At 33.9% G+C, this 57,671-nt stretch carries 52 protein-coding genes (2 of these 52 running past the window's edge); 24 read left to right on the top strand and 28 right to left on the bottom strand.

Annotated features, from left to right (window positions below):
• On the bottom strand, nt 1-2,999 hold the 5' portion of the coding sequence (locus ACM55F_RS03745) for a hybrid sensor histidine kinase/response regulator transcription factor (RefSeq protein WP_416852366.1). The gene continues 1,210 nt to the left of window position 1, outside the view; 2,999 of the gene's 4,209 nt are visible here — the first part of the coding sequence; the start codon lies at nt 2,997-2,999; its stop codon lies beyond the left edge, outside the window.
• Between the two features lie 380 nt (nt 3,000-3,379).
• Between ACM55F_RS03745 and ACM55F_RS03750 the strand changes: the two genes are divergently transcribed.
• From ACM55F_RS03750 to ACM55F_RS03760, 3 genes are all read left to right on the top strand, one after another.
• A complete protein-coding gene (locus ACM55F_RS03750; RefSeq protein ID WP_416852367.1) occupies nt 3,380-4,162 on the top strand; it encodes an RMD1 family protein in 783 nt (260 codons plus the stop codon).
• 230 nt (nt 4,163-4,392) lie between these two features.
• Entirely contained in the window at nt 4,393-5,367 is a 975-nt protein-coding gene (gene rhuM, locus ACM55F_RS03755; protein WP_416852368.1) for a RhuM family protein, read from the top strand.
• A 21-nt stretch (nt 5,368-5,388) separates the two neighbouring features.
• A complete protein-coding gene (locus tag ACM55F_RS03760; RefSeq protein ID WP_416852369.1) occupies nt 5,389-6,099 on the top strand; it encodes a GYF domain-containing protein in 711 nt (236 codons plus the stop codon).
• A gap of 2 nt (nt 6,100-6,101) precedes the next feature.
• Here the strand turns inward: ACM55F_RS03760 and ACM55F_RS03765 are convergent, their stop codons facing one another.
• Both ACM55F_RS03765 and ACM55F_RS03770 read right to left on the bottom strand, forming a co-directional pair.
• Nucleotides 6,102-6,692 (bottom strand): DNA polymerase ligase N-terminal domain-containing protein, encoded by a 591-nt coding sequence (locus ACM55F_RS03765; protein WP_416852370.1) that lies wholly within the window; start codon nt 6,690-6,692, stop codon nt 6,102-6,104.
• Nucleotides 6,693-6,784: 92 nt separating this feature from the next.
• Nucleotides 6,785-7,150: a hypothetical protein gene (locus tag ACM55F_RS03770; protein WP_416852371.1), complete on the bottom strand. Its 366-nt coding sequence runs from the start codon at nt 7,148-7,150 to the stop codon at nt 6,785-6,787.
• Nucleotides 7,151-7,508: 358 nt separating this feature from the next.
• On the opposite strand from ACM55F_RS03770, the gene ACM55F_RS03775 reads away from it, so the two are divergent.
• From ACM55F_RS03775 to ACM55F_RS03835, 13 genes are all read left to right on the top strand, one after another.
• Complete coding sequence (locus tag ACM55F_RS03775) at nt 7,509-7,769, top strand: heavy-metal-associated domain-containing protein (protein ID WP_416835581.1); 261 nt, start codon at nt 7,509-7,511, stop codon at nt 7,767-7,769.
• 97 nt (nt 7,770-7,866) lie between these two features.
• Entirely contained in the window at nt 7,867-8,250 is a 384-nt protein-coding gene (locus ACM55F_RS03780; RefSeq protein ID WP_416852372.1) for a hypothetical protein, read from the top strand.
• 244 nt (nt 8,251-8,494) lie between these two features.
• Nucleotides 8,495-8,827 (top strand): ArsR/SmtB family transcription factor, encoded by a 333-nt coding sequence (locus ACM55F_RS03785; protein WP_143388120.1) that lies wholly within the window; start codon nt 8,495-8,497, stop codon nt 8,825-8,827.
• Nucleotides 8,828-8,846: 19 nt separating this feature from the next.
• The gene (locus ACM55F_RS03790; RefSeq protein WP_416852373.1) at nt 8,847-9,317 is read left to right on the top strand and encodes a DUF6428 family protein; all 471 of its coding nucleotides are present in this window, start codon (nt 8,847-8,849) and stop codon (nt 9,315-9,317) included.
• Between the two features lie 17 nt (nt 9,318-9,334).
• Entirely contained in the window at nt 9,335-9,967 is a 633-nt protein-coding gene (locus ACM55F_RS03795; RefSeq protein ID WP_416852374.1) for an arsenate-mycothiol transferase ArsC, read from the top strand.
• 2 nt (nt 9,968-9,969) lie between these two features.
• Nucleotides 9,970-11,013, top strand: coding sequence for an ACR3 family arsenite efflux transporter (gene arsB / locus ACM55F_RS03800; RefSeq protein ID WP_416852375.1), 1,044 nt, complete (start codon nt 9,970-9,972; stop codon nt 11,011-11,013).
• Between the two features lie 270 nt (nt 11,014-11,283).
• The gene (gene nirB / locus ACM55F_RS03805) at nt 11,284-13,791 is read left to right on the top strand and encodes a nitrite reductase large subunit NirB (protein WP_416852376.1); all 2,508 of its coding nucleotides are present in this window, start codon (nt 11,284-11,286) and stop codon (nt 13,789-13,791) included.
• Between the two features lie 119 nt (nt 13,792-13,910).
• A complete protein-coding gene (gene nirD / locus ACM55F_RS03810) occupies nt 13,911-14,288 on the top strand; it encodes a nitrite reductase small subunit NirD (protein WP_416852377.1) in 378 nt (125 codons plus the stop codon).
• Nucleotides 14,289-14,317: 29 nt separating this feature from the next.
• Nucleotides 14,318-14,905, top strand: coding sequence for a DUF4202 domain-containing protein (locus ACM55F_RS03815; protein WP_416850563.1), 588 nt, complete (start codon nt 14,318-14,320; stop codon nt 14,903-14,905).
• Between the two features lie 12 nt (nt 14,906-14,917).
• Complete coding sequence (locus ACM55F_RS03820; RefSeq protein ID WP_416852378.1) at nt 14,918-16,729, top strand: sensor histidine kinase; 1,812 nt, start codon at nt 14,918-14,920, stop codon at nt 16,727-16,729.
• Nucleotides 16,730-16,855: 126 nt separating this feature from the next.
• Nucleotides 16,856-17,515, top strand: coding sequence for a response regulator (locus ACM55F_RS03825; RefSeq protein WP_416852379.1), 660 nt, complete (start codon nt 16,856-16,858; stop codon nt 17,513-17,515).
• A gap of 153 nt (nt 17,516-17,668) precedes the next feature.
• Nucleotides 17,669-19,150, top strand: coding sequence for an MFS transporter (locus ACM55F_RS03830; RefSeq protein ID WP_416852380.1), 1,482 nt, complete (start codon nt 17,669-17,671; stop codon nt 19,148-19,150).
• A gap of 336 nt (nt 19,151-19,486) precedes the next feature.
• Nucleotides 19,487-19,948, top strand: coding sequence for a DUF4265 domain-containing protein (locus ACM55F_RS03835; RefSeq protein ID WP_416852381.1), 462 nt, complete (start codon nt 19,487-19,489; stop codon nt 19,946-19,948).
• A 355-nt stretch (nt 19,949-20,303) separates the two neighbouring features.
• On the opposite strand, the gene ACM55F_RS03840 is transcribed toward ACM55F_RS03835, so the two are convergent.
• The 6 genes from ACM55F_RS03840 to ACM55F_RS03865 form a co-directional block, all read right to left on the bottom strand.
• On the bottom strand, nt 20,304-20,852 hold the full coding sequence (locus ACM55F_RS03840) for a chlorite dismutase family protein (RefSeq protein ID WP_416852382.1): 549 nt from the start codon (nt 20,850-20,852) through the stop codon (nt 20,304-20,306).
• Between the two features lie 106 nt (nt 20,853-20,958).
• Complete coding sequence (locus ACM55F_RS03845) at nt 20,959-21,765, bottom strand: ABC transporter ATP-binding protein (protein ID WP_416852383.1); 807 nt, start codon at nt 21,763-21,765, stop codon at nt 20,959-20,961.
• Nucleotides 21,766-21,786: 21 nt separating this feature from the next.
• The gene (gene ntrB / locus ACM55F_RS03850; protein ID WP_416852384.1) at nt 21,787-22,674 is read right to left on the bottom strand and encodes a nitrate ABC transporter permease; all 888 of its coding nucleotides are present in this window, start codon (nt 22,672-22,674) and stop codon (nt 21,787-21,789) included.
• Between the two features lie 96 nt (nt 22,675-22,770).
• Nucleotides 22,771-24,000 carry a CmpA/NrtA family ABC transporter substrate-binding protein gene (locus tag ACM55F_RS03855; RefSeq protein WP_416852385.1) on the bottom strand — a complete coding sequence of 410 codons (1,230 nt, stop codon included), beginning with the start codon at nt 23,998-24,000 and terminating at the stop codon, nt 22,771-22,773.
• A 31-nt stretch (nt 24,001-24,031) separates the two neighbouring features.
• Nucleotides 24,032-25,483, bottom strand: coding sequence for a hypothetical protein (locus ACM55F_RS03860; RefSeq protein WP_416852386.1), 1,452 nt, complete (start codon nt 25,481-25,483; stop codon nt 24,032-24,034).
• Between the two features lie 367 nt (nt 25,484-25,850).
• Nucleotides 25,851-26,549, bottom strand: coding sequence for a Crp/Fnr family transcriptional regulator (locus ACM55F_RS03865; RefSeq protein WP_416852387.1), 699 nt, complete (start codon nt 26,547-26,549; stop codon nt 25,851-25,853).
• A 302-nt stretch (nt 26,550-26,851) separates the two neighbouring features.
• Between ACM55F_RS03865 and ACM55F_RS03870 the strand changes: the two genes are divergently transcribed.
• The 3 genes from ACM55F_RS03870 to ACM55F_RS03880 all read left to right on the top strand — a co-directional run bounded on the left by ACM55F_RS03870 (nt 26,852) and on the right by ACM55F_RS03880 (nt 32,465).
• A complete protein-coding gene (locus ACM55F_RS03870) occupies nt 26,852-30,364 on the top strand; it encodes a molybdopterin-dependent oxidoreductase (protein ID WP_416852388.1) in 3,513 nt (1,170 codons plus the stop codon).
• 80 nt (nt 30,365-30,444) lie between these two features.
• Entirely contained in the window at nt 30,445-31,884 is a 1,440-nt protein-coding gene (locus ACM55F_RS03875; RefSeq protein ID WP_416852389.1) for a rubredoxin, read from the top strand.
• Nucleotides 31,885-31,916: 32 nt separating this feature from the next.
• Nucleotides 31,917-32,465 (top strand): acyl-CoA thioesterase, encoded by a 549-nt coding sequence (locus ACM55F_RS03880; RefSeq protein WP_416852390.1) that lies wholly within the window; start codon nt 31,917-31,919, stop codon nt 32,463-32,465.
• Between the two features lie 130 nt (nt 32,466-32,595).
• Here the strand turns inward: ACM55F_RS03880 and ACM55F_RS03885 are convergent, their stop codons facing one another.
• Nucleotides 32,596-33,198, bottom strand: a complete 603-nt coding sequence (locus ACM55F_RS03885) for a hypothetical protein (protein WP_416852391.1) — start codon at nt 33,196-33,198, stop codon at nt 32,596-32,598.
• A 342-nt stretch (nt 33,199-33,540) separates the two neighbouring features.
• Between ACM55F_RS03885 and katG the strand changes: the two genes are divergently transcribed.
• Nucleotides 33,541-35,760: a catalase/peroxidase HPI gene (gene katG / locus ACM55F_RS03890; RefSeq protein ID WP_416852392.1), complete on the top strand. Its 2,220-nt coding sequence runs from the start codon at nt 33,541-33,543 to the stop codon at nt 35,758-35,760.
• A 714-nt stretch (nt 35,761-36,474) separates the two neighbouring features.
• Here katG and ACM55F_RS03895 read toward each other — a convergent pair.
• The 18 genes from ACM55F_RS03895 to rocD all read right to left on the bottom strand — a co-directional run bounded on the left by ACM55F_RS03895 (nt 36,475) and on the right by rocD (nt 53,696).
• Complete coding sequence (locus ACM55F_RS03895; protein ID WP_416852393.1) at nt 36,475-36,822, bottom strand: hypothetical protein; 348 nt, start codon at nt 36,820-36,822, stop codon at nt 36,475-36,477.
• Nucleotides 36,819-37,619 (bottom strand): type II toxin-antitoxin system antitoxin SocA domain-containing protein, encoded by an 801-nt coding sequence (locus ACM55F_RS03900; RefSeq protein ID WP_416852394.1) that lies wholly within the window; start codon nt 37,617-37,619, stop codon nt 36,819-36,821. The genes ACM55F_RS03895 and ACM55F_RS03900 overlap by 4 nt, the downstream gene beginning before the upstream one ends.
• A gap of 667 nt (nt 37,620-38,286) precedes the next feature.
• Nucleotides 38,287-39,366, bottom strand: coding sequence for a S1 family peptidase (locus tag ACM55F_RS03905; protein WP_416852395.1), 1,080 nt, complete (start codon nt 39,364-39,366; stop codon nt 38,287-38,289).
• Nucleotides 39,367-39,381: 15 nt separating this feature from the next.
• Nucleotides 39,382-39,867 carry a hypothetical protein gene (locus ACM55F_RS03910; RefSeq protein WP_416852396.1) on the bottom strand — a complete coding sequence of 162 codons (486 nt, stop codon included), beginning with the start codon at nt 39,865-39,867 and terminating at the stop codon, nt 39,382-39,384.
• Nucleotides 39,868-40,168: 301 nt separating this feature from the next.
• A complete protein-coding gene (locus ACM55F_RS03915; protein WP_416852397.1) occupies nt 40,169-41,125 on the bottom strand; it encodes a S1C family serine protease in 957 nt (318 codons plus the stop codon).
• Between the two features lie 161 nt (nt 41,126-41,286).
• A complete protein-coding gene (locus ACM55F_RS03920; protein ID WP_416852398.1) occupies nt 41,287-42,030 on the bottom strand; it encodes a hypothetical protein in 744 nt (247 codons plus the stop codon).
• A gap of 186 nt (nt 42,031-42,216) precedes the next feature.
• Nucleotides 42,217-43,434 carry a hypothetical protein gene (locus ACM55F_RS03925; RefSeq protein WP_416852399.1) on the bottom strand — a complete coding sequence of 406 codons (1,218 nt, stop codon included), beginning with the start codon at nt 43,432-43,434 and terminating at the stop codon, nt 42,217-42,219.
• 413 nt (nt 43,435-43,847) lie between these two features.
• Nucleotides 43,848-44,855 (bottom strand): GTP 3',8-cyclase MoaA, encoded by a 1,008-nt coding sequence (moaA, locus tag ACM55F_RS03930; protein WP_416852400.1) that lies wholly within the window; start codon nt 44,853-44,855, stop codon nt 43,848-43,850.
• Nucleotides 44,842-45,756 carry a bifunctional molybdenum cofactor biosynthesis protein MoaC/MoaB gene (moaCB, locus tag ACM55F_RS03935; protein WP_416852401.1) on the bottom strand — a complete coding sequence of 305 codons (915 nt, stop codon included), beginning with the start codon at nt 45,754-45,756 and terminating at the stop codon, nt 44,842-44,844. Before moaCB ends, moaA begins: the two co-directional genes overlap by 14 nt.
• A complete protein-coding gene (locus ACM55F_RS03940) occupies nt 45,757-46,194 on the bottom strand; it encodes a molybdenum cofactor biosynthesis protein MoaE (protein ID WP_039107939.1) in 438 nt (145 codons plus the stop codon). It lies immediately after the preceding gene.
• An 18-nt stretch (nt 46,195-46,212) separates the two neighbouring features.
• Nucleotides 46,213-47,292: a molybdopterin-synthase adenylyltransferase MoeB gene (moeB, locus tag ACM55F_RS03945; protein WP_416852402.1), complete on the bottom strand. Its 1,080-nt coding sequence runs from the start codon at nt 47,290-47,292 to the stop codon at nt 46,213-46,215.
• A 405-nt stretch (nt 47,293-47,697) separates the two neighbouring features.
• Nucleotides 47,698-47,934: a MoaD/ThiS family protein gene (locus tag ACM55F_RS03950; RefSeq protein WP_416835611.1), complete on the bottom strand. Its 237-nt coding sequence runs from the start codon at nt 47,932-47,934 to the stop codon at nt 47,698-47,700.
• Nucleotides 47,931-48,728: a uroporphyrinogen-III C-methyltransferase gene (gene cobA, locus ACM55F_RS03955; RefSeq protein ID WP_416852403.1), complete on the bottom strand. Its 798-nt coding sequence runs from the start codon at nt 48,726-48,728 to the stop codon at nt 47,931-47,933. Before cobA ends, ACM55F_RS03950 begins: the two co-directional genes overlap by 4 nt.
• Nucleotides 48,729-48,733: 5 nt before the next feature.
• The gene (locus ACM55F_RS03960; protein WP_416852404.1) at nt 48,734-49,297 is read right to left on the bottom strand and encodes a molybdenum cofactor guanylyltransferase; all 564 of its coding nucleotides are present in this window, start codon (nt 49,295-49,297) and stop codon (nt 48,734-48,736) included.
• Between the two features lie 18 nt (nt 49,298-49,315).
• Entirely contained in the window at nt 49,316-50,059 is a 744-nt protein-coding gene (locus ACM55F_RS03965) for a sulfite exporter TauE/SafE family protein (RefSeq protein ID WP_416852405.1), read from the bottom strand.
• A 10-nt stretch (nt 50,060-50,069) separates the two neighbouring features.
• Nucleotides 50,070-51,242 (bottom strand): molybdopterin molybdotransferase MoeA, encoded by a 1,173-nt coding sequence (locus ACM55F_RS03970; RefSeq protein ID WP_416852406.1) that lies wholly within the window; start codon nt 51,240-51,242, stop codon nt 50,070-50,072.
• 230 nt (nt 51,243-51,472) lie between these two features.
• The gene (gene rocF / locus ACM55F_RS03975; protein WP_416852407.1) at nt 51,473-52,435 is read right to left on the bottom strand and encodes an arginase; all 963 of its coding nucleotides are present in this window, start codon (nt 52,433-52,435) and stop codon (nt 51,473-51,475) included.
• A 10-nt stretch (nt 52,436-52,445) separates the two neighbouring features.
• A complete protein-coding gene (gene rocD / locus ACM55F_RS03980; protein ID WP_416852408.1) occupies nt 52,446-53,696 on the bottom strand; it encodes an ornithine--oxo-acid transaminase in 1,251 nt (416 codons plus the stop codon).
• Between the two features lie 231 nt (nt 53,697-53,927).
• On the opposite strand from rocD, the gene ACM55F_RS03985 reads away from it, so the two are divergent.
• From ACM55F_RS03985 to ACM55F_RS04000, 4 genes are all read left to right on the top strand, one after another.
• The gene (locus ACM55F_RS03985; protein WP_291249121.1) at nt 53,928-54,380 is read left to right on the top strand and encodes an Lrp/AsnC family transcriptional regulator; all 453 of its coding nucleotides are present in this window, start codon (nt 53,928-53,930) and stop codon (nt 54,378-54,380) included.
• A gap of 23 nt (nt 54,381-54,403) precedes the next feature.
• Nucleotides 54,404-56,605 (top strand): penicillin acylase family protein, encoded by a 2,202-nt coding sequence (locus ACM55F_RS03990; RefSeq protein ID WP_416852409.1) that lies wholly within the window; start codon nt 54,404-54,406, stop codon nt 56,603-56,605.
• 158 nt (nt 56,606-56,763) lie between these two features.
• Entirely contained in the window at nt 56,764-57,537 is a 774-nt protein-coding gene (locus tag ACM55F_RS03995; protein ID WP_416852410.1) for a dienelactone hydrolase family protein, read from the top strand.
• A 32-nt stretch (nt 57,538-57,569) separates the two neighbouring features.
• On the top strand, nt 57,570-57,671 hold the beginning of the coding sequence (locus tag ACM55F_RS04000; protein ID WP_416852411.1) for a DUF3667 domain-containing protein. Its footprint extends 942 nt past the window's final position; the window shows 102 of its 1,044 coding nt (coding positions 1-102); its start codon is at nt 57,570-57,572; its stop codon lies off the right edge, out of view.

The raw sequence follows: 57,671 nt of genomic DNA on the forward strand, positions 1-57,671 counted from the left end.
AAAGCATTTGACATCAGGTTAAATACTATTTTTTCAATTTTATCCTTGTCAAGCCATCCCGGCAATGTTGAAGGGATGTCGAGATTATAGTCAATATTTTTATCTAATGCCCATTCGTCAAACAATTCGGCAATTTGTTCGACCAAGTTTACAAGATCAAATGCTCTTGCCGTAACTTCTAAATAATCATATTCGGCTTTTCTGAATTCCAATAATTGCTGCGTTAGAAACAATAATCTTGAAGAATTGCGCTGAATCATCTGTATGAACTTCTGATTTCTTTCGGTGAGATTTGCTGTCTCAGATAGTTTTTGAACAGGCCCGACAATCAAAGTTAAAGGAGTTTGAAATTCATGGGCAACATTAGTAAAAAATGTAAGTCGGTTTTCATGAAGTTCTTCTTCTCTTTTTCGGAATAGTATATTTTGGCTCAAAGATTGACGTTTCTTGTAATAACTGAGTACAAACAGTATAAAAAGGGCTGCCAATACAGTATAAATTACAATAGCAAGATTAGATTGCCAAAACACTGGCTTGATTCGGATATCAATTGCATGAACGGGTTTGCTCCAAACGCCATCACTGTTGGACCATTTTATCCACAAGGAATAGTTTCCCTTAGGAACGTTGGTAAAGGAAATCGTTCTTCGATTGTTAATGAAATTCCAATTCGTATCAAAATTCATCAATTGATAGGCATATTGGCATTTTTCATTATTAATATAAGTCAAAGCTGACAATTCAATGTCAAAAAAGTTTTGATTGTGTTTTAAAACAATCGACGGATTCGTATTTGAATTAGGCGCGATCACCAATCCCTGATAATACGGAATCGCTTGATTTTGTCCGCTGATTTTATTAATGAGAATATCTGGAATGATGGATGATTCCTTTATTTTTTGAGGCAAAAAATAATTAAATCCTTTTATTCCTCCCATAAAAATATAATCTGATTGTGCATCTTGGTAAAAAGCGCCATCGGCAAATTCATTATTTTGAAGGCCTTCGTTTTTTGTGTAATTAATGAATTTTGATCCATTAAGTATAAAATTGGATAAGCCAAAATTCGTACTTATCCAGAGATTGGATTTTTTATCCGAAACAATTCCGTGAATAGTATTATTAGGAAGTCCCTGTTTAACGGTAAAGCTTTTAAATACCGCTTTTCCGTCACTTTTTAAAACTTCCAACAAATTCAACCCAAAGCTGGTACCTATCCAAAGTCTATTTTTGGAATCCGTCTGTAAACACAATATGTCATTATTGGATAGACTTTTAGGATCATTCTTTATATTTTTATAGGTGCGAAATTGACCCGATTCTTTGTCAAAAAGATTCAAACCTCCTAGTCGGGTTCCAATCCAGAGCTGATTTTGATTCTTCGGAATTATTGAAAAAATAATATTACTGCTTAATGCTTTTTCACCGTTATTGGCTGCAACATATTTTTTGAATTCAGTTACTTTTAATTTTTCGCCTGAACGCTCAATTTTACAACGAACCATTCCATAGCCATTGGTTCCTAGCCAAACAAATCCTTTTTCATCCTGATAAATGGTGTATGTTGACTTAAAATAGTCACATTTCTCATTCCCTAAAATTTCCGACCAATTAATAAGTCTTGATTTTTTTAAATCAAAAACAGTAATCCCATTACCATCTGTACCTATGAAAATTAGATCTTCCTTTCCTTTACATAAAGCATATACGGCATTATTAATAATGCTATTGCTTTCATTAAAAGTTGAATACTGTAATAGTTTTTCAGCATTCAGATAAAAATCAGAAGAAAAGCGAAATAATCCCTTGCCTTTGGTTCCAACCCAAAAAGAATTGCCTTCTACTTCCAGAAATGCTCTAACAATACCGCCATCAAGTTCAGGAATTTGTACTTTAGAAATTAAATTAAATGCCTTTTTAAGTGGATACATTTTAAAGATTCCATCACCATCAGTTCCTGTCCAAAGCACATTTTCACTTCCTTGAATTAAGGTTGTAACCTTCTGATTCTTCAGGTATTTCAACCATGATTTGTTAGTATTTTCTCCATTGCTGTCGATAATAAAATAGCCTGACTTGCTGGAAAGAACAAGTCCTTCAGGAACATGTCCAATACAATTTTCAACATTTTTTTCTGGAAGAATCTGATTTTTTTTATCCGATAAAGAGTGTAAAATAGCACTTCCTGTTGCTGTGACTATACAAATTTTCTCTTTGGAAACCATTCCAAAGGTTTTAACGTTTTTTGAAATCAATCTTACTTTTGAAACTGTTTTCTTGTTGTTTTTATTTTCAAGTGACAAAGTATAAAGTTCATTATTCTCAAACAAAACAAGTAATTCACCCGTTGGTGAGAATTCCATTTTTATGACCGCTTTTTTAGAAAGATTTTTAGTTCTTAACAATTGAAATTCAGTTCCATCAAAATACCCTATACCCCAATCTTTTACGGCACAAAATACGTTCTTTGAAGTATCAAGCGCCATATTAAATTCTGATTCTGATAATGGTGGCTGATTTTTTCTGGTAAAATAATAACGTTGAAACGTATCCGTTTTTTTATCATACCGATTAATCCCATGGATCGTTAATATCCAAATTCGACCCGTATTATCTTCGTCTACTTTAAGGATTACCTGATTGCTCAGGCTATTTTCATTGTCTAATTCAGGTCTGAAAATTTTGAAATTATTTCCGTCATACCGATTTAGTCCATCCCATGTTCCTATCCAAAGTAAATTTTCGGAATCCTGAAAAATAGCGTTAACAGAACTATTGGAAAGTCCTTTCGTATTATCTAATTGTTCTGAAGAATATTTCAAATCCAATCCCTTGGTTGAATCTAAAAGAGATTTAAGATTACCATTCTGAATTTCTGGCATTGCAGATCCTTGAACACTATGCGTTACTGCATTGTCTAAAGATGCCTGTTTTTCTTTATTGTTACAAGCAACAAGTCCTATAAAAATAAAGCTGATTAATAAAGTTTTAAATTTCAATGTAAAAAGTATTTTTTGAATTTTTTGGCTTTTCTGAAATGAATAATATCATAATAAATACTATTCCATACCTTATCTTCCTTTTGTTGTTACAACAGGCATGAAGTTAATACCCCATAATTTTAAGGGTACATAACTTATACAAGAAAATAAAATTTAACGAAATCGATATAATTTTTAAGTTCTCAAATGTACAAAAAATAGTTGTCCGTAGAATACCATTAAAGGGTATCTGTTTTTTATATAAGAACGTAAATGTTTTAGCTAATTCTTTTTCAATTCCTATTTAAAACTATAGCACTGAATTCCAAAGCAATAACACAAGATAAATTTTATTATAAAGTAAAAAATTTCTTAAATTTGTATAAAATAGTTTGATTATGGAAATCAGAATCGAAGCTGTTCAAATTGCGGAATCTTTCAATATGAAAAAATTTCGTGCCGATTTTCGTGCCGAAGCACATTCGGGTTCCACTTCCGAAGTGTTTTATGCATTGGAAGAAAACGAGCATTATTTATATGTTTTTGATTATGGTGTTGTGGTCTTTGCCAATTATGATACAGTTGCCAAAAGTGAATTCGTAAACTTTATAAAAAATTATGCCACTACTTTGGTCGATTTGAATTTATCAGAAGAATACCGCATTGAAACTGACGAAACACTACAAAAGGTCATTGTAAAAAACAATTATGTGACCGTTTCCCAAATAGATTCCTCCCTCATGCGAATCGTTATGCTCAATATTGCCCAATCTGTTGCACTGGAATATTACGAAGTATTGACCGACGAACTCATTACCTCTTCAAAACACTACATTCTGGAATTAGAACAACGAGGAAAACTCAGTATCTCTAAAACCAATTTGCTCAAATACATTGGTAAAGTCCTGAATGTAAAAAACAGTATTGTAGATAATTTATATATTCTTGATGATCCGAATTTGGTTTGGGATAATGAGGAACTCAACTTACTCAATCGCCACCTAAAAGCTAATTTTGATATCAATACCCGTTTTAAAGACCTCGATTACCGCCTGCAAATTGTAGAAAACAATCTTACGCTGTTTACGGATGTACTCAACGTACGAGAAAGTTCCCGTTTAGAGTGGGTTGTCATCATATTAATTGCACTGGAAATTGTAATTGCCTTATTTTTTCATTAAAACCTAAAGTCTATTGCGTCTGATTTCCTCTTACTTCACACCATAAAATCTAAAATATTTCTTTGATTCTTTATTCTATAAACAAAGTCCTTTTGTTATTTTTGTTTTTATTACCGTGTAAAACCAAAATCAAGAACCACTATTCGGCTAATTGCCTACAAAATAGTTGAACGAAAATGATTAATTAGCGACATAATGAGCATAATACTTGGATTTAAAACCACAGCTTAATGAATAATCAGATAGAAATATATAAATCTTCAGACAACAAGGTAGAACTTCAAGTAAGTCTTGATAACGAAACTGTTTGGCTAAACAGAGAGCAAATCGCGGTTTTATTTGATAGGGATATCAAAACCATAGGTAAACATGTTAATAATGTATTTAATGAAGGGGAATTGGATAAAGAATCAGTTGTCGCAAAATTTGCGACAACTGCAACTGACGGTAAAACATATCAAGTTGATTTCTATAACCTCGATGTTATTATATCTGTTGGTTATCGTGTAAAATCTAAACAAGGAACACAGTTTCGTCAATGGGCAACACAACGTTTAAAAGACTATTTAGTCAAAGGGTACGCCATCAATGAAAAACGGTTGCAAGAAACTGAGAGTAAGTTTCAAGAATTAAAACAAGCGGTACATTTACTGGACAACATCGTAAAAACTAAAATAGTAACTGGTGATGAAGCGCAAGGGTTACTAAAAGTGCTGAGCGACTATACCTTTGCATTGGATATTTTAGATCAATATGACCATCAAACATTAAAAATAGCAGCAACCGATACGAAAGAAGTTTTCAAAATATCTTATCCAGAAGCTATGAAAGCTATTACAGGATTAAAGACTAAATTTGGTGGCTCTAATTTGTTTGGCAATGAAAAAGATGATTCTTTTAAAAGCTCTTTAGAAACAATTTATCAAACATTTGACGGAATAGATTTATATCCCTCAGTACAAGAAAAAGCGGCACATTTATTGTATTTTGTCACTAAAAATCATTCCTTTTCGGATGGTAATAAAAGAATTGCAGCTTTTCTCTTTGTTTGGTTCCTAGATCGTAATGGATTATTGTATCACGAAACAAGAAAAGTTATTGATGACAATGCACTAGTAGCACTAACATTGATGATTGCCGAATCCAAATCTGATGACAAAAACATGATGGTTAAAGTAATAATTAATTTGATTAACAATAAATAAGCACTCCATTAAATATAATAAATGAAAACCTATTACATCCATAACGGCACTGAAAACAGCGGCCCATTTGTCCTGGAAGAATTAAAAGCTAAAAAAATTACAAAAACAACTTTGGTATGGTTCGAAGGTATGGACGAATGGAAATATGCCGGTGATATAGACGAATTAAAAAGTATTTTGACCGTAGTGCCACCGCCTCTAAAAAACATCCCCCCTTTACCAACAGCGGAGAAAAAAATAGCCAGTCAAACTATTTTGGGCTTAGATAAAAATATCTTTTTTTTAGCTTCCGGAATTTTAGCTTTAATCATTGGGACACTCATTTTCGATACCTATCAAGAAAACAGAAGTAGTGAATTAGAACAAAAAAATAACCAAACTGAATTTCGCAACCAACAACTTGAACTTCAGCAAAAAGAGATTGACGAGCAAAAAATACAACTTGCCATCCAAGAAAAAATTGAATCCGAAAGGCTTTCAAACGAAAAAAAAGACTCTATAAATAATAGACTTTTAGAAATCAAGAAAATACTCGTTTATAACAAAACCAATTTAGAGGAGAATAAAATTAAATTAGCGAATGCGAAAGAGTTTAAAATATTAAGATCCATAGACGAAAGAGATGAGGATATTAGCCTGATTGAAAATGATATCAACCATTGGCAAGCTGAAATTAAAAAACTGGAAAACGAAATGTATCGATTGTATTTAAAACTACAAACCGTTCATTAAAATTATTTTTCTAAACTTTCTAAAGTCAGATTGGAAATTACGGATTTATCTTGTTTCAAAACATCATCATCGCTCGCATATTGATCTTTTTTCTTTATCAAAAGCCAGGTGTTTTCCTGTTTCGTTTTTAGTTTTACCAATGCAAATTCGCCTTTGAGTTTTTTTCCATTTAGGATAAAACCAAGATGTCCTTCTTGTAAATCGGATTTTAATTTATTTTCAACATCGTCTCTATCTTCTGCATCAGCTAAAGTGTAGGTTCCATTATCCCAGACGATAACATTTCCCGCACCATAATTTCCTTCGGGAATAGTACCTTCAAAATCTTTGTAATCGTAAGGATGATCTTCCACCATGATTGCCAGTCTTTTATCTGCAGGATTCATCGATGGCCCTTTGGGTATGGCCCAACTTTTTAATACGCCATCTAATTCCAATCGGAAATCGTAATGCAAATGGGATGCGGCATGTTTTTGCACCACGAAAATCAATTCAGTTGATGATTTTTTAATTTCACCTTCGGGTTCCGCGGTGGAATTAAAATTACGTTTTTGATTGTATTTATTCAAAGACATGGTCAATACGATTATCATTGAAATGAATCTAAAATTACAGGTTTAAATACTATAGATAAACGCATTAAGTCAGCCGTCAACAAACAGAAATTATTTACTTTGGACTTTATTTAACTCTTATCTCCTGTATTCTCGTCTAAATTGCTGTGATTATCACCACCTATACTGTAATGATTGTTTTCTTCATCTTCATTCCCAGATTTTTCCCCTTCGTCATCTAATTCTGACCCGGGAATGTCTAAATCTCCACCAGAGACATCTTCGTTAAAATCTTTTTGATTCAATTCTGTCACATTATTTATTTCAACTGGCACTTTATTTTTAGAAATATCTTCCGGATCTATATCCGATTCTTTTTTAAATTGGCTATAAATATCTTCGCTTGGAGGATACAAAAGAGAATCCGGTAATTTATTTTTATCTTTTTTACCTGGTTTTCTTTTATCAAAATTTAATTTATCATTTTTATTATTCATCTTACACTTATTTAATTGATTTACAACACACTAAATTAATCATTTTTAAACGAAAATGTATCTTATAAGTATAAAAAAAATATCCCATTATGCAGTTGGACAGCATTAAATTTCAAAGTTACAAAGACAAAGTTATTCTGCACAAGAAGCTGTTTTATTTTTCAAATATAAAATGACTATTAGAACCCGTAGATTTACTAAAATATGCTGTAAACAAACATTCAATCTAAAATCCAAAAAGTGATATTTTTCTATTCTATTTTTCACATTAATAAAACATAAATCACTAACTTTAAGCTACTTAAATATTTATTTAAATACATCCAAACTAGATTCTTAATTTAAAAAAAATAAAAACATGAGCGCACTAAAAGACAATGTAATTCCAGGAAATCATGGTCAAATTTTTGGAACAAATGCTATAGAAGAAGTGGATTTAATCGAAATTAAAGCCAACGTATTGAAATTAGACGGAATAAAAGATGTGCTTTTGAATGCTGAAATATTTCCACGAGAATTCACGGTTCATACCTCCAAAATGGTATTGATCAATGATATTGAAAACAAAGTAAAATCAGTAGGATTTCATGCTATTCCAAAAGATTTATTTGAACTTTAATATTTTGAAATAAATTTTATCAAATCTTTTACTTTTTAAAATTTCTACTAAAAATAACTCCGATTCAATTAATTGCAAACTATTAAAAAAAATAAAAATGGAAACTAAAAAAACAATTTATCAATTACACGAAGAACACAAAGCGTGGTTAAATAAACTTTCCTTTTATAAAGATGAACTTAAAATTATGGATAACCGAATTATGGAAGTGGCAAAGAAAAACACTTCTAATGAGGTACGCTCCTTAGCCGATCATTTTAATAATCTGCTAGTCATTCAAAAGGAACAGATTGACATCTTAACCCATGATATTAAAAGTCATGAATTGTATCTGGAAGCAGCAGCACGTGACAATCCTAATAGTATTGATCATGAAAAATTTTCTGACCATAAAAAGCACCGAGAAGGTATCGCTGTTTTTGAAAAAATATTTAAAGAATTGAGAGAAGAATTGATTGATTTTCTATCGAAATGGATGTGAATTGGACGATTTACAAAAACTAAAAGCATCTTTTACGACTATTCCTATGGAAGTCTTAGTATCGAATACATTTTAAATTTTACCTGAAAACCATTTCCTTTACAAGCATAAACTTCAAAATGCTTATCAAACTACTATTGTCTTTAGCAAACCAGAGCGCCAATTAAAATTTAAAGAAAAATTAGTATTCCAAATTTGGTTTTTATTTATCCATATCGTAATATTGCAATATAAATATATAACGATGGGAATTACTAAATCAGAACATTTCACAGACGAGCAAAACGAATTGGCAACATTGGCGAAAGCCATAGGTCATCCTGCCCGAATTGCTATAATAGAGCATCTCATAAAAGTAAACAGTTGTGTATGCGGTGATATCGTAAATGAACTTCCTTTGGCACAACCTACCGTTTCGCAACACTTGAAAGAACTAAAAAATGCCGGACTTATAAAAGGCAATTTTGAAGGAAATGCCATTTGTTATTGCCTCAACGAAGAAGGTTTTAATAAAATAAAAGGCTTTTTTCAGCACATTAATACCTATTTAGAAAATAAGAAAAATCAATGTTGTTAATTTTTAAATCACTAGAATCATGAAATTATCAGAAATTAAAAAACAGTTGAGCACGCTAGACAACGTTGCTTTTGTATTGCCAAACGGAACCTTTGTTCCAGAACATTTTCACGTAACCGAAGTGGGTTTAATTACCAAAAACTTTATTGATTGCGGTGGAAAAGTTCGAAAAGAAACCGTAGTAAATTTCCAATTATGGGATGCCAATGACTTCGAACACCGCCTAAAACCACAAAAACTTTTGGACATCATCGCACTTTCAGAAAAAGTATTAGGAATCGAAGATTATGAGGTTGAAGTTGAATTCCAAGCCGAAACTATTGGAAAATACGACATTGGGTTCAACGGAACAGCATTCACTCTTTTAAACAAACAAACCGCTTGTTTAGCACAAGATCAATGTGGCATTCCTGCAGAAAAACAAAAAGTAAAATTATCCGAAATCCCTACGCAATCAAGCTGTTGTACTCCTGGAGGAGGCTGTTGCTAATTTTTTAAAACTATAAAATGTCTTTAACAAAAACCATCCTATTTCCAGAAATCGAAAAAACAATCCATGCTTTTGATTTTGAAACCATCGCAGCAGAACGCAAAATTATTTTGCAACCGCTTATTGATTTTATTCAACACAAAGTTACTAACCAACAAGAAGTTAGGCTGAACTTGATTTGCACTCACAATTCCAGAAGAAGCCATTTATCGCAAGTTTGGGCACAAACAGCAGCAGCTCATTTCAATATAAAAAATGTATTTTGTTATTCTGGAGGTACCGAAGCAACGGCTTTATTTCCTATGGCTGCCAAAACACTAGAACAATCAGGTTTTAAAATTAAAACCATTGCAGTAGGGAATAATCCAATTTATGCCATAAAATATTCCGACAATGAACATCCAATTATTGGTTTTTCCAAAACTTATGATGACGATTTTAACCCACAAAGTGAGTTTGCAGCCATATTGACTTGCTCACAAGCAGATGGAGGTTGCCCCTTTATTGCAGGTGCTGAAATGCGTATTCCTATAACATTTGAAGATCCAAAAGCATTTGACAACACACCACAACAAGCAGAAAAATATCAGGAACGCAGTTTGCAAATTGCAACTGAAATGTGCTATGTATTCTCCCAAATAAAATCATAATAATGGCCTCTAAAAAAAGATTAAACTTTCTCGATAGTTACCTTACCCTTTGGATATTTCTGGCAATGATAATTGGCGTTTCCATTGGATACTTCATACCTTCCAGTAGCGGTTTTATCAATTCTTTTTCAAGCGGAACAACAAATATTCCTTTGGCAATTGGATTAATAGTAATGATGTATCCGCCATTGACTAAAATTGATTTTTCAAAAATTTCTTTAATGTTTGAAAAGCCAAAATTACTCACCGCCTCTTTTTTAATAACCTGGATTGTTGGTCCGTTTTTAATGTTTTTATTGGCAACATTCTTTTTGAAAGATTATCCGGAATACATGACCGGTTTAATCATAATTGGGATTGCACCTTGCATTGCGATGGTAATTGTTTGGAATGAATTAGCCGAGGGAAATAGAGAATTAACGGCTGGGTTAATCGGAATTAATAGTTTACTTCAAGTTTTCTTTTTCGGTTTATATGCCTATTTTTATCTGGAAATCATGTTGCCATTATTCGGAATAAAAAGTTTGGAATTAAATATTACGGTTGCCCAAATTGCTACAACAGTTGGAATTTATTTAGGAATTCCATTTGCATTGGCAGTAATTAGCCGCTATGCCATCAAGAAATACATTGGTGACAAATGGTTCAATCAAAAGTTTATTCCTTTCGTTTCTCCAATTACGTTGATTGCTTTGCTTTTTACAATCGTAGTCATGTTCAGTTTAAAAGGGGAAATGATTGTTGATTTGCCACTGGATGTAATTCGAATTGCCATTCCGCTTGTCATTTTCTTTACCATTATGTTTTTCCTGATGTTTTTTGTTTCAAAAAAAATCGGAGCCAATTATAGAGATGCTGTAGCACTTTCATTCACTGCATCGGGAAATAATTTCGAATTGGCAATTGCAGTTTCCATTGGAGTTTTCGGTATCAATAGCGGACAGGCATTTGCAGGAGTTATTGGTCCATTAGTCGAAGTTCCGGCTTTGATAATTTTAGTAAATGTGGCTTTTTGGTTAAGAAAAAAATACTATCAATCTAAGTAATTTCATAAATAAAGATTTTAAAACATAAGTACACCGTTTTAAATTAACACAAGGCTCCCAGACACTTTTTGGGAGCTTTTTTTGTTTCAATACCATTAGACCCCCAAATACAAAATATTTATTTCAACAAAAGTGGTATTTAATTATAAATACCCTATTTAAAACACCCTTTTTCGAATAATTACTAATTAATTTCAAAAACACACAATTAAGTATCTAAATTAAGTATTAATACTTATATTTGCCTAATAATACTTAATTAATGAGATTATGATTAAAGTAATAGTAGTCGGAAACGGCATGGTAGGTTACAAATTTTGTGAAAAATTCATTGCAAAATCAGGACAAGAAGAATATCAAATCACCGTATTTGGAGAGGAACCAAGACGCGCATACGATAGAGTTCACTTGAGTGAATACTTTGCGGGTAAAAGCGCTGACGACTTATCATTATCAACATCAAATTGGTATGAAGAAAACAACATAATCCTAAATACCTCTGAATTAATCACTGATATTAATAGAGAGCAAAAAACAATACATACCCATTTAGAAAAAATACATACATACGACTACTTAGTTTTAGCTACAGGTTCAGCTGCTTTTGTACCGCCTATTGAAGGTGTAGATAAAGAAGGGGTTTTTGTATACAGAACCATCGAAGATCTGGATGCAATTATGGCTTACGCCAAGAAAATAAAGCAAAATGGTGCTACAGAAGCTGCCGTCCTTGGCGGTGGATTATTAGGATTAGAAGCTGCTAAAGCGGTATATGATTTAGGGTTAAATCCACATGTAGTGGAATTTGCTCCTCGATTGATGCCAAGACAGCTTGATAAAGGGGCAAGTGATATGTTGCAATCAAAAATTGAGGAACTCAACATTAGCATTCACCTTAACAAATCAACACAATATATTGCTGGTGAAGATACTATAACAGGAATGATGTTTGAAGGAGAAAAACTCCTAAAAGTAGATATGTTGGTAATTTCTGCAGGGATTAAACCTCGCGACGAACTAGGAAGAGTTTCCGGACTTGAAGTAGGAGTACGAGGAGGAATTGTAGTAAACAACAAGATGCAATCTTCTGATCCTTATATCTATGCGATCGGAGAAGTAGCACTTTACAATCATATGATTTATGGTCTTGTAGCTCCTGGATACGAAATGGCCGATGTAGCCGCTGAACAAATCCTGAAAGGGGCAAAAACGATGAGGGAAACCATCGATATGTCTACACAATTAAAATTAATTGGTGTTGAAGTTGCGAGTTTTGGTGATCCTTTTATAGAAAATGAGGAGGTAACCGCCATTGTTTACGAAAATAAATTCAGTGGAATTTATAAAAGAATCAATGTTACCAAAGACGGAAAAACACTTTTAGGTGGAATTTTAGTAGGTGATTCAAGCGATTATAATGGATTGTTCCAAATTTATAGCAACGCCATGAAATTGCCTAAAAATCCGGAAGATTTGATTTTGGGTTCAAGAGGAGGAGAAAGTTCTACTATGGGAAGTGCAATGGACTTGCCGGACACTGCCGTAATTTGTTCTTGTGAAAATGTTACCAAAGGAAGTATTTGCTGTTCTATTACAGACGGTACTTGCGAAACTCTTTCAGACGTAGTGAAATTGACCAAAGCAACAACGGGTTGTGGTGGATGTAAACCAATGGTTGTAGATTTAGTAAAAGAAACCCAAAAATCATTAGGAAAAGAAGTCAAAGATGTGGTTTGCGAGCATTTTGCTTATAGCAGACAAGAACTATATGATATCGTAAAAATCAACAAATTTACCAATCACAATGAGGTGTTGGGTACTGTTGGAAAAGGAGATGGATGCGAGGTTTGTAAACCGGTTTTATCTTCCATATTCTCCAGTATATATAATGATACTGCCAACAAACATGTCGTCGAACAGGATTCAAATGACAGATTCTTGGCTAATATTCAACGTAACGGTACTTATTCTGTCGTGCCTAGAGTTACAGGTGGGGAAATTTCAGCCGAAAAACTAATCGTATTAGGTCAAGTAGCCCTAAAATACAATCTATATACCAAAATCACAGGAGGACAACGTATCGACTTATTTGGTGCCGAATTAAACGATTTGCCTGAAATTTGGAAAATACTTATCGACAGTGGTTTTGAAAGTGGACATGCTTATGGTAAATCATTACGTACCGTAAAAAGCTGCGTAGGGAACACTTGGTGTCGTTATGGAATGGATGATAGTACCACTTTTGCCATTGAATTAGAAAATAGATACAAAGGATTGCGTTCACCTCATAAAATCAAAGGTGGAGTTTCTGGTTGTATCAGGGAATGCGCCGAAGCCAGAGGAAAAGATTTTGGAGTTATTGCCGTAGATGGAGGCTGGAATCTATATATCAGTGGTAATGGAGGAGCAAATCCAAAACACGCTGTTTTATTTGCGGAACAAGTTGACAAAGAAACTTGTTTGAAATACTTAGATCGCTTCTTGATGTTTTATATCCGTACAGCAGGACCATTAGTACGAACTTCTACTTGGCTAGAAAAACTGGAAGGTGGACTAGATTACTTGAAACAAGTAGTAATCGAAGATAGCTTGGGAATAGCTAATGCATTGGATGTCGAAATGCAAGGATTGGTTGATTCATACGAATGTGAATGGACTCAAGTTATTGAAAATCCTGAATTACAAAAACGTTTTAGACATTTCACCAATTCTGACGAGAGAGACGACAATATTGAATTTGTACCAATAAGAGATCAAAAAATGCCGAAATCTTGGTAATCAACCGTTTTTAAATAAAAACAACTACTACATTATATACAACTAATTAACTCTTTCCACTCTCGATTCCCTCTCTAAAAGAGAGGGTTGAGATGAGGAAAAATTAAAAGATTATTCAAATGGAAAATATTCTAAATCAATACGAAACCGTTTCTCTAAACGATGTAAAAATATGGTTCAAGGCAGGGAAAACATCTGATTTTCCTAGTAATGGTGGTGGTTGTATCAAATACAAAAACAAACAGATTGCCATTATAAAATTTGACCGCAGAAACGAATGGTACGCCTGTCAAAACCTATGCCCTCATAAAATGGAAATGGTGCTTTCAAGAGGAATGATTGGTTCTGCTGATGATATTCCTAAAATAGCTTGTCCTATGCACAAGAAAACATTTTCTCTTGTAGATGGTTCGAATCTGAATGGTGATGATTTAAAAATTGCTACCTATCCTGTAAAAATTGTAGAAGATGAAGTATTCGTTGGCTTTTTGGAATAATTACGTATCTTTGATTTTAAACATTTCAAATGACAACAACACCATTCCAGAACGCAAGTACATGGATTGATGCAGAGAATGCTCAAGATCCAAACCACGAAACATACCAATCTATAACCTATCCAAAGGAATTATTATATTCGAATCGAATGTATAAAAGACTGATGGATTTTCATCCAAATGCTTCAGAATCAGTTCAAATTGCCTCTAAAGCACAACACATTTGCCGATGGAAAATAGCACGGGAATCCTACCCTATGGATCGTGTGGGTTATTTAAAATGGCGCGAAGATTTGAAAAAATTTCACGCCAAAACAACCGCTGTTATTTTAGAAAAAGCGGGGTACAGTGAGGAATTTATCGCCAGAGTTTCTTTTCTGATTGAAAAAAAATTACTTAAAAAAGACGAGGAAACACAACTTTTAGAAGATGTAATTTGCTTAGTCTTTCTAGAATACTACCTAGACCCTTTTGTACACAAACACGACAGGGAAAAAATGAAAAATATCATTCTGAAAACTTGGCTTAAAATGTCTGAAAAAGGACAGCAGGAAGCCTTAAAAATCAATTACAGTGCTGCGAATCTTGAATTGATCAAAGAGTCTCTTGAACTGTAATCTGATTTCGTTATGACAAAAAGCGCCAAAGGATCATCTATCGATACTATTTCATTTAAAAACTTAAGGCGATTGTATCTTTTCGCCTTATTAACTATTGCCATTACAGTGTTGTTAAGCCAGTTGTTGATACAATACAACCTTAACAGCCAACTGAGTGATTCCCGAATAATCAATATTTCGGGAAAACAAAGAATGCTGAGCCAGAAATTGACGAAAGAGGTTTTAATTTTAAATTTCGTAGCGGATACTGCCAAAAAAAATGAGGAAATCACAAGCATCGACGAAACGCTTTCGCTTTGGAAAACTACCCATTTTAATTTAGAAAAAGGAAATGACAGCCTTGGTTTTCCAAAAGAAAAAAGCAAAACCCTTTCGGTATTATTTAAGGCAATCAAACCTAATTTTGACAGTATCGTTAATGCTACAACCCTTTTTTTAGAAAATAAAAAACTAAATACAAAAGAATCCGAAAATCAAAAATTAGTACAAGCTATTCTTGAAAACCAAGTAGTTTTTCTTTCTAAAATGAACCAAATTGTTGATGAATACGACAAAGAGGCGCTAGAAAAAGTGACGCTGCAAAGTAAAACGGAATATGCAATTTTAGTGTTTACGCTATTTGTTTTATTACTGGAATTCTTGTTCATCTTTAAACCGACAAATCAAAAAGTAGAAAAACTTATTTCTAAACTGTTATCTTCCGAAAAAAAGGCATTAAAACTCGCTTATAACACCGAAATAATTAGTGAAATAAAAGAAAATTCTGTTAAAGAATTAAAATCACTCAATTATGCCATGGAGAATACGTTGCTCTATTGCCGCGTTGCCCCTGATGGCACCGTGATTCATATTGGCGAAAAATTCTCAAAACTACTGCAATACAACCCATTTATTTCTGACAAGACCTTTTCTCAGGTTTTGACTCCAATAGAAAAAGAGCAAATCGTAATTGACAGGATTCTTGCCGAAAAACAACGAAGTGGTTGGCAAGGAGAACTCAATATTACCAATAGAGACGGAGAATCGCTCTGGCTCGACTTATCAATGGTTCCTGTAACCATAAAAAAAGAAGAATCTGAATTATTGATTATCTGTTTTGATATTACCGAGCGTAAGAAAGCGGAACAGGAGGTTGAACGATTGAATACCGAAAATGTAACCGATAAAATCAATCAGCAAAAGATTATTTCGAGTAAGATTGTCGAAAATCAGGAAAACGAACAAAACAGGATTGCCAGAGAAATTCACGATGGAATTGGGCAAATGCTTACCGGTTTAAAATTTAGTTTGGAAAGCATCAATCTGGATGATAAAGAAAAAGCTGCCCAAAAAATAGAATATCTGAAAAAATTATCGCTTGACATTATAAAAGGAGTTCGCACCGCCACATTCAACTTAATGCCTCCGGAATTGAGCGATCATGGCATTGTTTCCTCTATTGCAAAACTGACTCAGGAATTATCAAAATTGACAGGAAAGAATATTCTTTTTTATAACAAGACCCATTTTGATAAACGATTGGATTCTTTAATTGAAATTAATATCTATCGACTGACCCAAGAAGCCATTAACAATGCTCTTAAATATGCCGAATCTTCACATATAATTGTACAATTATCTCATAGTAATTCTATTTTGAGTATTACAATTGACGATAACGGAAAAGGATTTGATATTACTACTGCCGAGAAAAAGAGAAATAGTGAGTCCGGAATGGGATTACTTTTCATGAAAGAAAGGATTCAATATATTAATGGTCGGGTTTTCATCAACTCGATTCCAAGTGAGGGGACCCGAATTACTTTCAATATTCCTATATAATCTTAGAAAATTTACAAAATTTACTCTTTTTACAATCCAAATAAAATAATTTCATTAGAATACGTATCTTAGCCTTAATTTTTAGGTTAATATACGTAATAATCAAGTTTCAAAATTAAGTAAGTTATGAGTAGTACTATTCGAGTTGTTCTGGCAGATGATCATGTATTTGTAAGAGATGGTATCAAATCATTATTAGAAAATGAAGTCAACATAGAAGTTGCAGGCGAAGCTATGGATGGTCTAGAAGCCCTGAAAATGGTAGAAGCCGTTAAACCTGACTTACTGATTTTAGATATTCGTATGCCAAATATGACCGGTATTGAAGTAGTAGAAAAACTAAGAAATCAAAACAATATGATAAAAATTGTTATGCTTTCTATGCATGAATCAGAAGAGTACGTATTAAAATCAATCAAAGCCGGAGCCGATGGATACTTACTTAAAGGTTCTAGCAAAGAAGAATTTCTTAAAGCAGTCCATACCATTGCTAATGGTGGAAAATATTTCAGTGGCGACATCTCATCTATATTAATTGGTCAACTTAGTAATCCGTCTGGGGTAATGGAAACAAAACAAACATTAGACGAGGAAATGATGATAACCAAAAGAGAAAAAGAAATTCTTAAACTTTTACTATCCGGAAAAGGGAATAAAGAAATTGCAGAAGCTTTAGATATCAGTAAGCGTACGGCAGAGGTTCACCGTTTTAATTTGATGAAAAAATTGAAAGTAAAAAACCTTATGGAACTTTCTAATAAAGCAACTGAATATTCTTTATTATAATCCTTTTTTTTAAAAAGAATCTTTCCAAGACCTTAAAAACTACGTATATTAATATAAATTAAGTATAAATACTTAATTATTTTGCTTAAACTGCGAAAACGCAGGTTTTTACTAAGTTTTAGTACTTACATTTGTAAAAAAAATATAAGTATTATGAAAAATTCAAACTCTTTATCCCAATCCCATAAAATTTTGGTTTTAAATACACTTGCATTTACTGTATGTTTTGCATGTTGGACTTTAAATGGTGTTTTAGTAACATTCCTAGTAGATAACGGCATTTTTAAATGGAGTGTTGTCCAAGTGGGCTGGCTTCTTGGAATTCCAATTCTAACAGGTTCTATTATGCGTTTACCAATCGGTATTTTAACTGATAAATTTGGTGGGAAATATGTATTCTCCATATTACTGCTTCTCTGTTCTATTCCTTTATTTCTACTTCCTTTAGCTGATAGTTTTTTCATGTTTGCCCTTCTAAGCTTTTTATTTGGTATGGTAGGAACAAGTTTTGCCGTTGGTATTGGCTATACATCCATTTGGTATCCAAAAGAATGGCAAGGTAGAGCATTAGGGATTTTTGGAATGGGAAATGCAGGAGCAGCGATAACTACATTTCTTGCACCCTCATTATTGAATCATTTTTCAATTGAAGACCCTCAAAATGGCTGGAAATTATTACCCGTAATTTATGGTGCAGCTTTAGTAGCTATTGGTGTTGTCTTCTTGGTTTTTGCAAAAAACAAAAAAATAGAGAATCAAACAAAAACAGTTTCTCAAATGTTACAATCATTAAAAAGTGTAAGAGTTTGGAGATTTGGAGCCTATTATTTCTTGGTATTTGGATGTTTTGTAGCGTACTCACAATGGTTGTTACCTAACTTCATGAATGTATATCAAACCAGTCTTGTCATGGGAGGATTATTTGCCACCATGTTCAGCTTACCTTCTGGAGTGATTCGTGCTTTTGGTGGTTATTTATCCGATAAATTCGGAGCGCGAAAAGTGATGTATTGGGTATTAGGATCTTCAGTGGTATTAAGTGCTTTATTGATGATTCCAAAAATGGATATTACTACAACAGGTCCTGGTGTAATGGCTACAAAAAAAGGAACTATTACAGCCGTTTCAGATACTAATGTAAAAATTGGAGATAAAGATTTTCCTATCGCTAAAAAGGTGGAAAAACCTATGGAAAGCTCTATTTTCCCAACTCGTAATTCTTGGCAACAAGTTGTTGTAACCCAAAATCAAGAGGTAAAGAAAAAAGAATTGGTTGCTAAAGGAATTACCGCAATCCATTTTGATGCAAATATGTGGGTCTACTTAGTTTTAGTAATCCTGATCGGTATTTCTTGGGGAATCGGGAAAGCAGCTGTTTACAAACACATTCCTGAATATTTCCCGACAGAAGTTGGTGTTGTAGGTGGAATGGTAGGTATGATAGGTGGTCTTGGAGGTTTCTTTGGGCCAATTATCTTCAGTTATTTATTGACTGCAACCGGAATTTGGTCAAGCTCTTGGGTATTTATCCTGCTATTCTCAGCAATCTGTTTAGTTTGGATGCATCTTACCGTAACTAAAATTATGAACGAAAAACAACCTACGCTGTCCAGAGAAATGGAACGTAAAAAATAAAAATATACTTTTTTGAATGGGTTATTTGGGTTAAAAAAATTGTTAATACACACAATAACCAAACATTTAAAAAAGAGTAGCAAAACTTTCAATTCCTCTAGAAAGTTTTTACTTCATACACGGGCGTAACACTTTCTATTACGGTTTTACGCCTTGTGTAGAAGCTACAAAAATTAACCGCAAATTCACAGATTTCAAAGCTGTGAATTTGCGGTTAATTTTTTAATTACATTTGAGAAATAATGAAATTAATTTAAGTGTATATTTGAGTTTGACAATAAATGCTTGTAATCTAAAATAGTGGTATTTATATAATTGACACCTTATACTTAAATTATGAAAGAAAAAGATGATAATGTAAAAATACTTTTTAGGTTTTTCAGTAATATTTTAGATAAATGGACCGTTGAAACTTTGTGGGCAACAGTCATTAACTCTGAAGAAGGATTATACAAATTGGATAATATCCCTTTTTATGCTTCCGTTTCTTGCAGTGATATTGTATTTGCAGAATTTGATAAAACCGAAAATAAATTAACTTATAGAGAAACAATTGAGCATTCAGGAAATTCAACCATACAAGTCATACTTAATGATAAATCTTTTATTGTAAATGATTTACGTGATACATTTAATTCCTTAGGTTGCGATTCAGAAAAATTTGATGATGATTATTTTGTATTGGAAATTCCTGCGTCCTTAAATTATATTCCAATTAGACAAAAACTAATAGAATATGAGGAAAGAAATATTTTAACTTATGCCGAACCCAATTTATCTAAAAATCATTGGTACTAAGATCGGTTTATAAAAAAGAGGGATTTTATTCTACTAAATTCCTGCTAGGCCGATATCTTTGAGGAATTAAGTAACATCTACAGAACGACAAAGTTAAAGTAACATATTACTGTAAATTAGAAACATAGTTAGTATAGAAGCACTGTAGTACTTCTAACTTTCAAAAATACAATGACTATCTAAGGATTTCCGTAAATATGAATTTAAATGCTATACAAAATCCCTGAAATGGCTCAATATCTCAGGGATTCTTAATTAAATTAAATCAACTTTTATACACCACACCCATATCTTCAATAGAGAATTTATCGGTTAATAAGCGTAGCAATTCATATCTTAACACTATGATCATCGTTCATATTCTGACCAATCTAATATCAATTTCTCTATCCACATAACTCCATTCTTCTGTTTTTCGAAGTGCTTCTAAAAGTTCTTCAAAAGCAGCGGCATCAGCTGGAGCGTATTCAAACCAAGTTAAAAAATCGAAAGGCTCACCAATATCTCTGGAATGAAATAACTTCCTGGCAATTGCAGGCAAATATTTCATCCCTGTTTGGGTATGTTGGGATTTATTTTCCATTATTTTTCTACGTTCATCTTGCGCTAAATTCCACCATGCTTCCGATTTTCGGATGGGAATAAATGCAGCTAAAGTAGCTTCTGAGCGGCCTAAATCTTCTTGAATAGCAACCAAGTTGTCTTTATCCTCTTTCTCCGTATACCGAAGGTTACTCACAATTCCTTTTAAGGTCCAAATTCCTTTATTAGATGGAACCAAAGAACTTGAAATCTTTTTTATATGAGAAACTGGCTCGATTGGTTCTCCTTTCAAAGCAATCATTGAAGTTACTTTCCACTCCCCGGCATGATCGCCTATAAAATCAAAAATTGTAGTATTCATATTGATTTATTTTTTAAAATTAGCATTTAGGGTTTATATAAAAAATCCCTGAAATGGCTCAATATCTCAGGGAATCTTAAAATTAACTAAACAAACAAACCTAAAACTAACTTTTATACACCATATCCATATCTTCAATGGAGAACTTATCCGTTAATAAATGTAATAATTTATCTCTTAGCTCAATATATTCAGGCATTTTTACTATTTCAATTTTGTTTCGAGGTCTTGGTAAATGAACTTCTACAATCTCCCTAATGGATGATGCGGGACCATTATTTAATACCACAATTCGATCTGACAAAAACAATGCTTCTTCAATATCATGTGTAATCATAACAATAGTTTTATCTCTATTGTTTAAGTTCCATAATTTCAATACTTCAATTTGCATAGTACCTTTGGTTAAAGCATCCAAAGCACCAAAAGGCTCATCCAACAATAATACTCCCGGGTTAATAGAAAAAGCTCTCGCAATGGCTACTCTTTGTTTCATACCACCCGATAATTGTCCCGGTAATTTATCTCTATGTTCCAATAAATTAACCATTTTAAGGTTATTATCCACAATTTCATGTTTTTCTTTCGTAGAACAATCCATTACTGAATCTACCGCTTGAAAAATATTTTCATGAACTGACATCCAAGGCAAAAGAGAGTAGTTTTGAAAAACGATTCCTCTATCTGGTCCTGGGCCTTTTATTGTTTTTCCATCTAATTCAACCGTTCCTCCTGTTGGAATAAGCATTCCGGCAATGGCATTCATGATGGTTGATTTTCCACAACCGGAGTGACCAATGATAGAGATAATTTCTCCTTTTTTGATGGATAAATTAATATTTGTAACTGCAACATATTTTCCTTTTGGAGTTGGAAACGAAATTTCCAAATCTTTTATTTCTAAATAACTCATAGTCGTGTTTTTTAAATTTTATTAAGCTTTATAAGCCACTTTGTTTTCGATGAAAGTAAATAATCTGTCAAAAAGTAATCCTACAATACCAATGATGATAATGGCTGATATAACTTTTTCCAAGCTTAATGCATTCCAGCTGTCCCAAACAAAGAACCCAATACCTGCTCCACCAGACAACATTTCACCCGCTACAATTACCAACCAAGCTACACTGATACTCAAACGCAATCCTGTAATGATGTGAGGCAAACTGTACGGAATTAAAATTTTAGTCAGGTATCTCATTTTAGAAAATCCAAATGCTTTGGCAACATTTTTATGATCCTGTGGAATCGATGCCACACCAAAAGAAGTATTAATCAACGTAGACCATAAAGAAGTAATAAAAACAATAAATATGGTTGCCATTCCTGTATCTTTAAAAACAACTAAACCGATTGGAAACCAAGCCAAAGGAGAAACTGGTTTTAAAAGCTGAACAATTGGATAAAAAATTTGTTTACAAATGGTACTGGCTCCCATCAAAATTCCAATTGGAATAGCAATTAATGAACCTAACAAAAATCCCATCAATACTGTTTTTATCGAACTGAATAATTGTAATCCTATTCCTTTATCATTCGGTCCATAATCATAAAACGGATCACTTAACATTTCTTTCAAAACAGTTAAAGTAGCTATTGGACCAGGTAGTGCATCTTTTGTATAATAACTTAATAAACTCCAGAATCCGCCAAAAACGAACAAACCTACACCTGCCAAAAGCAATGATTTCGATTTTACAAGTAACGTATTTAATGCTAATTTGAGTTTGTAATTTTCTTCAGTGACACTTTTTTTTGTCTCTGTTGAAACATTGATTTCTGAATCTAGTGTATCAATGGTTAGTGTTTTTTTATCAGACATGGTACTAAAATTTAGTTTAATTAAGGTATTTCTAATGCCTCATCCCAACCCTCCCTATAAGAGAGGGTGTAGAGACAATGTAATTCTATTTTGGATTTATCTTTTTACAACTTTTAAGTACGCTGCAGGGTTTGATGGATCAAAAACCGTTTTATCCATAGTAAGAGCAAATGGTTTCATGTCATCATTTGGTACTTTTACTTTCATGCTTGCGGCTACTTCTTTATACAAATCATCTAAAATCAATTTATCAGCAATTGCAGCATAATTTGGCGCTTCTTTCAAATATCCAAATCGTACAAACTGTGCCATTGCCCATATTGCGTGTGATTTACGAGGAAAGTTTACCATTCCGCCTTTATGAAACAACATATAATCTTTGGCATAAACTTGTGTTCCTTGGTTACAACCCAAATCATAATTTCCCATCAATCTGTTTTCGATTACATCAGCCGGAGCATTCACATAAGGAGCTCTACCAATAACAGCAGCCGCTTTTTTACGATTAGATGGATTGTCTAACCAGATACAAGCTTCCATTACCGCTTTCATTACTTTTACTAAATCTGCTTTACGTTTGGCACTAAAATCTTTGTTCACCACCAAAGCTTTTTCAGGATGATCTTTCCAAATATCTTGAGAAGCAACTTGTGTAAATCCAATTCCTTGCTTTACGGCAACGCCTCCCCATGGTTCTCCTACGCAAAATCCATCCATGTTTCCCACTTTCATATTGGCCACCATTTGTGGAGGAGGAATAGTAATAATTTTCACTGCTTTTTGATTCAAACCAGCAACTGACATCCAGTTACGCAACCATAAATCGTGCGTTCCACCAGGGAATGTCATAGCAAAAGTTACTTCCTTTTCGGCTTTTAATTTGGCAGCAACTACTGGCGTTACTTTATTCATTTGTTTAAATCCTACTTTACCACAAAAATCTTTTGAAAGTGTAATGGCCTGTCCGTTTACGTTTAACATCATGGCAATTTTCATTTCTGACCCTGCTTTTCCACCTACTCCAGTGTATACTGAAAACGGCATAGAATACAAACAATGTGCACCGTCTAATTCTCCTGTTAAGATTTTGTCACGAACATTCGCCCAAGACGATTCTTTGGTTACAACCACTTCAACACCATATTTCTTGAATAACCCTAGTTCTTTTGCCATAACGATTGGCGAACAGTCCGTTAGTGGAATAAATCCTAATCTTACAGGATCACTTTGAGCACTTATTGTTGTAAAAGCCGAACTCAATACTACTAGCAAGGCCAACATCACTCTTTTGAAAACCTTTGTTATTTGTTTATTTGAATTTTTCATTTTATTATTTTTAAGGATTGAATTCTTTAATTTATTTTTTAGCTAAAAAATTAGGCTTGATATTTACCATTAAATAAGTAAATTGTGGGCTAAGATCTGGTGTTGCAACATTTTTAACAGCTGCCGAAGCCATTGAATTGGTTGCTTTCATAAAAGAATAACCCGCTTCTAAATTGATCATTTTAGTTAAATTGTATCTTACCAATAAGTCAACCTCGGTACCTAAATAAGAATCTAATTTTCCTCCCGTTCCGTTTGACAAAGTGTTAGCAGATTCAAAACCATGAATGTCTAATAAGAAAGTAAGGTTATCTTTCGCATTGTATTTCATTTTAAAGAAATAGTTCAACAATCCTTGTTTTCCAAAACCATTCGCTGCGTAGAAATAATCCATTCCTCCCCAGAATTTGTGTGGTGTTCCGTATAATGGATCAAAAACATTGCTTTCAGAAGTCGCTGTTACCGCTTTTGTACCATCTGTTCCTGATAAATAATCAATTCCAGGACCTACAAATAATTTTCTTCCTACTTGTAACGTTGATGTTATGGAAGCCAAATTAGCGCTTATAGATCTGCCATCTTTGTCCTTTCCTCCTTGATGATACAAACTACCTGTAAGATTGAATTTTCTGGTAACATTAGTGTTGAAGTAAAATCCTGTAGTATTGCGGCTCCAAACTCCTTCTCCATATACTTTAGTCGTTACAGCTGGCGTTCCCGAAGTTACATTGGTATATTTATTAAAATCATCTTTAAAAAATAAAAACGAGACATCTCCAAAAGAAAATTTCTTTCCTATATAAGCATACTGAAACGATTTGTACATGGTTCCAATTCCGTTTGTACCAGCACCATAAGCAGTAGGAACACCATTATAAATTGTACCTGTATTAAGCTCTTTGTTTTGGTTAAATGCGGCTCCAACATCAGCAATCCATCCTTTGTTTGCAAATTTAAAGACAACAGCATCATGTCTTCTTCCTTGTTGCAACCAGTCTAAACCTCCTAATACCTTTTGATCATCATAAGAGATTTCTTGACGTCCTGCCTTTATAGATAAATTTTGAATTGTACTAGTAGTATCATTTAACATAATCTCTCCCCAAGCTTCGTGTAATAGGATACCGTTATTTGCTTCTGTGGTAGTTCTGTTTATAGAGGAAGCATCTTGCCCCCAAACACGCACATCTTGCAATGCCATAAATACTTTAAATCTATATCCTGTGAATCCTAAATTTAATCGTGCTCTTTGAGAGTTAAACAATCCTGCTTTATCTCCATCTTTTTGTAACGTTCCTTGACCTGCTCTAAGTTCGGTTCTTTCTCTGATTTGTCCCGTTACGGTTAATTGCGCTTTTGCCTCATTATGGCTTATAAATGTTAAGGCTATTCCCAAGAAAATAGATTTTGAAAGATTTGCAGTTGAAATTTTTCTCATTTTCAAATCTTGAGTCCCTAATAATGTGGTTTTAAACTTTTGCATAATCATATGTTTTAATTAGTATGAAGCAAATTTACGTAAGTACTAATACTTAGATACTATATAAAAAACAGACTGAAACAACTTTTTAATACCGAAAACAACGTGATTAAAGTGGTTTAACTTCTGCTTTTTGGCATATAACAGAAACAAAACCAGCAATAGCAAGGATTGAGCAGTATCAAACACGTAGTGAAAAATACGTATAGTAAAAATTTATCTGGTAAAAATCAAGTCAATCGGCTTTTAAAAAATAAAAATCGATTCTTTATTCGGATAAAAAAACTGGAAGATTGTATGTTCTCCAAAAGGAGACTACCTATTGGAAGGAAAAGGAAGAAGAGAAAAAGGGAGCGATTTATTGGTGTAACTATTTGTGTTCTTTAATTTCTGATCTTAATTTGTCGGGATTAACTAACCCTATTTTCTTACCGACAGTTTTAATGAGCAATTCTTTTTTTAAACTTGAAATTACCCGTATCACTTGCTCATCAGTGGTTCCGGCAAAATCAGCAATCTCTTTTCTGGACAAATCAAGCTCTATTACACCATTGATCTGTCCAAATTTTCTATGGATATATAATAAGGTATCAATTACTCTTTCCCTCACATTCATCTGTGCAATTTTGCGAATATTATTCTCACTTTTATTCAGTTCTTCCGCATAAAACAACATTAAATCAAAGGTGAATTCAGGAACATTATGAAGTATTTCCAGCATATCTTCATTACTGAAATTACATAATATAGTATCTTCCAGCGCATAAGCACCAATGAGGTAGCGCTTACTGGTACCAAAACCTCTAAAACCAACTGTATCGCCATCTTTGGTTAATCGTACGATTTGTTCCCTTCCGTTAATACCTGTTTTTACCGTCTTTACTTTTCCTTTGTAAATAAAGTACAAACCTTGAATTGGGGCGCCTTCAATGATAAATTGCTGCGCTTTTTTACAAGTAAAACTACGCTTTCTGTCAATGTAATTCTTCATTTGTTCTAAATGAATGTGTTTCTTGATAAAACAATTTTCATTTATACAAGTACTACAAGTGGCTAATTCTTCTTTCATACGAAGCTAATATTTGTTTTTAAAAGGACCCGAGCTATAGCGAACGGGCGAAGCAATATGCTATCGCCATTCTTCATTATTTTTTATGTCCCGACGCTTCGGGATTGAATCATGGCGATGTCATAGCTAAAATTTAAAATTGTTCACAAAATGATTTGGTACTAAATATTTATTTTACCCAAAATTATAAAATAAAATCCATTTAATACGTATTAATACGTAAAAATACTTATTTTTACACTTTCGTAAGATAGAAACAGATCAATATACTAAGCTTTCATTATTAATAAAGAAATTCAATAATGCAAAATTCAGAAATCAAAACCACGTGTTCCTATTGTGGAGTAGGATGCGGAATTATAGTAACCAATGATTCTAAAAATGGAGTCACCGTTACAGGCGATAAAGACCATCCGGTGAATAGAGGCATGCTTTGTTCGAAAGGAATGAACCTTCATTATGTAGTCAATGATACCTCCGACAGGATCCTTTATCCAGAAATGCGATGGAGTAAATCACATCCTATGGAAAGAGTGAGCTGGGACACCGCTTTGGATCGTGCAGCAGCAGTCTTTTCGTCCATAATAAAAAAACATGGTCCTGACAGTGTTGGTTTTTATATTTCTGGTCAATGTCTTACGGAAGAATATTATTTGGTAAACAAACTGGTAAAAGGATTTCTGAAAACCAATAATATCGATACCAACTCCCGTTTGTGCATGAGTTCAGCGGTGGCAGGGTACAAAAAAACATTTGGTGAAGATTCTGTACCAATCGCTTACGACGATATTGAACTGGCAGATACCTTTTTAATAACAGGAGCCAATCCTGCTTGGTGCCACCCTATTCTTTTTAGACGAATAGAACAACACAAGGAAAAAAATCCGAAAACAAAAATCATTGTAATCGATCCTCGAAGAACGGATTCGGCAATAGCTGCCGATTTGCATTTACAAATCATACCGGGTACTGACATTGTTTTATATCATGCTTTGGCCAAAAGGTTAATCGAAAAAGGATATGCCGACAATGATTTCATCAAAAACCACACTGAAAATTTCAAATTATATAAAGATTTAGTACTCTCTAGTTCCTTAGAAAAAGCATCTAAACTTTGTGGCGTTCCTTTGAATGACATAAAATTAGCTGCTGACATTATTGGTAAAGCCAAAGGATTTCTTTCGCTTTGGGCAATGGGACTCAATCAAAGTGCTATTGGCGTAGACAAAAATACCGCTTTACTTAACCTTTCTTTATTAACCGGACATATAGGAAAACCAGGCTCCGGGCCTTTTTCATTGACTGGTCAACCTAATGCTATGGGTGGTCGTGAAGTAGGTGGAATGGCTAATTTACTGGCTGTTCATAAAGAATTAAACAATCCGGTACATCGTAAAGAAGTAGCTGATTTTTGGGGAGTTGAAGACATATCTGAAAAACCGGGATTAACGGCTACAGAGATGTTTGATGCTTTAGAATCCGGAAAAATGAAAGCGATTTGGGTTATTTGTACCAATCCAATGGTAAGTTTACCAGACTCCCGCAGAGTGGAAAAAGCGCTGGCTAATGCCAAATTTGTGGTGGTTCAGGATATTTCCCATAATGCCGATACGTCAAAATTTGCCGATTTATTATTGCCGGCAGCGGGTTGGTTAGAGAAAGAAGGAACCATGACCAATTCTGAAAGACGAATTTCTTATTTGCCGAAAGGTATCAATGCACCAGGAGAAGCATTATCTGATGTGGAAATTCTGACTCGTTTTGCTAAAAAAATGAATTTCAACGGGTTCAATTTCAATAGTACCGAAGATATTTATAAGGAGCATTGTCTAATGACAAAAGACACCAACATAGATATTTCCTTTTTAAATTACAATCGTCTAAAAAACGAAGGTACTTTTCAATGGCCTGTTCCTGATTACGGGCATCCTGGAACACCTCGTTTATTTACCGATAAAAAATTCTATACGCCTTCGCAAAAAGCCATTTTTAATATCCCAACGGCTATTGAAAACACTTCGGAACAACCAAATGATCAGTTTCCATATATTCTAACCACTGGCCGTATAAGAGACCAATGGCATACGATGACCAGAACGGGCAAAGTGGCTCGATTGATGACGCATATTCCGAGTCCTGTGCTTGAAATAAATCCTATTGACGCCTACAAAGCATCCATAAATAACGGAGATATTGTTGTGGTAACAAGCAAAAACGGAACCGTTCGTGTAAAAGCTAAAGTTTCTGACACCATTAGAGAAGGCGTGCTATTCTTGCCGATGCATTGGGGAAAACAATTGGAAAATGATTTGAATCGAACCAATAATTTGACTAACACCCTTGTAGATCCTGTCTCAAAGGAACCCGATTTTAAGTTTACAACTGTTTCGGTTACCAAATATGTAAAACCTTTCGAAAAAATCGCAGTTGTAGGTGCCGGAGCAGCTGCTTTCCGATTCATTCAAAACTACAGGGAAATCAATACATCTGACGAAATTATTGTTTTTTCAAATGAAGAAAATCCATTTTACAACAGGGTTTTATTACCGGAATACGTGACTGCGGAACTTTCTTGGGAACAGCTTTTAAAAATAAAAGATGAAGCTTTAAGTAAGCTAAATATCACTATGAAATCAGGTGTTTCAATTGATAGTATCAACACCAAAGAAAATATAATTCTCGATAGTAATGGTATAACCCATTCCTTTGATTCCTTAATATTAGCAACTGGAAGCCGACCTTTTATTCCTGAAAATGCACAATTGCATTTACCGGGACGATTCACCATTAGAAAAAAAGAAGATGCAGACCGATTGAAAAACTATCTGGATGACACTAATTTAGTTCCCGAAGAACAACATGTAGTTATCGTAGGTGGTGGATTATTAGGATTGGAATTGGCCGCAGCCTTAAAACATAAAAAAGTAAAAATCACGATAGTTCAAAGGGCTTCCCGATTAATGGAACGTCAATTGGACCGAATTTCGAGTAAATTACTTGCCGAAGAAGTACAACTTCGTGACATTCAAATTTATTTTGATAATGAAGTCAGTACCGTATTCGAAACAGACAATCCAAACGAAATAGAAATTGCCCTGAAAAGTGGTCGAATTATAACTGCCAATGCGATTGTTTATACCATTGGTACTATTCCAAATATAGAATTAGCCAAAGAATCAGGAATATCCTGCGGTCGTGGTGTAAAAGTAAATCAGTATTTACAAACGTCCATTCCTAATGTATTTGCCATTGGAGAAATCGCTGAATTCAACAACCAGTTATTTGGAATTACTTCAGCAGCTGAAGAACAGGCTGATGTGTTGGCGAATTTTATGGCCGGCGATATCAGCAGTTTTTATAAAGGTTCCGTTTTGATGAATATCTTGAAACTGGAAGACATTAATTTATGTAGTATTGGTGAAATAGAAATCCCGGACAATGACGATTCTTACGAAGAAATTGTGTTTGCTGATTTAGGAAAAAGATACTATAAAAAATGTATCGTCAAAAACGACTTGTTAATAGGCGCTATTTTGATGGGGGATAAAAATGAGTTTGCCGAATTCAAGACCATGATTGAAAGCAAAATCGAATTATCTGATAAAAGAAATACTTTACTTAGAGGAAGTTCGAATACTAAACCGGTAATAGGCAAATTAGTTTGTTCCTGCAGTCAAGTAGGAAGCGGAAATATTGAAGAAGCCATAAAAGGAGGCGTGACCAACTTTACCGAATTATGCAGAACCACAGGTGCCGGATTAGGTTGTGGCAGTTGCAAAACCGAAGTGAAAGAGATATTGGCGAAGATTAAATAAAATAGTTTTCAGTCTCAGTCTCAGTTTTCAGTTGCGTACTGAGACTGAAAACTGAGACTAAAAACTCTAAATTATAAATTATGGAATTGACAAGACTAATAGTAAAAGGAGGCGTGATTTCACCAGGTGAATTGCGAGTAATTGTAAATATGGCTTTAGAACAAGGATTGGATGCAATTTCTTTTGGTTCTCGACAAGACATTATATTTCCTAAAGGCTTCACTCCTATTGAAAAGGAAAAAACAGGCAAGAACCATTTTGTTTATCCCAATGAAAAAAGCGGAAACAACATTGTTTCTTCCTATGTATCTACAGATATTTTTAGAAATACCCCTTGGCTTACGGGAAATAAGTTTTTATATATTTTAGAACAATTTAAAGATCAACCCAAGCTAAAAGTAAACATCACCGATCCAAAACAACAGTTAGTTCCTTTATTTACAGGACACATCAACTTTATTGCTTCGGATCATGAAGATTATTGGTTTCTCTATATCCGTTTGCCAAAATGGGATAAAATGGAAATGTATCCCGTACTGATTTACAGTTGGAATATCGCCGAAGTATATTATGCCATTGAAAAAATACTGGAAGAAGAACCTGATTCTGTAGACATGATTTTTCAATTGGTCAGCGATGCTTTAGACACTAATAACAGAACCATTGACAAACCTTTAAACATTCCTTTCTATCCATTTCCTTACTATGAAGGAATGAATAAATTAGGTATCGATCAATATTGGTTGGGATTGTATTGGAGAAATAATCTATACGATTTAGACTTTTTAAAAGAAATGTGCGATTTATGTTTTGATTGCAAAATTGGTAAAATATGTATCACGCCATGGAAATCCTTTATTGTAAAAGGGATTCCAAAGGAACGAAAATTAGATTGGGAAAAATTCTTGGGCAAAAAAGGAATTAACGTTCGTCACTCGCTATTGGAACTTAACTGGCACTTACCGGTTGCGATGGAGTGGGCCTTGAATCTCAAAACTTTTCTGGTTCGAACGCTCGATCAATTTGACATCAGCACCTATGGACTTACCTTTGGTATATCAGAATACAATCGTGAAGGACATTATTTCACTTCGATTGTAGTCGAAAAAAATGAGTTACCAAAAGACTTAGAATCCATCAAAATTAGAGATACCTATAATGTTTTGTACGCCAAAAATTTTGATCCAAATACCAAAGAATATATTGTTCATACACAAGATGTAGACAAACTGGAGCTACCGACTATTTTGATTGAATTGAGTAGAAAATATTTTGAGGAATTAGGAAATCTAATTGTTGAAGTACCTAAAACAGCCAACAAAAAAGAAAAAGCTGCACAAGATATCCATCAATGTCCGGAATGTTTGACGATATACAATTCAGAATTTGGCGATGTCATTCAAGGAATTGAAAAAGGAGTTTTATTTAAAGATTTGCCCGAAGACTACTGTTGTTCTTTATGTGGATCTCCAAAAATAAATTTTATAGTTTTGACCGGAGAAAAACTGAACACTATATAAAAAGCCTTTTACAAACATAAATAATACATTAAATGAACACTACTTTCAAAACGGTAAGTTCCTCACATATCACCATTTCGGAATTAATGCTGCCTTCGCACACTAATTTTAGTGGCAAAATTCATGGAGGTTATATCTTATCCTTACTCGATCAAATTGCTTTTGCTTGTGCTTCAAGATTTTCAGGAAATTATTGCGTAACGGCTTCTGTAGATACGGTGAATTTCTTGAAACCTATTGAAGTGGGTGAATTAGTAACCATGAAAGCCAGCGTAAATTACGTGGGAACGAGTTCTATGATTATTGGCATTCGTGTAGAAGCAGAAAATATTCAAACCGGAGTTATAAAACATTGTAATTCGTCTTATTTTACTATGGTTTCCAAAGATAAAGAAGGAAAAAATGCCCCTGTTCCGGGATTAATCCTTACGAATTTGAAAGAAGTGAGTCGGTTTCAAAACTGCGTCAAACAAATTGCTTTGAAAAAAGAAAGAGAATATCAAAAGAGCATTTCTACTTTTGGATCTATAGAAAATATTTTGAGCTTAAATCAGTATAATGTGAAGGTGGAGTTGCAGTAATAATTAAAATAGTAACGTTTTAAAGGCTTTGGGAGTAAGTTAAATTTCTTTAGGCTAAAGCTTTTAATTCAAGTAAAAGACCAACTTCAAATAAAAAACTAATACCCAAATCTCTTTTAGCCATTGTATTTTATGAAATCCAAGTTTGTTTAACTTTATATACAATCCATTTTTTATTATTTTTTTTGATATAAACTGAATATCCTAAGCCACATTTACCACCACAAGAATAGCTAACATTCAAAACTCCATTTTCTTTTTTGTGGTTAAATTGAATTCTTGAAAAAGACATTACTCCAGCAAATTTGGGATATTTTACTCCCCAGTTTTGATATTCTTCAATTTTAGGAAGTTCAGAAAAATGTTTAAAAATGAATTTATTGTTACTGTATTTTTTTAAATCTGTTTTCATACTTATTAATCCTTCATTATCAATTGCGATTATAAGATTTAAAGTGTCTTTTTTTAAAATTTCTCTTTTTAGTTCACAATCTACTTCTCTCTGATATTGTCCAGTTGTATCTCTTCCAATCCATTTTCCATCTTTATCATATAATAATTTAGGACTCACTTCTGGAAAAAGTGTATAAAGTCTTTTGTCCTTATAAGTTAAATCTACTACATTTAGAAAAATTTGATCAAATACATTTTGTTCAAATTCTAAAACAGAATTTCTTTTTTCACAACTAAGTGAAAAAATTAATAAAAAAAGTATGATGTATTTTCTATTCATGTTTTTTATATAAACACCAACTTCTACGTATTCCGCTACATTATAGCGCATATCTACACTAATTTAGGTCGCTTTGCGCCATAAAACGGCTTTTTGGTTTCGCTAATTTATGCTATTATTTCTTATAATAAGACAAATACCCTATCTGGATATCAAAACCATAAGAGTTCAGGTTTGATATCCAGAAACTCTGATTTTCTTTTAATTCAGTAATTTCAATACGTTGATTGCATAACGGATAATAGTTACCGTTATAGTTTTTATCTATTAATAAAATATTTTTGATAAGTAGAAAACAATTAAATTAGCATTAAAGTTTAAAAACAAAAAATCAATCATATTATGGAAAACAACAACAATGAAAACTCATCAGAGAGCAAGTGTCCGTTTTCAGGAGGGGCTTCAAAACAAACTGCCGGATCTGGAACGAGAAACAATGACTGGTGGCCAAATCAATTGAAATTAAGCATCCTTCGCCAACATTCATCCCTAACCAATCCTATGGGCGAGGAATTCAACTATGCAGAGGAGTTCAAGAGTCTCGATCTAAATGCAGTAAAAAAAGACCTCTTTGATTTAATGACTACTTCTCAAGAATGGTGGCCAGCAGATTTTGGTCACTACGGACCGTTCTTCATTCGTATGGCGTGGCACAGTGCAGGTACGTATCGTATCGCTGATGGCCGCGGTGGTGCAGGTTTCGGTACACAACGATTTGCGCCGCTGAACAGTTGGCCTGACAATGCAAATCTCGATAAAGCTCGTTTACTGCTATGGCCAATCAAACAGAAATATGGGAAGAAAATTTCATGGGCTGACCTGATGATTCTTACCGGAAACTGTGCCCTTGAGTCGATGGGCTTCAAGACTTTTGGTTTTGCCGGCGGACGTGCTGATGTTTGGGAGCCAGCAGAAGACATCTATTGGGGTTCTGAAGGAAAGTGGTTGGATGACAAGCGCTACACGGGTGACCGTGAACTAGAAAACCCTCTTGCTGCCGTCCAAATGGGGCTTATCTATGTGAATCCTGAAGGACCTAACGGAAATCCTGATCCAGTTGGGTCTGCGCGTGACATTCGGGAAACTTTTGCCCGTATGGCGATGAATGACGAAGAAACTGTTGCACTTATTGCCGGTGGACATACGTTCGGGAAAACCCATGGTGCTGCCGATCCAAACCAATATGTAGGTGCAGAACCTGCAGCTGCGAGTATTGAGGAGCAAGGCTGCGGCTGGAAAAATACGTTTGGTAGCGGAAATGGAGAAGACACCATTACCAGCGGGCTTGAAGGTGCTTGGACTACTACACCTACAAAGTGGAGTAACAATTACTTCGAAAACCTGTTCGGATTCGAATGGGAACTATCGAAGAGTCCGGCTGGTGCGCATCAATGGAAACCGAAAGCTGGCGCAGGTGCCGGTACCGTTCCGGATGCACATAATCCGTCAAAGAGTCATGCGCCAACGATGCTTACGGCTGATCTTGCCTTGAGAGCAGATCCTATTTACGAACCCATTTCAAGATATTTCCACGAGAATCCTGATAAGTTTGCAGATGCCTTTGGTCGTGCCTGGTTCAAGTTGACACACCGCGATATGGGTCCAATAGCACGCTATCTTGGACCAGAAGTACCTACGGAAGAATTAATCTGGCAAGATCCTGTTCCTGCCGTTACGCATCAACTAATTGATGACAATGACATCGCTACACTTAAGGCAAAAATATTGGAGACAGGACTAACTGTTTCCCAACTGGTGACTACCGCTTGGGCATCGGCCTCAACGTTCCGTGGCTCCGATAAACGTGGTGGCGCAAACGGTGCTCGTATTAGATTGGCACCTCAAAAGGACTGGAAAGTTAACAATCCTGGTCAACTGGCAAAAGTGCTGGAAACACTTGGTGACATTCAAACAGCATTCAACAACGCTCAGTCTGGTGGTAAACTGGTTTCAATTGCTGACTTGATCGTTTTAGGCGGTAGTGCTGGTATTGAGAAAGCAGCACAGCAAGCCGGTCAGGATCTGAAAGTTCCTTTTACACCCGGAAGAACCGATGCATCGCAAGAACAAACTGATGTAGAATCATTTGCAGTCCTAGAACCTGAAGCTGACGGTTTCCGCAATTACGCTAAGACTAAATATACGGTATCAGCTGAGGAAATGTTGGTGGATAAGGCGCAACTGCTTACCTTGACAACTCCAGAGATGGCCGTTCTTGTTGGTGGTTTGCGTGTTCTAAATGCCAACTTTGACCAATCTCAAAACGGTGTTTTCACGAAGCGTCCAGAAGTGCTAACCAACGATTTCTTTGTAAACCTACTCGATTTGGGTACGACTTGGAAAGCTGCTTCGGAAACTGATGATTTGTTTATAGGTACTGATCGTAAAACAGGCGGATTGAAGTGGATTGGAACTCGTGTTGATCTTATTTTTGGTTCGAACTCTGAGCTTAGAGCTATCGCTGAAGTCTATGGAAGTGCCGATTCTCAAGATAAATTCGTAAAAGACTTTATTGCAGTCTGGACTAAGGTGATGAATTTAGACCGTTTCGACTTGGTTTAATTATAAACCTTGCATTATATAGTAATAAGGTGGTCTGTAACGGACCACCTTTTTTGTTTTCCATTTGATCTGTTATTCATTATATCATTGCTCGTGTCCGACAAAGGAGGAATCTCAAACCAAATGCGATATCGCTATTTTTTAAAAATTTAGGTTCAGGGCACAAGCAGAAAGTTCCTGTAAACTGGGCGGTTATCTTCAGGAGCAGAATGATCGGCGTTTTCAAGAACGAAACCTCCTGCTGTCCGCTGTATCTCTTCGCTACGCTACGAGGATGCCGCTTCCATCAGGGCTAAAAATCACGAACCTTTTTCATAATGACATTTCCACAATCTGGCCATTACGAGGAAGCAATCACACTTAAATAGGCCTCTCAAAAGTAAGAACTAACTACAAAAAACTCTTTATGGAAAAAGCTTATAATTGGTTTATGAACCGCGTTACAAACGTTACGTTTTGTACCTATAATTAAAATAGGTACCAGAGAAGTGGACAAACGAGCGCCAGTGGATTTTTATTATTAACCTGAGTCGATTATTAAAGTATTGATTTTCATCACCGTTTATAATCCTGCAAGGTTTCCAAAACCTTGTAGGTATCATTTTTAGATTTACATACCTACAAGGTAAAAAAAGACCTTGCAGGAAAGCCAGTTAACCGCAAATTAATGATATACAATTTATTAGTGGTAAAATAATAATCGAATTTAGATTATTATTCAAAACAATTGACAATTCGCTCTCTGTCCTCATTTTCCTTATCGTTTTTATGATATATTTCAATAAAAACAATCCTATTATCGTCCTTGAAATAAGCATAAACCAAACGCAATCCAGAATTAACTCCTTTACCTTTTAACGATTTACAGGCTATTTTTTTTACTTTAATCACACAACTTTCAATTCCTAAATTATCAATTCTAAAACTGAAAGGTGGTCTCGCATCAGGTAAAATTTCCAAAACTTTTTTCACAACTTTTATATCGTCATTTAAAGTCTTATACTTTTTCAACAGCGTTTTTAAATCTTTCTTAAATGGCTCAATTTCTTCAAATAAAATCATAATTCGATATCCTCTTCATAATTCCTTACTGAAAAAGGAGGTTCTCTATAAAAAGCCAATTCATAATTAATATCTTCTCCCTCTTTTGAAGCCATCCAAGGAATGTCTTTATGCGAATAATTACTAACCGCAGCAGCTGACCAATCACTCATCTGTTCAATAACCCTATCAATTATTTCTTTCTCACTGGCTTTTAATGTTGTTAAATCAGCTTTCTCTAATGGCAAATAGCGTGTTTGAGGAAAACCATGATATTCTGATTTTATACGTTGTATTTGATTAGAATCAATCATTTGATTAATAATGGTATCCAAATTTTGTGGTACTGGCCCAAAAGGTAATTTTCTGTAATTTGCTCCGGTAAGGTGTTCTTCATATAATTCATAATAATTAAAATCAGAAAAATACAATAACTTGTATAAAACAGTTTCACCAACGTTTGGCTTACCGGCACATCTTTCCAAGATATACAATAGCACATTCTTAAACTTCCCTATTTGTAAAGAAGGAACCGATACTCTATCACTGACCGTTTTTGGTTTTTCAGCATCTTCTGAAATAATAATTCCACCGGTTGTAAAGCCTTCAGACATAAAATCGTCCAACGAAAAACCAAGCACATGAGCAAACTTTTGTAACTCTATACTATTTATGCTTCTTTTGCCCAATTCTATTTGCGTTAAAGAAGGTCTGGATATTCCAACAATTTTTGCTAAGTCTTCCTGTGAAAGTTGTTTTTTCTTTCTTAACTCAACAATACGCTGTCCAATTTGAATTTGTGAAATTTGAAAAATCATGATTTTTGAGAAGTTCGTTTGTCGCTACAAAAATACAAGATGTTTTAATAGCAAACAATTTTATGTTTTAATTTAAAACAAATTTAAAATACTAAACTGAAATGTGATCTCTCCTTCGTCGAGATGACAAACTTTCTTGACAAAAAATACTAAATCATGCGCGTTTTTTCATTGCTACGCCAGTTCGCTATCGCTCGTGTCCGACAAAGGAGGAAACTCAAACCAAATGCGATATCGCTATTTTTTAAAAATTTAGTTTCAAGACACAAGCAGAAAGTTCCTGTAAACTGGACGGTTATCTTTAGGAGCAGAACAATTGGCATTTTCAAGAACGAAACCACCTGCTGTCCGCTGTATTTCTTCGCTACGCTACTAGGTAATTGTGAAAACAATTCGACCATTAGGGCTAAAAATCACGAACTTTTTTCATAATAACATTTCCACAATCTGGTCATTGCGACGAACTACCTGTTCGCCGGGGCGAAAGCAATCGCAATTAATAAACCTCTCAAAAGTAAGAACTACTACAAAATACTCTTTATGGAAAAGCTTATAATTGGTTCATGAACCGCGTTACAAACGCTACGTTTTGTACCTATAATTAAAGTATGTACTCGTTGAAAACGAGCACCAGGCAGAGTTTGTTTTCCTTTTCATTCATAAAATCTTATTCTTCGTAAAATTTTTTCACTTCGTTTACTGGAACGCCAAAGCTAAAACTTTGACTATTTGTGATTTTTGCAAAATTAACCCCAATCAAATTTCCCCATTTATCAACAATTGGACTGCCACTTGAACCTTCTAATGTCGGAATTGTATATAAAATTCTTTCTCCATCATTTTCTTGACTTATTTTGCCACTTGTAAATTGAGATTTAATTCCTTGTTTTGTGTTTGCTAACGAAAAACCACGATTGAAACCTATCATAAAAACGTCCTCGTTTATTTTTATTGGATTTTTTATGTTTCTTTCTTTATTTTTCTCTGGGTTTTCAACGATGTTTGGATTATTGTCTTTAAAATTGAAAATGAAATTTGGTTTAGTATTAAATGATTTACTTTTTGTTTGCATAAGAGCTAAATCAATTTTTTCATTTTCTGAAGTTTTTACAACTACACACTCTTGTAAATCATCAAATTCAGTTACGTGAGTATCATTATAAGCTATACCTAATTTGTGAATTATTAATTTTGAAGTTGAATTAGATAAATCAATATTTTCAATTCGTTGGTATAAATCTGCTAAAAAGTTTTTTTTATCAATCACTAAATCATAACGTTTTTCATAATTCTGTTTTTCATAGTAATCCAATTGGTCATAATATTGATAATAAGTAGATTTTATTTGGTCAATTGTATCATTGTACATTTTAACATCATACAAAATAGTTGATTTTGCTTTTTCATAAAAATTCATTAATTCTATTTTGTAATTTTCGTCTTTATGATTTACAACATGATTATTTGTAATGATTTCGCCTTTTTCAGAAATAACAAATCCTGTTCCTGTGGAAAAGGATAGATTATTGAGAACTTCTTCTTTTGAGAAGAAAAGTTTTTTTTCTGAACTTGGTGAATAATAATAGGTTGTATTGCCCGAATAAACTTCATAATAATATTGGCTAGCAATTAATACAACACTACTCTTATATTTTTCAAAAATTTTTTCAGGTGCTTCTGGTTCGATAATTTTATTACAAGAAACACAAAAAAATATTAGCATAGAAACACAAAAAAATTTGATCATATGTTTTATTTTAAATTAATTAGAGTATCTATTTAAGTCTAAAGTACCCTCCATATAGCCTTTATAAACTAAAACATCTAAATTTTCTAGAATAATTTTAATTTTAAACGTTACACCTTGTGGCTTATATATTTTTATTAATTCGACTGTTGCAGTACCTTTTTTTGTGTTATAGCTATTAATGTATCTCCATCTAAAGTAAAAAATATCAGCTTCGAAGTTCTCATACGTTTCTTTTAATTTTTTATGCTCAGTATTGTATAGCCTTCCAAAACTTTGGGTATCATTTTTTTTCCAAACATTTGCCATATATAAATTGTCGTCATTATTCGTATAAAAAACTAAATAACCTCTTTGGTCAAGAATTGTTTCAGTTATATCATTACCGTTATCTGTGGCATCTGAAATAATAAATTTCGATAGTGTTTCTTGTGTATTATTCTGTCCAAATGTTATAATAGGAAATAATATTAATAGAATCCCAACAATTATTTTTCTCATAGTATTTTACATTATTATTTATATTCAATTATTTTCCATTATTATAAATTACTAAATGTGACTTTTCTGAAAAAATATATGAAACGTTACAAAGGTTAAATATAAAATTTTAACTTTCCTTATAGAAAACCGTAATTTCGTCATTTTTTTCGGTAAAATTGCCTACAAAGTCTTGCTACTAGGCGATGTAGTGGGTTTACAATTCCTTGTTTTTACTGTTTTTCGCCGAAAACAAGTACAAAACCAACTTCAAATTATGCCAAAACCCGCCATATTGCCAAACTGCTATTAGCGGTAGATTTTAATTGTATTCAATGTCATTAATATTTATCCAACCTTTAGTAATTTGGTTTCTATTATTTTTGAAAATAACATATATGAAGCCATTCCTACTTTCTATAATATTTCCTCCGTCACCTTTAACAATATATGCATTTCTTTTTGAAGAAATATCAGGGTAATTATGAAAATAGGCTTTTTCACTATTAACAATAAAAAAATCATTACTATTATTAATTGCATTTACTTCTTCTTCAAAATTTAATTGATTAATGTTAATTGCAAAATTTATATTTGCTTCTCCTAATCCAGATGTGGTTATACCTACAACTTCACTTTTGCTATTAAATAATGGACCACCACTGCTTCCGTGAGTAATTTCTGTTGTTGTTTGTATTAATTTACTTTCGCTTCTATAGCCAGAAATTATTCCTTTTGAAAGAGTTTGATTTAAACCTCTAGGATTGCCAATAGTGAAACATTCTTCACCTATTTTTGGATTTATTGAGCAAATTTTTAGTGGATTTATAAATTCATTTTTTAAATCAATTTTAAAGATTATATAATCATTTTCTTCATCATATTTAATAATATCTAGTAGAGAATACTTATTACCATTACTATTCTCAAGAATTGCTTTTTTTACATTTTTGAATACGTGAAAATTACTCACACAAGTACCTTTGTTGTCAACTAAAAAAGCAGTTCCTTGAAATGTTTCAAAATCATTTGAAGTGTAAACAACAAAAATTGAACTTTTAAGTTTTTCATATTGTGTACTTAAATCTAAAGAATTTTCAGAATTTACATTAACTGAATCTAGTAAGTTTTTATAGTTTTCTGCAACTTTTAAAGAATCTTGTTTTCCTTTGATCTTTAAAGTCTCTATTTCTGAAATGGCTTTCTCAAGTTTATCCTCTGTTTCTGCATTTTTGCAGGAAATAAATATCAAAAAAAAATAAAAGTATATTTTCTTCATTTTTTGTTTTTTAAATTTACCGCTAAACGTTTGGTTGCTTGGCGATGTGGCGGATTAAGTAAGCCTAAACTTTCGGTTAAACACTAATTTTTCAAGTACAAAACCAACTTCAAATTAAGCCCAAAACCGCCATATTGCCAAGCGGTGATTAGTGGCTGGCTTTATTTTTTTTCAAGAACTTCGTCCTTAATTTTTTGTTTCTCTTTAATTTCTTCTTCATATGATTTCATATTAAAAATTCTGTCATAACTCTCAAGTAAAGCAAAGAATTTATATCCATTTTCAGAAGTCTGAATAATATAAGTATTTATGTTTCCTTCTGCATTATTTTCAATAGATGGAACTTTTTCACATAGTCCAAAAGACATCAATTCTGGTCCTAAATTATAATGCAAAAAATCTCCTTCATCAGTTGGATGATTCCAACCAATTCCAAAATTAAATTGTGGAATAAATAATCTAAAAGCAGTTAATAAATCTAATTCTTTTAATCCAACTTGATATTGCATATGATTTGGAAGTTCTATGTAATTAGTTAATAGAACATTATTCAAGTCTCCAAATCTATAATTACCAACAATTTTAGTTAAATAGTATTTTTCACTTTTCTTTTTGTTTTGAAAATATTTTAGATATATAAAATAGATAATAAGAATTGTTAGTGTAATAAGAATTAAAATGTAAAGTTGAATTTCTAATTGAAGAAAATTTACAAAAAAATCACTAATAGATTTACCATCTAAAAATTTTACTATTATTGCACTCAAAATTGGTAATGATACCAAAATCCCTGTTGCAATTAATTGACTAAAAACAGAATCTTCCCAAAATCTTAAAATAATATTTCTTGATTCAGCTTTAGTAGTTTCTTCTTTGGATATTTTAATAAATTTGTTTTCTTCCATTTATCTCATTTTTTCGATTTCTGCGGACAGTTTGCCACTAACGTCCTAGTATTACAGAGGGTTTGGGATTAAATTAAGCCAATTAATCGGATTTGCCAACATCCCAAATACAAAACCAACTTTCCATTAAGCCAATTGCCCAAATCCGTTATAGGAGTAGCTGTTGGCAGATGGCGTTTTTGTCTTTTATTTAGGGAAATGATATAACAATATTTCAAGTTGTATAATTTTTTGTGAGTCTTGAGGCAATGAAAACTCATAACTCAAAGACGTATCATATTTTTGCTTTACTAATCTTTTAAAATTCGGATGATTTAATATTTCTGTTTTTAAGGTTTCTATTATAGATGTAAGTTCTTTTTGGTTAACAAAAATCATTAATGCAGTTTTGGAATCTCTATGTGTCAAATAACCAAGTAATTGATTAATTCCTTCTGAAAAATGTTTTTGTCCTCTCCAAAACTTGCATTCAGCTACAAATAAATTTGTATTGTCTTTTGCAAACTTTAATAAAATGTCTGTTTTTCCGTCTTTATTAAATGCTTCTCCTATGCCACTAGTAGATTCGTATCTAGTTTCAAGAAATAACAAAAAAATATCTCGTAAATCTTCTTCGTGTTTTTCAATATAAATTGATGGCTTTCTCTCAATTGCTTTTCCAACATTATATAACACTTCTTTAATGTCATTATAAACTTCTTCTTGTAAAATTGGAATAATTTCTTTTTTTACGTTTTTTGATATTTCTGATACAGGAATAGGAATAGTTTTTTTTGCAATAGGTGTTGGAATCATAAAATCATTAGATTTTGGATTGACCTTTAAGCCAATACTTTCCATAAAATCTAGTTTTTTTGAAACTAAACCTTTTCTTTTTTCAAGATATTGTTTTATTAATGTCTCTACTGAATCGTTCCAAGGTGAAATTTCTATATTTAATCTTGGAATATTAGCAGATAATTCACTTTTAAGTTTTGAAATTTCTGCTTCATACTTTGAAGTCTCCAAATCTTCAAGAATTATAGTTGCACTAATAAAATTGTTTGAATTTATAGTTACATTTTTACTTTTATCTATATATACTGATGTTGAAGTCGATGGATAGCAATTGAATAAGTAACTATCGCCGTCAAATGCAATTGAAATCTTTATTTCATATATTTTTTGCACGTAATTATCTCCCCATTCATTTCTTCTATTTCGAGTAGTTTCAATAGGTTTAGTCGGAATTACTTCGTTTATTTTTAGAGGTTCAATTTTGTAGATTCTATTTAAACGTACAATTAAATCGACAATATTTGTTGATTCAGTAATTTCAAGTTTATCAATTTCTGCAATTAGCTTTTCTCTTTTTTCATCAATATAATGAACAATAAAAACTTTATTAAAAATATTTCCCATCATTTTCTATTCTGTTTTTCTATTTTCGCACGCTTTCTGCCAACTATTATATAGGTCTGACCCCCTAAATTGGGTAGATAGGTCTGACAAGTTTTAGTGTTTATTTATTTTCAAATATATGACTTAATACCGAAAATACTTATAAAAACTAATTAAGCTTTATATCTTTTTCAAAAATAATTCCTTCTTGATTGTAAACTTTACGGGAAACCTCATTAACGTTCTTTTTTTTGCACAAAATCCCTAGCCCCGGTAGCAGTGAAAACCAAATGCAGGAGGAAAACCACTTTTTCTGGTGGTGGCAGAGCGAATCCAGACACTTCGGGAGGGAGCTCCTGCCAGCGCCTAGAAAAAGGGTTTGAGACCAAATGGGTTGTAACGAATAACGGGATTAGCTTCTAAAAAAAAGTGGGATATTAACCGCCAATCGCAATCATGCTGCGGTTATCTTGATTCAAAGCGGGATTGTTCACATCCTCGATAGTAGTCATTCCTGCCCGTACTTTCTTTTTGTTTTTAATGGCAAAAGCAATCAGGTCTTCTAACGCTTCGCCATTTCTGAAAGGCGTCAGTAAATCTGTTTCGGAGTTGGAGAACAGACAGTTTTTTATTTTCCCGTTTGCTGTAAGGCGAATTCTGTTGCAACCGTCACAAAAAGGATTGGTTATCGAACTGATAATCCCAAAACTTCCCAAGTAGTTTTTTATTTTGAATTCTCTGGCGGTAAAGTTTTTATCGTCTTCTAATTTCTCTACATGGGATTCCGGGAAATGATGTTGCACCTGATCCAGAATTTCATTTTGAGAAACCATTTTGCTTCTGTCCCACTCATTTCCTGCAAAAGGCATGAATTCTATAAACCGAATCGAAATCGGTAAAAACTCGGTGAGTTTAATAAAATCAATGATTTCATCGTCATTGAATCCTTTTATCAAAACCACATTTACCTTGATTTTGAAATCATTATTCAGCAATAAATGTAAATTATCAATTACACTCTGAAACTGGTTTCTAAGCGTAATCGAATGGAATTTGGAAGCCACCAAAGTATCTAAACTCAAGTTGATTTTTCTAACGTTAAACTCCTTTAAAACGTCTATATATTTGTTAATCAGAATTCCGTTTGTAGTAATGGAAATCTCGGTTTGAAGAGAAGCCAGTTTGGCTATAATTTCAGGGAAATCTTTTCTTAATAACGGTTCCCCGCCGGTAAGTCTTATTTTGTCAACACCATTATTGACGAATGTTTGGGCGATGGCATAAATTTCATCAGCCGTCATCAAGCTCGCTTTTGGACTTAATACAATTCCATCGGCTGGCATGCAATAGGTACAACGCAAATTGCATTTCTCAATTAAGGAAATACGCAAATAGTTGTGTTTACGTCCAAAATCATCCGTTAAAACAGCATTATTTGGTGTCATGATTTTTGCCTTTTAAAATATGAAAAACATGCAGCACATGAGGAAATATCGCATCCATGGATTCCTTTGCGCCATTGGTTGAACCTGGCAAAGCCAATACCAAAGAATTCCCTAAAGTTCCTGCAACTGTTCTGGAAAGCATCGAATACGGCATGCGCTGTTGCCCATAACTGCGGATTGCTTCCTCAATTCCCGGAATTCTGGTTTCTAATAACGGTTCCAATGCTTGCGGCGTAACATCTCTTGGCGAAAGCCCAGTTCCTCCGGTAAAAATGATCAATTGATTTTCTTTTGCGAAAGCTTTAGTTCGCTCTTGAATCACATCAATTTCATCAGGTATAATTTCGTAATGCGTAGTTTCGACTCCGCTAATTTCCAGTTTTTCGACAATGATTTTACCGGAACGGTCTTGTTTGTCTCCTGCAAAAATTGAATCGGAACAAACGAAAACCGCCGCTTTAATTGCGGATGGAAATCTATTTTTGAAAGACGATTTCCCGCCTTCCTTGCTGATTAATTTAATCGTCGAAATCTCAATGTTTTTATCGATTGGTTTCAGCATATCATACATTGTCAGCGCCACAATCGAAGCACCGTGCATGGCCTCGACCTCAACTCCGGTTTTGTAAACCGTTTTCACTTTGAAGATAATATCAATGCTTAATTCGTTGATTTCGTATTCTACCGATGTAAATTCAATTGGAATAGGATGGCAATCCGGAATGGATAAATGCGTGTTTTTCACCGCAAACAACCCGGCAGTTTTTGCCATTTCCAGTACGTTTCCTTTTGGAACCAGATTATTTACAACGGCATCAATTGTGGCTTGAAGACTCACAATTACTGTTGCTTTTGCTGTCGCTGTTCGGAGCGTACTTATTTTATGTGTGATATCAACCATTTATAACGTGTTTTTCTTCCAGGTAAAAGTACTGTTTTCAAATATTTCTTTACCAAAAATAGGTACGTCTGTTTTAATCCAATTCACAATCGTTTCCGTGGCTTCATACACTTGCTTTCTTCTGGTTGCCGAAACAAAGACAAACAAACAGATTTCTCCTGCTTTAACCACGCCCAAACTGTGATAAATATGCATGCAAATCAAATCGAATTGTGCGAAAGCTTTCTCTCTAATCACGTTCAGTGCTTCGTCAGCCATTTCTTCGTAAGCGGTGTAATCAATTGCAGCTACGGTTTGCCCATCAATTGCATCGGCTCTCACTTGACCCAAAAAAATATTGTGTGCACCAATAGTGGTTTTCGATTGGTGTTTCGCAATCGACTGCCCTATAAATTCCGAAGAAATTGGTCCCTGAATGAAAACAGTTTTCTTACTCATGATCTTTATTTTTATATTTTAGGAAACAGAAACAGTATCTTTATGCAGTATTTCATTCAATGCTTTAGCGCCACCGGCAATACTTTTGGCATTCGTAAAATTATTATTTCTAAGGATTTCCACTGCCTTTTTACTTCTAATTCCGGATTGACAAAAAACAAATAGCGTTGCATTAGCATCCAGTTGATGCAAGGTTGCTTCTAAACGGTCTAACGAAATTTGAAGGCCATTTTTGATTGTTATTTTTGGATACTCCTCTGAATTTCGAACATCAAGAAAAAGGACTTCCGGATGATGCATTTGTTCCAATGCAAGAGCAGCACTGATTTCAATTGTTGCACTTTCAACTGAGGTGTATTTATTTTCGAAAGCTACTGTATCGATCGTGTTTGTGTCTGTTTTTGAAAAATCATACTTCTGTTGTTCGTTATTCAACATATTATAAACCAATAATTTCCCAGACAACAACTCCCCTATTCCTAAAACCATTTTCAATACTTCATTGGCCTGAAACATACCGATGATTCCAACCGATATTCCCATAACACCTGCATCATTACAGTTCCTAACTTCGTTAGCTTCCTCTGGAAACAAACAACGGTATGTAGGTCCGTTTTCATAATTAAAAATAGAAACCTGTCCTTCAAATTTATAAATAGAACCGTAAACAAACGGTTTATTGGTTACGCAACACGCATCATTAATCAAATATTTAGTATTCAGATTATCCGTGGCATCAACCATAATATCGTACTGCTCGAATAACGAAATTGCATTTTTCGCGTCTAATTTTTCAGTGATTGCATTTATTTTTATAGAAGGATTGAGTTCCAAAGCCATTGCTGCCGCCTCAAGAACTTTACTTTTCCCCACCGAACTGCTTTTGTAAATCACTTGGCGCTGCAAATTGCTCACTTCGATTCTATCGTCGTCAATAATACCAATTTCCCCTATTCCGGCTGCAGCCAAATACGGTAAAACAGCCGCACCCAATCCGCCGGCACCAATGATCAAGACTTTGGCTTGTTGCAGTTTTTGCTGCCCATTAATACCCACTTCAGGAAGTATAATTTGTCGGTTGTATCGTGCTGTTTCCATAAATTTAGGTTTAAAACAAACGTTGTAATTATTCAGTAACCACAACTATTTATTTAATTTTTCCACAAAGACACGAAGGCTCAAAGTTTTTTTAGATTTATTGAAGAATCACTACTGTCTAATTCCTTTTTCTTAGTGTCTTTGCGCCTTAGCGGCAATATATTATCAAAAGCCTTAGTTGTTTTTTAAATCTTAAATCAAAAATCGTTAATCAGCAATCAAAAATCTATTGAATTTTGCCACAAAGGCACGAAGGCTCAAAGTTTTTTTTAGATTTATTGAAGAATCACTACTTTCTAATTCTTTTTCCTTAATGTCTTTGCGCCTTAGCGGCAATATATTATCAAAAGCCTTAGTTGTTTTTTAAATCTTAAATCAAAAATCGTTAATCAGCAATCAAAAATCCTAACCTCCGGCAAATGGCGGTAATAAAGCAACAATATCATTGCTTTTCAGAATATAATTTGCTGTATCCTGTACTATTTTTTGATTAATTGCAACACTAAAAGAAAGTTGATTTAATTGGTACTTTTGCTCTAATGATGCTAATAATTGATGTAAAGGTAAATCAGAAAAAGAAATTTCTTCTCCTTGACTTTTGGTTTTTTCGGCTATGGCGCCAAAATATTTTACTGCAATCATGCCGTTAAATTTAAGTTTTGAAAAATAAACTCATCCTCGGATAATTCCTCTTGAAAATAAGTCGTTAATTTTGAAGCATTTCGCACCACTTCACCAATGACAATAATTGCAGGAGACGAAAGTTGGTGCTCTTCGACTAATTTCGTTATTGAACTTATGGTTCCAATCACTTTTTTCTCCGTGTCTTTTGTTCCATTTTGAATGATGGCAACAGGCAAATCATCGGTTCTATTGTTTTGATAAATCGAAATAATTTCGTCCAATTTATTCATTCCCATCAAGATAACCACTGTGGCTGATGATTGAGAAGCCAAAGATACGTCTTTTGATAATTTATGATCCGAAGTAGTTCCAGTAATTACCCAGAAACTTTCGGCTACTCTTCTTTGTGTTAAACTGATTCCATTAGACGCCGGCACACCTAAAGCAGATGAAATTCCAGGAACAATAGCGGTTTCTAAATCAAATTTTTGAGCATATTCTATTTCTTCGCTTCCTCTTCCAAAAACAAATGGATCGCCGCCTTTCAAACGAACGACATGACCAAAACGTTTTGCCATCGACACAATCAATTCATTAATTTGATCTTGACTGTACGCGTGACAACCAAAACGCTTTCCAACAAAAATAATTTCTGCATGCGTCGCATACTGCAATAAATCTTCATTTACAAGCGCATCATACAAAACAACATCAGCACTTTCCAATGCTTTAATTGCTTTTAAAGTGATTAACTCTACATCTCCGGGACCTGCCCCTACGATTGTCAATTTTGGTGTATTTGAATTTTTCATTTTAACTAGAATAAATTGGTATTCAATTCGTTTAACTCGGCAACAGAATTTATATTTTTAAACAGATGTCTTTTGGCATCCGTAATCGGAATCAATTGATGTTTTACATTTGAAATGAAGCGCATCATTTTCAAATCATTATCATCAATTGCCTTTTTTAAAACAGGTATTACTGTTCTAGAATAAATTCCTATCAAAGGATGAATCCGATCATTATCTTTAAAAACAGAAACATCAAAATTTGTACCATGCTTTTCAATCAATTCCAATAGTATTTCGGTAGAAATTAATGGAATGTCGCAACTTAATATCAAATTCATTTCAGTTTCTGAATGAACCAGCGCGGTATATATTCCGCCCAAAGGTCCTTTATCTGCTATTATATCTTTTATTTTTTTGTATGCTAAATAATCGTAATCGTTTGTATTGGTAATCAATTGAATGTTACTTGATATTGGCAAAACCGCTTCTATGATATGCTCGATAAAAGGTTTGTTTTGGCACAATACCAAACCTTTTTCCGACTGCATTCGGCTACTTTTTCCTCCACAAAGAATCGATACTTGCATACTTTATAATTTATTGATTTAAACAATCAACTTCACACTCGCTAGTAGGATTACCGTTGCCAACACATATTTCAACACTTTATTGGAAAAATATCCGCTACCATAATAGGCTCCTAACATCCCTCCGAAAACAGCTATTGGAACTAAATAAAAACTTTCTGTTGGAAACGTTTTGTCTCCCATAAAATAGCCCGAAAGTCCTGCAATAGAATTCGCCAGAATAAATAAACTTGAAATGGCTGCTGTTTCTTTTAACGTTGCCCAACCCAATAATAAAATGATTGGACTCAGGATAACGCCACCACCAATACCTAACATTCCGGATAACAAACCTATTCCAAAACCTATTCCCATAGCTAGCGGAATATTTATTTTAGTGCTTTCTGTTTCTTTCGAATTAAAAAAACCGAACAATCGCAACGCTGCCAAAATCAATACGATTCCTAATAATATTTTATAAAAACTATTTTCTAACGGAATCATCCCGCCAATAAAAGCCGCCGGTACCGAAGTTATCGCGAAAGGATAAAACAGTTTGGGTTTGAAGAAATCTTTTTTATAATAAAAGAAAAAAGAAATTCCTGAAACAAACAAATTAAGCAATAAGGCAGAAGGTTTCATCACCGAAACAGGGAATGCAAAAATCGCCATCAATGCCAAATATCCCGAAGCGCCACCGTGTCCCACGCTGGAATACAAAAACGCAACCACCGCTAATAATACGCCGAATAAAATCAAAAAATCATTATTTACTATTGACATCTTTACTCTATTAATTAAGTGGTATAACCAGTACTTCCTGATTTTTTTCAATATTTACGGCATCATAAGGCAAATAAATTAAAGCATTCGCTACTGCAAAAGTATTCAGCATGGCTGAACTTTGACTCTCTAAAACCGTAACTTTTTCATCATCACACAACCCTTTCAAAAATAAGGTTTTTCCAGTTATATTTTCAAATTGGGCAGTTATTTTCCGTTTGATTTTTGGCAAATGAATAGACTCAAAACCCATATTTATTTTTAGCGCCGGATGAACATAAATGTAAAAACTGGCCAAAGTCGAAGCTGGATTTCCAGGCAAGGCAAAAACTATCGTTTTGTCTTTTTTTCCAAAAAACAACGGTTTTCCGGGCTTCTGATTAATTTTATAAAATAACTCTTCTACCCCATTGAATAAAAGCGCTTCTTTGACAAAATCATAATCACCAACCGAAATTCCGCCCGAAACAAGCACAACATCAAAAGCAGCAAGACAGCTTTTTATAATTCTTTTTGTAGCCTTCAAATTATCCTTTACCCGGAATGTTTCAATTTTTTTAATCCCAATTCCCTGCAAAGCAGCTTCAAGCATAATAGAGTTACTTTCGTAAATCTTTCCTTCAGTTAATTTTTTGCCCACTTTTACCAATTCGTTCCCTGTAACAACAATGGCTACTTTAGGTTTGGCATAAACTGTTATTTCCGTAATTCCCAAACAAGCTAAAAAACCAATAGCTGCAGGGGTAATCACCGTATTATTTTCAAGTACAAGTTCGTTTTCTTTTATTTGCTCGCCTTTGCTTCTAACATTCGCAAAACGGGCAGGCATTTTAGTAATTTCGACCGTTTTATTTTTAACCGTAGTATGTTCCTGCATGACAACCGTATCCAAATTATCCGGAACATACGCTCCAGTGAATATGCGTATTGCCTGATCTTTTTTTATTTTTTTATTCGAAAAATCACCCGCTTGTGAAGTGCTAACCACGTTAAACTGTTGCAATTCACCATGCATAAAAGCGTAACCATCCATCGCTGATTGACGGAAAGGCGGCATATCCATTGGGGAATAAATTGCTTCCGCCAAAACAAAACCAAGTGATTTTGCCACTTTAATTTTTCTGATAGGCATCTTGCAACTATTTTCTGCAATAATCGATAAGGCTTGGTCCACTTGTATCATACGATTTTGAATAAAACTAAGTAAAAATACTTATTGCAAATATACGTAAATATGTGAAGTTGAACCAACAATTAACTATAATTGCATGCAAAATGAATATAGCAAGATTTAAACCGTTTTATTTATTAAAAAATGAACAAAGCAATACCAAATCTGTAAAATCCGTAAAAAAGAAATCCCAAAATCTATCTAGATTTTGGGATTTCCTATACTAATTCAATATTTAAAACTTATTCAATAGGTAAAATCAGTGTTGAAGTAACAGCCTCCAAAACTTCAAAAGCCGTTTCTGCCATCTTATTTCCTTTAGTATCCAAAAGTGGATTTACTTCCACAAATTCGAGGCAAACCACCTTTTTACTTTCGATAATCTGATTAATAATGGCAATGACCTCGTATTGATCAAATCCTTTTGGTACCGGCGTTCCCGTCCCGTATGAAATCATATCACAGTCCATGGAATCCACATCAAAAGAAATATAAATCATATCACAATTCGTTAGCTCTGCCAAAGCCTCCGTCACACAAGTTTGAAGTCCTCTATAACGTACTTCGTGAACTTTATAATTTCGAATATGCAACTTTTCAATCTGCTTATCTTCGGCTTCTTCGGTATCGCGAACACCAAAATAAATAACATCTTCTGCCATTACTTTAGCACCTTCACTACCGATATTTTTCATTTTCTCCCAATGCTGTTGGGTTTCAAGAGGCACTTCATTGTTCTGGCAACTTAAATTATCGTCTGCAAGAGCCGCCGATAATGGCATACCGTGAATATTTCCCGAAGGCGATGTATAAGGCGAATGCAAATCAGCATGGGCATCAATCCAAATCACTCCTAAGGTCTGTTCCGGATAAGCCGCTTTTATACCACTTATAGTTCCCAGTGCCGAGGAATGATCTCCTGATAAAACTATGGGGAAATAATTCTGTTCCAGATTTTTCTTTACAGCATTACAAACTCTGGTGCACTGCTCCACAACGTGCTCAATTCTTTTGGCAGAAGTGCTTCGGTTTTTATCATAAATGGATTCGTTATGCGTTTTCACATCTTCAAACTCAAATTGATTAAAATAGTCGCTGTCTTGATTAATTGCGGCTATTTCGATAGCATCAATCCCTAAATCCGAACCTCGGGTTCCTGCACCGATATCAGACCGGTTTTTGATTAATTTTATTGCTTTTTCCATGACAATTAAATTATCTGAAATCATTTAATGCTCTTTCGATAATTCCAAGACACTCATGAATTTGAGTTTCAGTAATAACTAATGGCGGTGCCAAACGTATTTTATTTCCATGTGTAGGTTTTGCCAATAAACCGTATTCACTGAATTTCATGCAAATATCCCAAGCCAAATCGGAGTCTTCATCACAATTAATAACAATCGCATTAAGCAATCCTTTTCCACGAACCAATGTAATTAGAGGATTTCTGGAAGCAATTTCGTTAAGTCCCGTTCTTAAAACAACGCCTAAATAAGCTGCATTTTGTGATAAGTTTTCATCACGAACCACTTCAAGTGCTGCAATGGCAACAGCAGCTGCAACTGGATTCCCTCCAAAAGTAGAACCGTGCTGACCAGGTTTGATGACATTCATAACCGCATTATTCGCCAAAACTGCCGAAACTGGATAAACGCCACCCGAAATCGCTTTTCCTAAAATTAAAATATCTGGTTGAACATTTTCATGATGCACGGCTAATAATTTTCCGGTACGTGCAATTCCTGTTTGTACTTCATCAGCGATAAACAATGCATTGTATTGTTCGCAAAGCGCTTTGGCTTTCGCCAAATAACCGTCGGTAGGAACATAAACTCCGGCTTCTCCTTGAATAGGTTCCACTAAAAAGCCAGCGATATTATTAGTTGATTTTAAAGCATTTTCCAATGCTTCAATATCATCATAAGGTATTTTGATAAATCCTGCTGTGAAAGGACCAAAACTTTTACGCGCATTTTCATCATTCGAAAACGAAATAATCGTAGTCGTTCTTCCGTGAAAATTATTCTCACAAACAATGATTTGTGCTTGATTTTCAGGAATTCCTTTTACTTCATACGCCCATTTTCTACAGATTTTCAAAGCGGTTTCCACTGCTTCGGCACCAGTATTCATTGGTAAAACTTTATCGAAACCAAAATATTCAGTTATAAATTCTTCGTAAGGTCCTAATTGATCGTTATAAAAAGCACGTGAAGTCAACGTCAATGTTTGCGCTTGTTTTACCATTGCACCAACAATTTTTGGATGACAATGCCCTTGATTTACCGCCGAATAAGCCGACAAGAAATCATAATATTTTTTTCCGTCTACGTCCCAAACATACACGCCTTCCCCTTTTTCTAAAACTACCGGTAAAGGATGGTAATTATGAGCGCCATACTTATTTTCTTTTTCTATAAATGCTTCAGATTTTGAAGAAAGTGCTTGATGTGATTGTTCCATGACTTGTTATTTATTAAAAATTTTAAACAAAAATATAGAATATTTTTTATTTTACAACAAAAAATGATATTTTTGACTTATTTTTTATTTAAAAAAATAAATAATCACTTTTATTTACACGATATTAAGTCATTTTACAATAATTATTTTTCTTTTTATTTCAACTGGATGAGAAATAATAGTTACTTTTATAAATAGTAGAAAATACCTTTTCAATTTAAAATAAATTCCATGGACGCATTAGATGAATTTGATATCAACATTATTAAAGAATTAGAAAAAGATGGTCGTATGGCATTTTCTGCTATTGCCACTACCCTAAAAATATCCAATACTATGGTTCACCAGCGGGTAAATCGATTGACGGAACAAGGAATTCTTGCAGGAATAAAACCCATTATAAACGAAAAAAAAATTGGGTACGACTGGGCTTCTTTTACGGGCATCACCTTAAATAAAGACCAAGATTCAAACAGAATTATTGAGGAATTAAAGAATATTCCTGAAATCACGGAATGCTATTATGTAACCGGTTCTTTCACGCTTTATATCAAAATAGTAGCCCAGAATCACGAACACATGAGAAAAATCCTTTATGAAAAAATTGATAACATTCCGGGAATTTCAAAAACGGATTCAATCATAGAATTGGGTTGCGCATTTAAACGAAATATCACACTATAATGCCAAATTAACATCCCAAAGAAATGAGAAATTATAGGAATCATCTAAAATTAGGCTTGTTAATATTCTGTATCAGTTTTCAATCCATCGCTCAAAAAACAGATGTAAAAGAAGTTAACCGACTCAAAAAATTAGCCCAACAAGTCACTATAATTCGAGATAATTGGGGAATCGCACATGTTTATGGCAAAACGGATGCTGATGCTGTTTTTGGTATGTTATACGCCCAATGTGAAGATGATTTCAATCGTGTTGAAATGAATTATATAGAAAAACTAGGACGCCTTTCTGAAATAAAAGGAGAATCCGTTTTATATAATGATTTGGAAATCAAACTTCTGATTGATACTCATGAAGCTAAAGCCGATTATAAAAAAGCAGCCCCCTGGCTCAAAAAATTACTAAACAGTTATGCTGATGGGATCAACTTTTATTTATACAATCATCCCGAAACAAAACCAATTTTATTAAATCATTTCGAACCTTGGTATCCATTACTTTGGACAGACGGGAGTATCGGAGCTATTAGTACTGCTGATCTTTCTACCGGCGAATTAAAAGCTTTTTATTCCGGAAATACTGATAAAGTGGCTTACACAGAAAGAGAAAAAGAGGTACAAACAGGCTCTAATGGTTTTGCTTTGGCTCCAGCCAAAACTGCTTCGGGAAATGCTATTCTTTACATAAATCCGCATACCTCTTTTTATTTCAGACCCGAAATACAGATTAATAGTGAGGAAGGATTGCATGTTTATGGCGCGGTAACTTGGGGACAATTTTTTATCTACCAAGGATTCAATGAAAACTGTGGTTGGATGCATACTTCCTCAAACGTGGATGTTGCAGACCTGTATGCCGAAAAAATTGTAACCAAAAACAAAAAATTATTCTACGAATACGATAAAAAATTACTTCCGGTAAAGGAGAAAATAATTACCATAAATTATCTAAAAAACGGAACGTTAATCCCGAAAGAATTCAAAACGTATTTCACCAATCATGGTCCAATTATGGCCAAAAGAGATGGGAAATGGATTAGCCTGAAATCAAATAATCGATCGATGAACAGTCTGGTGCAAAGTTGGACGAGAACAAAATCTAAGAGCTTTGATGATTATAAAAAGGCTATGGATTTAAAAGCCAATACCTCTAACAATACCATTTATGCAGACAAAAAAGGAAATATTGCTTATTGGCATGGGAACTTTATTCCAATCCGGGATAAAAAACTGAACTGGTCAAAAGTTATGGACGGGACAACGCCAGCATCACAATGGAAAGGTTTACACGATGTTTCTGAAACGGTCCATTTATATAATCCTACAAACGGGTGGCTGCAAAATTGCAACTCTACTCCTTATTCTGCGGCTGGCACAAACAGTCCAAAAGAGGAAAACTATTTGCCTTACATGGCACCTGATGGAGAAAATTTCAGAGGAATAAATGCCGTTCGTCTTTTAAGTAAAGGAAACCAATATACTTTAGATAAAATAATTGCCGACGGTTATGACACCAAACTTTCCGTTTTTGAACTATTAATTCCTTCCTTGATTAATTGTTTTGAAAAAAACACAAAATCGGATGAACAATTGTATAATGATTTAGTGGAACCTATCGCCATTTTAAAAAAATGGGATTATTACGCTAACGCGAATTCTATAGCTACGACATTGGCAAATGAATGGGCATCCAAATTAGATCCAATCATTAGAAAAGCCTACATTGATGAAGGGGAATTGGATCAGGTAGAAAACGCCACAAATTTTGCAAAAAATGCTACAGCCAATCAATTACTTCCTCAATTGCAATTGGTCATAAATGAATTAAAAAAGAAGTTTGGCACATGGCAAATTCCTTGGGGAGAAATAAATCGTTTCCAACGTTTGTCCGGTGACATAGATCTCGAGTACAATGACAATCTGGAAAGTTTACCTATAGCGAATGCTTCAGCATCATGGGGCTGTTTACCATCATTTGCAAGTTCGTATAGAAAAGACTCCAAAAAAAGATATGGTTACAGCGGCAATAGTTTTGTTTGTGCAGTAGAATTTGGAGATAAAATCAAGGCAAAATCATTATTGGCTGGCGGAAATAGTGGCAATCCAAAATCAAAACATTTTTACGATCAAGCTGAGATGTACCAAAAAGGACAATTCAAAGAAGTCCTTTTCTACAAAGAAGACGTCCAAAAAAATGCAGAATACACCTACCATCCTGGCGAATAATTATTTTAATCCGCCAACCATTTTATTCTTTTTTAATACAAGAACCTGAACAGTAAATTATTTCTTGTCTATTTATGTTATAAAAAAAGTTAAAAAGAGTCTGTTTATACAAAAAAATCACATTTTATTTTGGATATTTGTGTAGAAAACAAAATTTTATGAAAAATATAGCCTTTTTAATTTTAGGAATAATACTGTTTACAAATAGCACTTTTGCACAGTTAAAAGCTGTAAAATATAGCGATGGCGCTCAAGTTTTGAATGGATTTAAAATCCAGCCAATGAAAAAAAACCTTCAAAAACCAGGAGTCCTTATACTTCCCGCTTGGAAAGGTATTGATAACCATTCTAAAAATACCGCGCAAAATTTAGCTAAGTTGGGCTATTATGCCTTTATAGCTGATATTTATGGTGAAGGAAATTATCCAAAAGACAATGCGGAAGCCGGCCAAAAAGCAGGATTTTACAAAACAAACTACAAGGAATACCAAAAACGAATTGCCCTGGCATTAGAACAATTAATTAAATCAGGAGCGAATAAAGATAATATTGTAGTAATTGGTTTTTGTTTTGGTGGAACTGGAGCACTTGAAGCAGCACGTGGAAATCTAAATATAAAAGGAGCAGTTTCTTTTCATGGTGGTTTAGGCAAAGAAGCTTCGAGAACAACCCAGCCTCTTACTCCTAAAATTTTAGCGTGTCACGGAGCCGATGATCCTTTTGTACCAAAAGAAGAAATTAGCGCTTTCCAACAGGAAATGAGAGATTCAAAAGCCGATTGGCAAATGGTTTATTATGCCAATGCAGTACACTCTTTCACAGATCCCGAATCCGGAAATGATAATTCTAAAGGAGCCGCTTACAATGAAAAAGCCGCCAAACGTTCTTTCGAACATTTAAAAGTTTTCTTAAATGAAGTCTTGAAAAAATAATTCAGATTCGATTATAATTAAAAAACGTTTTTATGGGGAAAACCGTTTTAAGAAAAGACAAAACCTGTCAAAATTGCAGATATGTTGTAGAAAACAGATTCTGTCCTAATTGTGGGCAAGAAAATACCGATACC

This window comes from Flavobacterium melibiosi, from assembly GCF_048158545.1.
GTDB classification, from domain to species: Bacteria; Bacteroidota; Bacteroidia; order Flavobacteriales; family Flavobacteriaceae; genus Flavobacterium; species Flavobacterium melibiosi.

What these genes read in the sequence shown, in the direction of transcription:
- ACM55F_RS03920 (WP_416852398.1), bottom strand. Translation starts at nt 42,030, where the DNA reads ATGGAAGAAAACAAATTTATTAAAATATCCAAAGAAGAAACTACTAAA.
- ACM55F_RS03900 (WP_416852394.1), bottom strand. Translation starts at nt 37,619, where the DNA reads ATGATTTTTCAAATTTCACAAATTCAAATTGGACAGCGTATTGTTGAG.
- cobA (WP_416852403.1), bottom strand. Translation starts at nt 48,728, where the DNA reads ATGAAAAATTCAAATACACCAAAATTGACAATCGTAGGGGCAGGTCCC.
- nirD (WP_416852377.1), top strand. Translation starts at nt 13,911, where the DNA reads ATGGAAAATATTCTAAATCAATACGAAACCGTTTCTCTAAACGATGTA.
- ACM55F_RS03765 (WP_416852370.1), bottom strand. Translation starts at nt 6,692, where the DNA reads ATGATAATCGTATTGACCATGTCTTTGAATAAATACAATCAAAAACGT.
- ACM55F_RS03775 (WP_416835581.1), top strand. Translation starts at nt 7,509, where the DNA reads ATGAGCGCACTAAAAGACAATGTAATTCCAGGAAATCATGGTCAAATT.
- nirB (WP_416852376.1), top strand. Translation starts at nt 11,284, where the DNA reads ATGATTAAAGTAATAGTAGTCGGAAACGGCATGGTAGGTTACAAATTT.
- ACM55F_RS03845 (WP_416852383.1), bottom strand. Translation starts at nt 21,765, where the DNA reads ATGAGTTATTTAGAAATAAAAGATTTGGAAATTTCGTTTCCAACTCCA.
- katG (WP_416852392.1), top strand. Translation starts at nt 33,541, where the DNA reads ATGGAAAACAACAACAATGAAAACTCATCAGAGAGCAAGTGTCCGTTT.
- ACM55F_RS03985 (WP_291249121.1), top strand. Translation starts at nt 53,928, where the DNA reads ATGGACGCATTAGATGAATTTGATATCAACATTATTAAAGAATTAGAA.
- ACM55F_RS03875 (WP_416852389.1), top strand. Translation starts at nt 30,445, where the DNA reads ATGGAATTGACAAGACTAATAGTAAAAGGAGGCGTGATTTCACCAGGT.
- ACM55F_RS03910 (WP_416852396.1), bottom strand. Translation starts at nt 39,867, where the DNA reads ATGAGAAAAATAATTGTTGGGATTCTATTAATATTATTTCCTATTATA.
- ACM55F_RS03750 (WP_416852367.1), top strand. Translation starts at nt 3,380, where the DNA reads ATGGAAATCAGAATCGAAGCTGTTCAAATTGCGGAATCTTTCAATATG.
- moaCB (WP_416852401.1), bottom strand. Translation starts at nt 45,756, where the DNA reads ATGGTTGATATCACACATAAAATAAGTACGCTCCGAACAGCGACAGCA.
- rocF (WP_416852407.1), bottom strand. Translation starts at nt 52,435, where the DNA reads ATGGAAAAAGCAATAAAATTAATCAAAAACCGGTCTGATATCGGTGCA.
- ACM55F_RS03905 (WP_416852395.1), bottom strand. Translation starts at nt 39,366, where the DNA reads ATGATCAAATTTTTTTGTGTTTCTATGCTAATATTTTTTTGTGTTTCT.
- moaA (WP_416852400.1), bottom strand. Translation starts at nt 44,855, where the DNA reads ATGACACCAAATAATGCTGTTTTAACGGATGATTTTGGACGTAAACAC.
- rocD (WP_416852408.1), bottom strand. Translation starts at nt 53,696, where the DNA reads ATGGAACAATCACATCAAGCACTTTCTTCAAAATCTGAAGCATTTATA.
- ACM55F_RS03835 (WP_416852381.1), top strand. Translation starts at nt 19,487, where the DNA reads ATGAAAGAAAAAGATGATAATGTAAAAATACTTTTTAGGTTTTTCAGT.
- ntrB (WP_416852384.1), bottom strand. Translation starts at nt 22,674, where the DNA reads ATGTCTGATAAAAAAACACTAACCATTGATACACTAGATTCAGAAATC.
- ACM55F_RS03925 (WP_416852399.1), bottom strand. Translation starts at nt 43,434, where the DNA reads ATGATGGGAAATATTTTTAATAAAGTTTTTATTGTTCATTATATTGAT.
- ACM55F_RS03995 (WP_416852410.1), top strand. Translation starts at nt 56,764, where the DNA reads ATGAAAAATATAGCCTTTTTAATTTTAGGAATAATACTGTTTACAAAT.
- ACM55F_RS03865 (WP_416852387.1), bottom strand. Translation starts at nt 26,549, where the DNA reads ATGAAAGAAGAATTAGCCACTTGTAGTACTTGTATAAATGAAAATTGT.
- rhuM (WP_416852368.1), top strand. Translation starts at nt 4,393, where the DNA reads ATGAATAATCAGATAGAAATATATAAATCTTCAGACAACAAGGTAGAA.
- ACM55F_RS03815 (WP_416850563.1), top strand. Translation starts at nt 14,318, where the DNA reads ATGACAACAACACCATTCCAGAACGCAAGTACATGGATTGATGCAGAG.
- ACM55F_RS03950 (WP_416835611.1), bottom strand. Translation starts at nt 47,934, where the DNA reads ATGATTGCAGTAAAATATTTTGGCGCCATAGCCGAAAAAACCAAAAGT.
- ACM55F_RS03790 (WP_416852373.1), top strand. Translation starts at nt 8,847, where the DNA reads ATGAAATTATCAGAAATTAAAAAACAGTTGAGCACGCTAGACAACGTT.
- ACM55F_RS03870 (WP_416852388.1), top strand. Translation starts at nt 26,852, where the DNA reads ATGCAAAATTCAGAAATCAAAACCACGTGTTCCTATTGTGGAGTAGGA.
- ACM55F_RS03915 (WP_416852397.1), bottom strand. Translation starts at nt 41,125, where the DNA reads ATGAAGAAAATATACTTTTATTTTTTTTTGATATTTATTTCCTGCAAA.
- ACM55F_RS03825 (WP_416852379.1), top strand. Translation starts at nt 16,856, where the DNA reads ATGAGTAGTACTATTCGAGTTGTTCTGGCAGATGATCATGTATTTGTA.
- ACM55F_RS03855 (WP_416852385.1), bottom strand. Translation starts at nt 24,000, where the DNA reads ATGAAAAATTCAAATAAACAAATAACAAAGGTTTTCAAAAGAGTGATG.
- ACM55F_RS03795 (WP_416852374.1), top strand. Translation starts at nt 9,335, where the DNA reads ATGTCTTTAACAAAAACCATCCTATTTCCAGAAATCGAAAAAACAATC.
- ACM55F_RS03970 (WP_416852406.1), bottom strand. Translation starts at nt 51,242, where the DNA reads ATGATACAAGTGGACCAAGCCTTATCGATTATTGCAGAAAATAGTTGC.
- ACM55F_RS03830 (WP_416852380.1), top strand. Translation starts at nt 17,669, where the DNA reads ATGAAAAATTCAAACTCTTTATCCCAATCCCATAAAATTTTGGTTTTA.
- ACM55F_RS03940 (WP_039107939.1), bottom strand. Translation starts at nt 46,194, where the DNA reads ATGAGTAAGAAAACTGTTTTCATTCAGGGACCAATTTCTTCGGAATTT.
- ACM55F_RS03965 (WP_416852405.1), bottom strand. Translation starts at nt 50,059, where the DNA reads ATGTCAATAGTAAATAATGATTTTTTGATTTTATTCGGCGTATTATTA.
- ACM55F_RS03770 (WP_416852371.1), bottom strand. Translation starts at nt 7,150, where the DNA reads ATGAATAATAAAAATGATAAATTAAATTTTGATAAAAGAAAACCAGGT.
- ACM55F_RS03880 (WP_416852390.1), top strand. Translation starts at nt 31,917, where the DNA reads ATGAACACTACTTTCAAAACGGTAAGTTCCTCACATATCACCATTTCG.
- ACM55F_RS03760 (WP_416852369.1), top strand. Translation starts at nt 5,389, where the DNA reads ATGAAAACCTATTACATCCATAACGGCACTGAAAACAGCGGCCCATTT.
- ACM55F_RS03785 (WP_143388120.1), top strand. Translation starts at nt 8,495, where the DNA reads ATGGGAATTACTAAATCAGAACATTTCACAGACGAGCAAAACGAATTG.
- ACM55F_RS03990 (WP_416852409.1), top strand. Translation starts at nt 54,404, where the DNA reads ATGAGAAATTATAGGAATCATCTAAAATTAGGCTTGTTAATATTCTGT.
- ACM55F_RS03895 (WP_416852393.1), bottom strand. Translation starts at nt 36,822, where the DNA reads ATGATTTTATTTGAAGAAATTGAGCCATTTAAGAAAGATTTAAAAACG.
- moeB (WP_416852402.1), bottom strand. Translation starts at nt 47,292, where the DNA reads ATGGAAACAGCACGATACAACCGACAAATTATACTTCCTGAAGTGGGT.
- ACM55F_RS03885 (WP_416852391.1), bottom strand. Translation starts at nt 33,198, where the DNA reads ATGAATAGAAAATACATCATACTTTTTTTATTAATTTTTTCACTTAGT.
- ACM55F_RS03780 (WP_416852372.1), top strand. Translation starts at nt 7,867, where the DNA reads ATGGAAACTAAAAAAACAATTTATCAATTACACGAAGAACACAAAGCG.
- arsB (WP_416852375.1), top strand. Translation starts at nt 9,970, where the DNA reads ATGGCCTCTAAAAAAAGATTAAACTTTCTCGATAGTTACCTTACCCTT.
- ACM55F_RS03820 (WP_416852378.1), top strand. Translation starts at nt 14,918, where the DNA reads ATGACAAAAAGCGCCAAAGGATCATCTATCGATACTATTTCATTTAAA.
- ACM55F_RS03860 (WP_416852386.1), bottom strand. Translation starts at nt 25,483, where the DNA reads ATGCAAAAGTTTAAAACCACATTATTAGGGACTCAAGATTTGAAAATG.
- ACM55F_RS03960 (WP_416852404.1), bottom strand. Translation starts at nt 49,297, where the DNA reads ATGCAAGTATCGATTCTTTGTGGAGGAAAAAGTAGCCGAATGCAGTCG.
- ACM55F_RS03840 (WP_416852382.1), bottom strand. Translation starts at nt 20,852, where the DNA reads ATGAATACTACAATTTTTGATTTTATAGGCGATCATGCCGGGGAGTGG.